Below are 57,671 nucleotides of genomic sequence, written 5' to 3'. Positions count from 1 at the left end.
GTTCTCGGAGTCAGAGCCTGAGGCAATAACACCTAGCCACACCGAAGGTGCTTGCCATTGACGGGTTCTGAGGAAAACGCTAAAATGCTGAATCCGACGGTGCATGAATCTAACTACTGTTCCCATCATCCTCACCGTCGGCTCGCAGACCAAGGCGTTTTCCTCAGGTTCAGTCAATGGTGGCGGACGCTGCCAATTACTTACGCATATACAAAGAAAGAGTAATCAGATGTATGCTAATTGCATTCAGCTGATTACTCTTTCTTATCTACAATATTCGTGCTATTTCTTCTCTGTGATCATTTTTTTAGGTAAGCAGCGTAGTATACTGCGCCAACGCAGAGGCCGCCACCGATGATGTTTCCGATAGTTACAGGAATGAGGTTTGTTATAAAGAAACCTGCAAGTGAAAGACCATCGCCTGGGATACCATAGAAGGCTGATGTGAGAAGGCCCGCGGGAATGAAGTACATGTTGGCTACGCAGTGCTCGAATCCGCAGATGATAAAGAGCATTACAGGGAGCCAAAGGGCCAATACCTTTCCTGCAAGTTCGTCTGCTGCAAAGGAGCACCATACGGCCATGCATACTAAAACATTACAAAGTATTCCTCGGAGGAGTCCATCTGTAAAGCTTATGTTTGATTTAGTAATGGCGGTATTTACGACTGACAAAGCAAGTGCGTTATCGCCAAATGAGTAGATGTGGCTGAAAGTAGCAAGAGCTGCTATGATGAAGCCGCCTATCATGTTACCGAAGTAAACAATTACCCAGTTTTTTAACATGCCTGAAAGCTTGGCTTTACCTGAAAGAACAGGGATTGTGATAAGACAGTTACCTGTAAAAAGTTCAGCTCCGCCGATTAGTACCATGAAAAGTCCAATAGGGAATACCACTGAGCTGATCATTCTTGCTGATGATGGATTAGAAGCAAAGCAAGAAGCTATCTGGCTTCCAAGGCCTCCAAGTGCTATAAATGCTCCTGCCATTATTCCAAGTAAAAGAGTTTTGCCAAAGGGTGCAGATGCTTTAGCTGAACCTGCAGCTTCGTATCTTGTAGCAATTTCTGCCGGTGATTTCATATCTTTTTCCTCCCAAATTAACGTGAACTTATATTATAATCTTAAAGGAGTATTTTTGAAAAGGAAATATATTTTAGGGAATTAATCATGTATATTTTTGAAACACATTTACACACTATCGAAGGAAGTGCCTGTTCATCTACGCCGGGAGTGAATTATATTGACTATATGAAAAAGCTTGGCTACAGCGGCATCATTGTGACAGACCACTTTTTTAACGGCAACAGTGCTGTTCCAAAAGATCTTCCGTGGGAGAAAAGAGTTGAATTGTACTGCAAGGGGTATGAGCATGCAAGGGCAGCTGCAGGCGATGACTTCGTTGTACTTTTTGGAATAGAGTATAACTTTGAAGGGGATGAATATCTGCTTTACGGAGTAGATAAAAACTGGCTCTTAGAAAACCCTGACATAATGGAAAAAGACAGATACGAAGTCTATAAGACAGTGCATGAAGCGGGGGCGATAATGATTCATGCGCATCCCTACAGAGAAAGAGATTACTTAAAGGCTATACACCTTACAAAAAATGTCTGCGACGGTGCTGAGGTTTACAACGCATCAAACCCGGACTACCAGAATGCTCTTGGGTATCAGTATGCAGTGGAGAATAATATGAGAATGGCTGCGGGCTCTGATATTCACAATTTTGGATTAAAGAATATGGGTGGAATGGGATTTGAGCATCCCATTAGGACTATTGAAGAGTATGTAGAGGCATTTATGGCTGGAGAAGGGATACCTCTTTATAAGAGCGATGCTTTGGATCCGTCAGCAGAGTTTAAGCCGGTTGACACTAATGCTCTTTTGACAACTCCGGATAAAGGACCATCTCTTGAAGTCATTTACCATTGAGAAATACGTGTATAACATCTTCCTTTTAGCATTGTAAACTACAGATTTATCTGTAGTTTACAAAGGTAAAGGTTTTATGTCAGATACTTATAATCTGCAAATGAAGCACTTCCACCGATAGTTTCGGTGCTGTAAATAAATAGGCCAAATCTGGCACCGGTGAAGTGGTCAAGTTTAAATTGCAGTTTATGGGTAATGCCGAGTTTTTTTGGAGTGGCGTTATCCATTTTCTCATAGTAGCCAAAGATAGCTGTATCATTATCAAATTCCACATCTGCCTGCAATCTCACTATAGGAGTATCAATTTTGACACATTCCATCTCATCAAATGGCTCGTCATCATGGCGCTCGCCAAATATCCCGCCGGACGTGATATCTCTTTTTCCCATAACAAGGTAATAATTGCCAGAGCGCTTGGTTATGGCTATAAAACCATAACAGCTCTCTAAGACGCACAGACCGGCATAATCTCCATCCTTTAGGTTGGTAGCGTCAATCAGCACTGAGCTTGCACATCCGGGGAAAAGAGTCCTCTGAGTCAGTGTGTTTTTGGCCTGTGTCAGGTTTGATGATAATTTATCAGTAGTTATGGTAACAGCTCCTTTGGCGAAATCTCTTTTCACAAGGGAGAGATCAGGTTCGTGGTTAAATTGCCAGCAGGGCTTAAAACCAAAAGATGAAGTGGCTTTGGCAGAATAATCGCATTTAAAGTCGTCGCCGGATATAAGCGGAGAATAGTCATAGCCCGGCTTTAAATCTTCAATGTCAAAGGCTTCGGGAATAATGCCGTTTTTTCCAAACACCGGGAAATCACCGTCCCATGTTACCGGAATCAAAATCGGGATACGGCCAACAGCACCGCTATCCTGAAAGAGGATGCTGTACCATTTTCCGCCGGGAGTTTTGATTATTCCTCCCTGAGCGACGCCTGAAGAGCGGTAGTTTCTGTCATCATCACATACGTCCTTTCCGGTGTAGGGACCAAAAGGCGAATTTGAAATAAAGCAGCTCTCAGTGCGCTTTCCTGTCGATTTTGGAATGTGGATCAGGAAAATATAGTATTTTCCATTTATCTTGTAGAAATGAGAACCCTCATAGCCAAGATATGCGTCATCGGCATCTGATATTATCAGCTTTTCAGTATCGTGCGTATCAGAATCTGAAAGCTTTTCTCCTGAAATTGTGAGCTCCTTTATGAAGATATTCTTATTGCCATACACGATATAAACCCTGCCATCATCATCGAAAAGAATGGAATTATCGTGATAGAAACCCTCGAGAGTATACTTCTCCCAAGGACCTTCAATTGAAGCAGAAGTGAAAATATAGGTTTTATGGGTGTCGTTGGCAACAAAGCAAATGTAGAATAAGCCTTTATTGTAGCGAAGGCTTGCAGCCCACATTCCCTGGCCGTAGATATTTTCTTTTCCCTGAAGTTTCTGTGAAGGAGTGCCATCTAGTCTGTCATAGACAAAAGAAGCGTGCTCCCAGTTTACAAGGTCGTAGGATCTTAAGATTTCACAGCCGGGCATAAAGTACATGGTGGTGCTGACCATATAGTAGGCACCATCAAAGTAAATAACGTCCGGGTCAGGATAATCAAGTTTTGTTATTGGATTTATATTTTGCGTATTCATGAGTCTTATTGTAGCATAATAATATAACTATAGAGTGAGTTTTGCTGTTAAGAATGCCGGCTGCCTTATGGGCAGTTGTGAAAAAGAGGTACACCATATGGTTACATTATTTCATGCAAGTTACAGTGTCATAGAAAGTCCTGATATCCATTATGGCAGGAAAAACGCCGATTTTGGGCAGGGCTTTTATACTTCTGATAAATATGAGTTTGCAGGCCGCTGGGTGGTTGAGAAAAAGGATGCTGATATCATCATAAATAAGTATGAGCTTGATGAAAAAAATCTGAAGATCAAGCGCTTTGACCGGGATAAAGAATGGTTTGAATATATTTTCAACAATAGACGGAGCATGCCTGATTACTTAAATGAGTATGATTTGATCATCGGACCTATTGCTAATGATACGATACACGATACACTCGGGGTTATTACCAGCGGCTTTTTGTCTGATGAGGAGGCTATGAAGCTGCTCATGGTAGGAAACTGCTATGAGCAGATAGTATTAAAAAGTGAAAATGCGGCAAAGGTGCTTAAATTCATATCCTACGAGATACTAACGGATGAAAAGATAGCCGGGTTCAGGAAAATGGCAGATGATGATAATGAAAAGTACATGTCTGAATTTGCTAAAACCATGGAGAGTTTTGAATAATAAGAGAGGACACTGGTCCACTTATGCTTAGGTGGAATAGATGTCCTCTCTTTAAATTTCTACCAAAAACAGAACCTGATAATTGTAGACTTCTCTGAAAATAAGCGTATTTTCAGCAAAATATTGATTTTTAAATCAGAGATTGTTACCATTTAAACGAACACGTTCATAAAATATTGAAGGCTGTAGCTACAGCAGCGCACAGCTATGGTTAATTTGATTTCAGGAAAGATAGATATGCCCAAAATTATAGAAAACATCAAGGAACAAATCATAGAAGAAGCAAAAAAACAGCTTTTTGAGAATGGTTATTCAAAGACGACTATCCGATCTGTTGCAGCAGCCTGCGGAATTGGCGTTGGGACTATGTATAATTATTTCTCGTCAAAGGATATGCTGATTTCAACATTTATGCTTGAAGACTGGAAAAATTGTACTCTTCAAATGAAAAAGCTGGACACTTCAGAAGAACTTATATTTCTTGAGGGAATTCATGATTATCTCAAGGTCTTTATAAACAAATACAGCTTTCTTTTTAAAGATAAGGAAGCTGCATCAGTTTATTCCGCAGTCTTTACTGAGAGACACGCGCAGCTACGAGGAGTTCTTGCGAAAATAATACTGCCTGTGTGTATTGATAAAAGCTATGATGAACCTGATTTTATGGCCAGTCATATTGCGGAGTCTATACTTTTTTGGACACTTGAGGATGTTCCATTTGAGAAACAGGCGGGAATCTTTAGAATTCTTTTAAAGATGTGAAGTATTTAAATGAATCACAGAAGTCCGCTTTTGCAGCGGATATAAATTAAAAGTGAGACTTGAAAAGGCGCAAAATGGGGAAGCGTCTTTTTTAGCTATAAATCACAAAAGCGGAGGGTATGAAATGAGTAGCTTTGAAAACTTGCGAATCGTAGACAATTTTTATCAGACATCACTGTTTTTTCCGATGCCTACCGTTCTTATCAGCACTTTGTGCGAAGACGGCTCAACTAATCTGGGACCCTATTCCCTGATCCAGCCATATTATGTCGCTGGTAAGGATTATTACGCAATGCTTCTTAATTGTCGTAATTCATCTAACACAGCACAGAATATTTTGCGCACAGGAAAATGTGCAATCAACTTTATCGATGACAATCCCAAAAACTTTCATGAGGCAGTGAAGCTTTCATGGCCTGGCGATAAGCCATCCGAAAAGATGCCAAAATGTAATTTCAAATTGGAAAAGAGCCTTATTCAGGAGGAAAATCCAGAGGATCTGCGCCCAATGGTCATGACAGATGCAATAGAAGTGATCGAGTGCACATGGATGAGAGAGCTTGATGGAGCTTCGAACGATGCTCCGGGACAGCTTGAAGGTTATGAAGGTCCATATCACGATTTCAACGGAATAACCAGTAAGTTTGGTGCGCACTTTATCTTAAGAATCGACAAGATCCTTATGAAAAAGAAATATCGCGATGCCATAATAAACGGCGTGACAGCAAGAGATTTCCCGCCACTTCCTGTAGATTACGGTTACAGGGATTCAAAGAACTTCTGGTTCCACAGAAAGAGAAGAATGAGAGCAGAGCTTTTGCAGGTTCGCGAAGCGTCACTTGCTTCTGTTCGTTATGCTGCAGAAAGAGCTGATGACAAGATAAAGTTTACTGATGATGCACTTAAGTGCCTATTGGGTGTTCCAAGAGTCTTTTTACCTGCTGCTCTTAAGGGCTGTGTTGAGTGGGCAAGAGAGAATAACGTTGAACTTGTAACTGAGGAGCACATGAAGATAATCAATGACAAGCGTGCCCAGGAAAAGAAGAAAAAATAATTCATGACATGGAGGAGATAAAAAATGAAGGTTGTACTTGCAGGCGCTTATGGTAATTTGGGCGCAGATATATTTAAAACTCTGTTAAAGGAAGGACATGAAGTTGTTGCGCTTGACATGATGCAGAGAGATATTGAACTTAATGGCAAATATTCTTTTACCAAGGTAGATGTGACAAAACCTGAGACACTTGTGGGAACATGCGATGGCGCAGACGCAGTTATTACAACTGTGGGGCTTACAAAGGGATCTGCAACAATTTCCAATTATGATATCGACTATCAGGGGAATCTCAACATATTAAATGAAGCCAAAAAAGCGGGAGTTAAGCATTTTACCTATATTTCAGTAATAAGAGCAGACCAGGCTCCTGAAAAAGTACCTATGGTACACGCAAAATATCTTTTCGAGCAGAAGCTGAAAGAAAGCGGCCTCTCATATGTTATTCACAGACCAACAGGCTATTTTTACGACATTGTAAAAGTATTCAGACCAATGGTCGAGAAGGGCGCCGTTACCCTTCTTGGAAATACACCTGTCAGCTGCAACGTTATTTCAACTGAAGATTTTGCTGATTTCATCGTAAAGCATATGCTTGATGACAACAAGATTTATGATGTAGGCGGAAAAGAGACTTACACATATGAAGAAATTGCAACAATGTGCTTTAAGGCAGCAGGAAAAGAGCCTGTGATCAAGAAGGCTCCTACTTGGCTCTTTGATGTACTTGCATTTGTGAATAAGCTCAAAAAGAATGGAAAAGAAGCAATCATCCGTTTCTCAAAATTCACTTTATCTCAGGATATGGTAGGTTCAACCAAATATGGAGATATGAGCTTTGCTGAATATATAAAAGACAACTTTGCCGTCTGATAAAAGTGGCAGGTATTTTCACTTGGAGGAATAATTTATGTATTGGAATTCATTACTTATAATCTGCCTTGTCTGCGCTGTACTAAGTGCAGTGGGCTTCTATAAATATGTGTACTTTCTGTCTATTGGATATGGATTTGCAATTGCCGGTGGCGGCATAACTATTTTAATTATGTCTTTGAAGTATGGCTGGTCAGAAGGAGTTGTTGTTCTTGCTATTTTACAGGCTGCTTTGTTTCTTGCCTATGGCGCACGTTTGTCCGGATTTCTTTTGATAAGAGAGATAAAAAATGCGGCTTATCGCAAGACATTGAAGGAAGCAACAGGAAATGACAAGAAAATACCTGTGTTTGTAAGCATTTCAATCTGGGTATTCGTTGCTATTCTTTATACAGCACAGGTGAGCCCAATGCTCTTTAGATATGCAAACGGATCAAAGGATGTTCTGGTTCCTGTAATTGGCATGCTGATATCTGTCTTTGGTCTTGGACTCGAGTCACTTGCAGATAAACAGAAATCAGACCAGAAAAAGCAAAGGCCTGATATGGTAGCAACCAAAGGACTTTACAAAATTGTCAGATGTCCGAATTATCTTGGGGAGATTATTTTCTGGACAGGGGTATTTGTTGCAGGAATCACAACTTATCAGGGACTTGGACAGTGGCTTATGGCCATAATAGCATATGTCTGCATCGTTTATATCATGTTCAACGGGGCTCAGCGCCTTGAAAAGCGCCAGATGGCACGCTATGGCAATGACGCTGCATATAATCATTATGCGGATAAGACACCGATCATTCTTCCTTTTATTCCTATTTATCATCTGAATAAAAAAACTAGTTGATAAGTGACATCTTGGGGGTTACATATGAAAAATTATTCGATCACAATGGGAATCATAGATTTTATACCGGTTATATTTTTTGCCGTTGCAGCAATAATGTTGCAACGGGATCTGTATAACAAAATGAGCAAAGGCGCCTTCGCACTTTTTGCTGTGGGCACAATTGATATAATCTGTGCAGGAGTTGCCAAAGCACTCTATAAGCTTCTTTATGCCGCAGGAATCTGTGATTTCAAGCCTTTGAATGATATATTCTTTCCAGTTCAGTCCATTGGATTTCTTTTGGCAGGAATAGGCATACTTGCAATGCTTCTTCACAAACAGGGCAAAAACGCTGCGCTAGCCGTTGCACCACCTGTGTTTACAGGCACAGCAATATTTGTAAGCTGCATGTGCATTGGACTTGCTATGATATATATTGCTTTGTGCATAATTGCAGTAAAGCTTAAAAAGCCATTTCTCATAGCGGTTTTTGTTATATCTTTTCTCTGTTCACTTGCAATGGGATATCTTTCATCCAAAGATTTTACTCAGAGCTACATGAACTGGATTGCCCAGATGATTAACATTGTTGGACAGGGACTTCTATTCTATGGCGTGATAGTCATGAATAAGGCCGGAATTGCTGACCTTGTACTTGGAAAGTGAGGCTGGTTATGACTTGTCTGGATGAACTGATTAAGATTATAAAAACTCATTATGAGTTGGAACCTGTAAATACTTCAGAGTATGATGGATTAAAGATCAATGGCATGCGCTTTGATATAAAGGCCTATGAAGCTAAAAATCTTGGGCATATATCTGTAATGACGGCTAAAGGCTTATTTGGGCTCATGAAAATGGATACCATAATATTTACGCCATCTGAGGCTGATCTGCCTCTTTTATCCTATGACAGGATAAAGGCCATGGGGAATGATATTTTGATTGCAGAGCCTTTTGATACTGTGGTTGACACTGATACATTAGACAATCTGGACAGGCTTGAAGCATTGGTATCAAAGTATGACTATCTTCCTTATAGAGATATGGGAAAGCACTGGTATGATGACATCAAGCTTTCAGGTTGTATGTCCTTTAAGGGAAAAAAGAATCTGTCTTCGACATTTAATGCACTTGCAAAAGAGTATCTGGAGACATATTTGAGCTTGCCTCATGTTGAGGTCAGTGATGTTGCACTAAAAAAGCAAAAGACTCTGAACTACGTAAATGACCTGATTGAAAACGGCGGTCCTTCCACAAACGTATTTATCAAGGCCATAGGAAAAGAGAAGACGAAAAAGCTCTTTTACCAGGTTCTGTTTGGAGTGTAACTAAAAAATGCTTACGCCGATGGCGTAAGCATTTTTAATAAAGTTCAATTTAGGATCACTGAGCCTTTTCTAAAATGGGTTCTTCCTCAGTGTCATTTTTTTTTGAATCATCTACAAGCTTCTGGTAGATATTTGCAAGGATTGCACCTGAAATATTGTGCCATACTGAGAAGATTGCGCCTGGGACTGTTGCCATTGCAAGATCAGGGAAAGCTGTTCCTGCAAGAGATGTTGCAAGACCTGAATTCTGCATTCCAATCTCAATAGAAAGAGCTTTTTGCTTGGATACAGGAAGCTTTAAGATCTTTCCAAGAAGGTATCCGCATGCATATCCTAAAAGGTTGTGAAGGATAACTACTACGAATACAACAGCACCTGTCTCAAGGATTCTGGTTGCGTTGTGTGATACAACTGCTGCTACGATAAGTGTGATAGCTGTAACAGAGACAAGTGGAAGGACGTCAGCTGCCTTGGCCGTAAACTTTCCAAAGAATCTGTTGATGACAAATCCAAGGCCAATAGGTACGATAACTACTTTGATGATAGAAACGAACATTCCCAAAACATCTACAGTTACAGAAGTTCTAAGAAGAAGGTATGTGATTGCAGGTGTTAAAAATGGAGCAAGGAGTGTGTTAACGCTTGTCATCCCCACTGACAAAGCAACATCGCCTTTACTAAGATATGTGATAACGTTACTGGATGTGCCACCTGGACATGTTCCAACAAGGATAACACCAGCCAAAAGACCTGCTTCAAGGCCAAATGCCTTACCAAGAGCAAAAGCTAAAAGTGGCATAATGGTGAACTGAGCCACACATCCAAGAAGGATATCTTTAGGCTTTTTGAAAACAAGAATAAAATCTTCAGGCTTAAGAGTAAGACCCATTCCGAACATTACTACCATAAGAAGGTAGTTTACCCATGATGTCTGGATCCACAGACATGTTCCTGGTACAAAAAGAGCCAGCGCAGCTACTACCAGTACAATGATTGCCATGTACTTCCCAACAAAACTACTTACTTTTTTCATTGTTCTTCTCCTTAATATGCAATTTTATTGATAATTATACAACTGTAAACGAAATTGTCTACCAAGAGTGCATAAAAATACAAGAATGATTATTTTTAATCAATAAAATTGCACAAGAAAGCATGCTTTTTGCCAGATGCTTTCTTGTGCAATAATTAGCCATCTAATCCATACATGGATCTTTCTGCTTCAGACATCTCTGTTCCCTGAAGGTAGTTTTTTGTTTTGGCAATCAGATCCTGAGTAGTGTAGTGCTTGAAATAGCCAACCTCTAATTCACTTGAGCTTGAACTGTAAGCCCATGTTAGAAAGGTATCTGTACCTTTGTGATGACCATAGCAGTGCTCTATGTAAGCAACTTCAACCCAGTTGTCAAGTTCAAAGATGTTGAGGATATTGCTTTCGAGTACATAAAGAAGATTATTCTCTTTGTCAATTTCGAAAGTTGCTATCTCACCGTAGTTGTTGTAATAGGTTGAGAGGTCACTTTTACCGATAAATGAGCCATCATCTCCGCTATATCTGAACATGGACCCGTTTGAATAGGGAACTACCAGGAGGTTTCCTAAATTCTCAAAATCAAGGAATGCCATCCCCATCGGAGAAGCGTTGTTGCAGGAAATTTCCTGGATGAGTTCACCTTCGATATCCTTAAGCAAGATAACTTCACCATTTGTTATGGCAACTCTTTTTCCTGTGTCATCAATTGCTATATCTGTTGGCGCTTCCCAACCTGAAGGGACAGTTATGTCAAAAGAGGTATTGTTGTTAAAATCTATTATCTTATAGCTTGGCATATCGGAGGAACCACAGCTGATATATGCCAGATTTGCCTTGGAAAAATACTTAATTGCTTTACAATATTGAACCTCAAGGTCATCAAGGTTTACTTCTGTCTTTTCGCCGGATTCCAGATCGTTTAATACAACTACCGAATTATAGTAATCGATGTTATTGTAATAAACCAGGTTGTTATCACTTAAAACCATTTGTACATTGGAAGGTCCGTAGCTATCGTTTAGTTTTTCTTTTGTCTGCTCTTTGGTCACAAGGTCATAAGATGCAAGGTATAGTATGGAATTATATTTATCATCATATTCGGTGAAGGCATAGTAAAATTTTCCTTCGCAGGTTCCGAGCAGTTTTACTTTTGAGTATCTGCAGCTGTCACTTACATGAACAGAGGTCTTGTAGGTCTTTTGGTCTGAATCAAAAAGTAAGATATCTGAGCCATCGGCACCATCGGATACAGCAATTGAAAGGACTTTTTCATCCAGGTTGTAGCAGCTGAATGTGTTTTCATATACAGGGCAGTTGTCAAATTTGGTCCAGTCTTCATCTGAAATTCCAACGCCATAGAAGACTATTGTATGGGAGTAGGCCTGATGGGTATAGATACCTTTTTTTATAATAGCGTCGGTGAGATCATCAGTAAAATGTGATGTCAGCGTAAGACCTGACGAAGTTTCGCTCATGGTGGTATGTGTTGCCATGGAACCGCTTTTGGTAATGTACATAGGAGAGAGTTCTTTTCCTGTTTCATTTACAGATATGATAGGCTCGTTTACATTATCTTCAAGCTGAAGTTCACCGGTTTCATTATCCCAGGCACGGACCATGTTTCCTGCATAGAAGGCCATTTTGGTGTCATTTAAGACCTTGAAACCGCAGTTTATCGCGTAGTTTGTAGAAACAAAATCGTATTGCCAGTTAAGAGCCAGTTCCCCTGAATTAAAGCAGTAAATTCCGGTATGGTCATCCGTTATGTATATGTTATCATACATTTTCCCACTGCCATCCAGAGTGCCATCATTACATGCAACGTACAACTTGTCGTTTAAATAGGCAATATAGTGAATTTTTTGATCTTCCAAAGGGTAAGAGAGAAGTTCACCTGTGGGAATATCATATTCCATAAGGGAGTAACTCTTATGGAGGTATGTATGCTCTTCACTTGTCCCCTGACCAAGGCAAAAAGCAATTCTCTTTTTATCAGGTGATAACACGAATTCGTCACAGGAATCCATGCTGTATTTCTCTTCGATAACATTGAAATCAATGGTATTAACTACTGAGCCGTCTTTTACAGATACTTCTGATATTCTGCCATGGGAATCCGGAACAAGGAAAGTGGTGTCAGTGTAGTTGAATATATCCTCGGTTACTGTGCTCAGGTCCTCGTTTCGCCATTTCCTTTCGCCTGTCTTAAGATCGTAGGCGTCGATGAAATCCCAGCTTGAGACGATCAAAGTGTTATCATCAAAAAAGAATAATCCATCGAATTGATTAACATTGCAGTTTAAAAGAACCTGATGAGTCGTAGTATCCCAAACAGTGACATTGTTGCCCTGATCCTCAGCTGCCAGTTTTGAACCATCGTTTGAAACCTTATATTCCCTTACCTGGTTTGACATCTGGTAGTTCCAGGCTGCATCAATATTTGATCCTGCAAGCGATACATAAGAAAGGGATGACTGAGTTATGGCTTTCAGCGCTTCAGGAGTTACAGGCGTCTCGTCCTTTTCATCCTTTGGAAGAGCCTCAAGAGCAAGCTGCATTGCCTCGATACGGTTCTCGTTTTCAAGGAGCTTTAGCGACTCGTTTGCAAGATATTTTGACTTGTTGCGAAGGGACTCAATGTAGTTTTTATGGATAAGTGAATTGCTGTAGAGCATATAGCCGGTGAAGCCGATCATAAGGGCCATAGCGCCTGCAAAGATGGCAGTAAGCTTTCTCATCTTGTACTGACGGTGCCTGTTCATAAGTTCGTCATAGGAGCAGCCGATAAGGGCAGCAGCCAAACGAGGAAGCTCTTCAGCTCTTGCTCTTTTTATAGGAAGTCTGAAGTCGCAGGAAAGCGGCTCAAGCGGAACTTCAATAGTGTGAGTTTCTCCGTTCTCATCCTGAATCTCTTTTTTAGATGTCAAAAGAATTTTTGGTATTACGTCATAGGGCTCTCCATCAGCAAGAACAGTAAGAACCTGTCCCATGGTGTGATTCTGCAGGAAAGTCTCTATTTCTTTTTCAACCCAGGTGGATTTTTTGGTATTGGTGGAACAGATAACTATGAGATAATCGGCATTTTTCAAAGCCTCAGAAATGGTATCGTTTAGATCATTTGTGATTGGAAGCTCGTCCTTGTCTCTGAAGATGCGGTCGATCTTTTTTACCCCGGTCTGTTTCCTGATCTTGCCGGGAATGTGGTAATGTTCAAGTCCCTTAACAATTTCAGCAGCAACCCTATTGTCAAGATCTGCGTGCTTATAGGATATGAACGCGTTATAATAATTAATCATACTTTTCCTCCCCCGCCGGCACCTCATTAAAAAGCACCAACTGCATTAGGATACCACACGGGCGGGATATATAAAAGAATAGATAGCATTCAATCTTTATTTCATATATAGTTTTTTTCAGAAGGATGACACAGGTTAAAAATATGACTAAGAAAAAGCTTGCCCTAGAGGTAATTGAGAGATTAAAAAAAGAATATCCCGATGCGGTCTGTACCCTTGCTTATGACAAGGCGTGGCAGCTTCTTGTGAGCGTAAGACTGGCGGCTCAGTGCACAGATGCAAGAGTGGATATGATAACGCCAATATTATATGAAAAGTTTCCAACAGTGGAGGCTCTTGCAAAGGCTGAAGTTTCAGAGATCGAAGAGATTGTGCGTCCCTGCGGACTTGGCAATTCCAAGGCAAGGGACATTTCAGCCTGCATGAAGGTGATATATGAGAAATATGGCGGAAATGTGCCTGACAATATGGAAGAGCTTTTGGCACTTCCGGGAGTTGGCAGGAAAAGTGCCAATCTTATAATGGGAGATGTGTTCGGAAAACCGGCAATTGTGACAGATACCCATTGCATAAGACTCTGCAATCTTATTGGACTTGTAGATGATATAAAAGAGCCTTTTAAGGTGGAAAAAGAGCTCTGGAAGATCATTCCTCCTGAAGAAGGCAATTCACTTTGCCACAGATTTGTTACTCACGGAAGAGCAGTGTGCGTCGCAAGACGCCCTAAGTGCGCAGAGTGCTGCCTGAAAGACATATGTAAAACAGGTAAGAAGGTATAATTTTTTATCAGTAGTTTAAGAGATGTTTAGAAAAAGGTTATTTGACGAATATTTTTATACTATATACAATAACCTTAAACATGGAAGTATGTGCATTAGGCAACGAAACAGTAGATCATAGACTGACAGAAAAAAGGTAACCTGGAGAGATAATTTATGGATGCAAATGGACTTAGTGCTGAACAGCAGGAATTACTTGCGAGTATAATGGGCAAATCATCGCAGGCAGGTGGTGGAGGAGGCTTTTCTCCAGCAAGTGTACCGGCGGCGGGTGCACCAGCTGCAGCTCCGGCTGCGGCAGATTCCGGAAAGATGCTTAGTCAGGCGGAAATAGATGCGCTTATAGCGTCAATGGGAAAATGATATGTAGATAAAAAGAGGCGTTGAAAAATGAGTAATCAATTTTCAACGCCTCTTTTTTTGGAGGGGATTAGTGTTTTAAGCTGTCTTATTATACTTCTGTAGCACCGAGAATTTCTGCAAGGCGAAGATATCCACAGTATCCTTTTTCATCCAGGAGCTTAGTAATATCATAACCTGCCGGGATGACTACGCGAAGCTTCTTTCCGCCATAGGTGAAAAGAACTTCAATATCAATGTCACCCTTTTGGGCGAATGTTTCGAGCATTTTTTGGTCAAAACATGATGCTGTAGTTGTTTCGATTCTAAGAGTTCCGCCTGATGGTGTAGAAGAAATATTATCAACTACTGCAGTTTGAAGCTGTGCAGGCGTAAGCTCAGAAACGTTTAGTGACAATACTCTGGATGGAGCAGCAGCGCCTTCCACAGCGGGGGCTGCGTTTGCAAGACTCGCACCGGATGAAACAGTAATTGCGCCTAAAGGTGCTCCGTAGAAGCCGGTATTTTCTATTGAAGGAGCCTGATCTGCTGATAGATTTATAACATTCTGCTCGTTGTTACGATTATTGTCTGCATTGTTTCTATCAATGTTGTCGTTTTGATTTCGGTGATCATCATTATTATCTGCATTGCCATTCTGGCCATTGTTATTATCTGCATTACCATTTTGGCCATTGTGATTATCCGGATTTTCATTTTGATTCTGCTCGTTGTTATCTTCCTCATTTGCGCCACCATTAGGATTTATAGTGGTGAGGTTTATTCCTCCGTTTACGCTTGTAAGGGTAGCAGTCCACTTACCGGTTGTCTCATTATAAACAGTTGTAAATGTGTCAGAATGATTAGTGTTAAATTCATATCCATCAGCAACAGTAAATGTAAAAGCGTTATTTAGCCTTGTTGTGTAGAAATCCATGTAATTTGTGACTGAAGTTGGATCGATGGTGATAGCATCATCTGAGTTAATGATATAGTTAATATTTTCAGCTACTGTCTGAGTAAGTGCAGACAGGGCATCATCGTCCATTTTTTCATTTCTTATGAGAATGGGATTTTCGGAAGCAATTTGATAAATATACAGTGTGGGAAGAGCATTCATTACGTCGTCAGCAGTATCTGTATCCCAAGCTGCAATGGCTATTCCATTTTCTGCAGTTATAGTTCCTTTTATGACAACATATGTTTCACTATCTGTATCATCTTCATTTTCATCATCGTACTCGTCTTCTTCAGGATTGAGACCGATTTCTACACCATTATATCCGGCTGTTACATTTCCGCCAACAAATACCCTGCTTGCCTGCGTTGCAATACCGGTTCCAGAGAAGTCTAAATCACCGTCTTTATAGGTTCCAGATCCATCAGAAGTTACGTCACCTATTATAGTGACTGTAGAAGAAAGTGCACCTACAGCAATAGCTGTTCCGGATACGTCTCCTTCAATTGTGATATTGGATTTATCTTTGGCGTATGCACCTACTGTGCCACCATCTACGCTTCCTTTGACATCAATTGTTGAATCCTGAGCAAAGATTCCTATCTCTTTAGCATTTACATCTCCGCCTATGTCTATGGTGCTTGAATATACATTAACACCTGTAGATTCGTCGCCGGCTGCAGTTACATTATCGCCAACAGTTACTGTGGCGCCAGATGCCTCAATTGCAGTACTATAGTCGTTTGTTGTTGTTACGTCACCACCTACAGTTACGGTCGCGTCATCTACATAGATTCCCAGTGAACCTGCGGTAACGTCGCTGCCAACACTTACAATTGCGTTAGCTTCTGATATTTCCTCAAGATCATCATTATATTTTGCTTCAATACCGGTGTTTGCAGCATTTACACTTCCCTTAACACTTATATTGCTTCCATTATCTGCGATGATTCCTATGCCGCTTTCTGTTCCATCAGAGGAAGCATAACCGATACGAGTACTGGCAGCATTACTTTTCACTTCGCCGTTAGATGTAACATCCCCGCCAACAGTAATTTCGGAATTGTGAGAGTATATACCGGCAGCGCCTCCGCTTACATCGCCTCCGACGGCTATATCCTGGTTAGTAACGTAAATACCTATATCTCTGGCATTGATATCTTCGCCTACAGATATATCTGCATTATGGTCGTATAAACCACCGTCAATACCATAGACAAAACCCTCAATGCTTCCCTGAATTACAATAGTACCGCCTCCATCATCACCATTTACTTGAACGCCGGCGGTTGCGTTGCCACTTTTATCTATAACATCGCCCTCAACGGTGCCGTTTCCGCCCTGTGCCTGTATAGCATACATTCCGCTTGTGGTTTCAATATCTCCATGTACGATGTCGTTATCACTTGGCTCGCATGTAATTTGGTTTGTTCCGTCAGGATACTCTTCAGCCAAAACAGTCATTGACGGCATGGATACCGCAAAAACACCTGCGGTAGCGATAGCAGTTAACTTTGTCAGAAATTTCTTTTGCATATTAAACCTCCTTGTTCATAAGAAAATCGTAACAACTAATATAACGAATATTCGTGTCTTAACGATGTGGTATTAGGATAACAGAAAAAGGTATAAAATGAACTTCCGAATAGGATTTAAAATCGACCAAATGCACTAACCATGCGGCTTTGATTATGATTTGGTAAGAATTATTTTAGAAACGATTTATGAAATTTAGATATTGTTTTTCATTTGGATTTTCCTGAGTCAAAAGGGTCAAAAACAGCATTATAATAATATTACCAAATAGACAATCAAAACGACCGAATAATCGAAATGTCAAAATTAACTTAAACCTTTTGTTTATAATAAAAAATAATCGACAGAAGCTAATGATTGATGGATGGTAGTTAATATGAGAAGCATGGTGGACATTGATATTATACTGGATGAGAAATATGCAGACCCCAAAGTTACTATACAGACCAAAGAGAGAACGCAGCAGGTCGAGAATATCGTCGGCGCAATAGAAGATGTATCTGAAAACGCATATCCTTTTATAATCGGATATGTGGAGGATATCATGCACCTTGTTTCACAGAGGGACATTATCAGAGTATATACGCAGGACAGGAAGGTCATAGTACATACGCAGGATAAATCCTATATTTCCAGAAAACCTTTAAGCAGAGTTGAGGAAAGTCTTAATCCGGATCGTTTTATACGTATTTCCCAATCAGAGATAATAAATCTCCATAAGGTAAAAAGCTTTGACATTAACATGGCAGGTACCATAGGCGTTGAGTTTGATGATGGAACCAAGTCCTGGGTAGCCAGAAGCCGTGTCAAGAGTATTAAAAATTTCTTAAAAAACAGATAAAAAGGAGCATCCTATGACAATACGTGACAGATTTAAGTTTAGATGTGCGTTGGGGTTTGGAATAGGAGTTATCGTTGGGGAGATGATTACAGCTTTATCGGCGTCTGCATCATTAGGAAATGACACTATTGCAGTATATAGCGATGTGCTGCTTAAACGCTGCCACAGTCCGATTCTGGCATTTTTCATTACCATGGTAATGAGTGGACTGCTTGGTGCTGTCGGTCTTGGGGGAGCCACAAGCTACTGGGTGGAAAATATCAGCCTTTTAAAGGCAACAGTTACTCATTATATTTTCACCATGCTGTTTTTTTATCTAACATCTTTTGTGTGTGGCTGGTTTTCACCGGATGAAACTATTGATTTTTTTATCGTAGCGCTTATCATGAGCATTATCTATGCAGGTTTATGGCTATTCCACTATTTCTTTTACAAGTCCCAGATAACAGAGATAAATGAAGATCTTGAAAGGCTGAGGAAACATAATCATGGCGCTGAAGGTGATGATAACAGGTAAAAACAAACGAATTGCCAATGATGTTTACAATCATTTAGTAACTGACAGAGATTATCGTGTTGTCAGATGCGCGGCTGACCACGATGATCTTTTTGACCGTGTCCCTGCGGAAATGCCAAGGGTCATAATAATATGCCTTGGCAACGAAACCAAGGATTCCGTCAAAGTCTTTAATATCCTAAATGAGTGCGTATCCCTTGCCGGTGTTACCATAATGGTGGTGGCAAATCTTGAGGATAGAGAGCTGTTCATGAAATATACCACCCTTGAGCGTATGTTCTTTTTATCAAGGCCGGTGTCTTTGTATGTTCTGTACGACAAACTCCAGGAAGTTGAGAAAAAATACCCTGATGACAATAATGAAGAGCTTTTGCTGACAGAGTTTGTCAATCCAAACGCTTTAAGACCAAGTGCCAAGAGGCATATTCTGGTTGTTGATGATGATGTCAGTCAGCTTATGCAGATAAAAGAACATTTAAAAGAGTTTTATGATACCACCTTAGTCAGCAATTCCGAAACTGCTTTTAAGGTTTTACAAAAAAAGAAGGTGGATCTGATCCTTCTGGATTATATTATGCCGGGGATGGATGGACCTACAATGTTTAAAAATCTTAAAGAAGTACCGGGATTTGAAGGGATTCCTGTGGTTTTCCTCACTGGAGTATCAGAAAAAGAAGTAGTGCTAAAAACGCTGATAGAGTTAAAACCGCAGGGCTATATTGTGAAACCAACCAAAAAATCTGAACTTGTTGCAAAGATAATTGATGTTCTCGGATGAGAGGAAAATCTATGGGAATGGATTTTGATTTTTTGAAAGCAGTGGGTATTGAGCCGGATATCGGTATAGAGTACACGGGCAGTGAGGAAAAATATCTGTCTATTTTAAGACGCTTTTACCAAAGCTATGATGACAATATAAAAAAGATGAAAGACAGTCTTGATTCAGAAAATTTAAATGACTATATGATCTATGTGCATGCTCTAAAGAGCAATGCCAGGATGATAGGTGCGATTGAACTTAGCAGTTTATTTGAAATTTTGGAGATGGGCGCAAAAAGCGGGAATAAGGATATAGTTTCTGAGTTTTACGACAAAGCCCTTAATATGTATAAAAAGACAGTGGAGGCTATAAGACCGATAGGCGAAGCGGATGAGGAAAAAGCTTCAGATGAGATCTCTGTGGGGGAGGCAAAGGCTGCCGCAGATGAACTTTTAGAGGCACTTGATGATTTTGATGATGAGAAAGCATCCTTCCTTGCAAGAAAGCTTTCCGGCTATCCTTTTAAAGCTGACTACATGAACAAACTAAAAGAAGCGGAAAAATATATTTCAGAATTTAACTACGATGCGGCAACAGAACTGATAAAAGAGATTTATTCTGTCATAGGGTAAATTTTACGCCAAACGGAAGGTAGTTTATGAAGATTATAAGAAAAATTCTGACTATAATTTTGATAATTACTTTTGGATATATTTTTATAGGAGAACAAGTCTTTCCGGCTAATTCTCCACGAAATGGAATGATATGTGATGAACTTCCGGGCGATAAGTGGGTGGAAGTAAAAGAAGACGGAAGTAAAGTTCCTTTTTTGGTTCCGGGAAAAGCTTCCGGGGATATTACTCTTGAGACAAGGCTGCCGGATTCCCTTGACAAAGACTACAATGCTTTATGGTTCAGGGGAATGGACATGGATATTTATGTGGGTGATGAACTGAGGGAATGCCTTCACACACAGGACTATAAGTTTTTTGGGGATCAGTCAGCGGAGTGCTTTATTATGGCTTCCATATATCCTGAGGATGCCGGAAAGACTTTGAGAGTTCATTACGAATACAATTCCGGGATGATCTACGAAGTATATATAGGCACCAGAATAGGTATATTGGGAATGCTTTCAGACAGATACGGGCTGGAATTGTTTGTAGGAGCTTCCATTTTGCTTCTGGGGCTTTTATGTCTTATTGCGGCGGTGTGCTATAAGCATATTCACAAAAAATACCTTGAAATGGAGCACCTTGCCATTGGGGTGATCCTTGGAGCATGCTGGGTTTTGGGCAATTCCATATTCAGACAGCTCTATAGCAGTAATCTTGCGGTAGTGCAGGCGGTGCCGTTTCTTATGGTAATGATAATGCCAATACCCTTTTTGGTATTCATTAATTCCCTGCAAAGTTCAAGGTATGAAGAAGCAATAATAGTTGCAAGTACCCTTGAAATAATCAATTATGTGGTATGTATCTTCTTATTTGTGTCAGGAAAAATGAGTTTGACTGACAGCTTTTTGTATGCTGCCATATGTGCCCTTCTAAGCATAATGGTAATGTTTTGTACTCTTATCATAGATATGAAAAGACATCTTATCTATTCTTACAGGCTTGTCGCGGCAGGGTTTGCGGTGCTGGCTTTTTCTGCTGTTTTACAGATCTTTTTTTACATCTTTAGTCATGATGGCGTGTTCTCCGGTGTTTATATGGCGTTTGGCCTTTTTGGATTTTTAATATGCGCGGTTATCCATACTATTAAGCAGCTCATTGGCATAAGGCTTGAAGCTAATGAGCTTATGCACATAAATAAGTCCAAGGATGAGTTTCTGGCAAATATGTCCCATGAGATCAGAACTCCTCTTAATGGAATTCTGGGCATGGATGAGATGATACTTCGTGATACAAAGGAACGCAGTACCAAGAAGTATGCCCTTGATATAAAAAGTGCCGGAAATACGCTGCTTGCACTTATAAATGATATTCTTGACCTTAGTAAGATCGAGGCGGGAAACTTTGAAGTAATACCTGTAAACTATCAGGTTGCGTCAATTTTAAACGATGTAATAAATATGACAAGGCACAGAGCTTTGGAAAAAGAACTGGAATATGAGTTTAATATAAATCCGGATATTCCTTCAAAACTCTACGGAGATGAAATTCGTGTCAAGCAGGTGATGCTTAATCTCATAAATAATGCCGTTAAGTATACGGAAAAAGGTAAAGTTAAGATTGATGTATCGGCAGAGTACGTAAATAAGCAAGGTGACGAGGAGGATGTTGCCTTACTTACACTTAGGGTCGAGGATACAGGAATTGGGATAAAAAAAGAGGATATGGAAAAGCTTTTTAAAAGTTTCCAAAGACTTGATGAAAAAAGAAATCGAAATATCGAAGGCACAGGGCTTGGGCTTCATATAACCCGGAGGCTGGTTGAGATAATGAACGGAAATATAGATGTTGTCTCAGAATATGGCTCAGGGAGTACTTTTACTGTCCGAATTCCGCAGCAAGTAGTAAATGCCGAACCTATTGGAGATTTCAGCAAGGCCGTTGATGATTTTGTAAAAGAGGCTGAAATTGAAACGGCGTCTCTATATGCGCCGCAGGCAAGTCTTTTGATAGTTGATGATAATGAGATGAACCTGGAAGTAATTTCAGGTCTTCTTCGCGATACCAAAATTAAGCTTGACCTTGTTTCATCAGGCATAGATTGTATCGAAAGGGTTAAGAAAAGCAAATATGATGCGATCTTGCTGGATCAGATGATGCCGCAGATGAATGGTGAGGAGACCTTAATGGAGATGAAAAAGCAGGATCTGCTTCAGGGAACGCCTGTTATAGCCCTTACAGCCGATGCCCTTGTTGGTGCAAAGGAAAGTTATATTTCCATGGGGTTTACGGATTACCTGAGTAAGCCCGTGAAGTTTGAAAAGCTTGAAAAACTGTTAAAAGAGTATATCCCAAAGGAAAAACAGCTTGAAAAAGAAGATGATGCTGATGCTGATGAGCTTCCCCTTGTTCTTATCTGGGGAGATGACAAAGAAAGGCTTCGAAGGGAAAAAGAGCGACTTGAAGGAACCTACAAGTGCATATGTGCAGTGGGAGAAAAGGCAAAGGATAAGTATATGGAGAAACATTCACCCGAAATTGTGATGTGTGTAAAGTGAAAAAACTTTCTGTCTGTATTTTGTGATTTTATGAACGGAAAATTAAGTGTATAAATACTTTCTTAACATAGTCTTAAAAGCCGATAAACCGCATAGATACGCATGTTAAAGCGGTTATTATGACAGTCTATTCGGTCGGTTTCAGGTGCGTTTTTCATGCTACAATTTTTGAACAGCAAAGAAAAAACGTTCATTTGTTAAGGGGGTATTTGTTTATGAAACGTGTTTTGATTTCTCTTACGGCGGCTTTTGTGTTTGCCGGTACTATGATTGCAGCTCCGGTGACATCAATGGCAGCCGGTCTTACTGAGACAACAGATGCAAGTGCCGTTAGTTATGGCACTTTGACAGATGCGCAGAAAGCTGCTGTCAGAACTATCTTTGATTATGAATATTACAAAGAGCAGAACCCTGAGCTTGTGGCTTTACTTGGTGACAGTTTTGAAGCGCTGTTTAGTCATTTTTGTAATTATGGAATATTTGAAGGCAAGACCTGCAACGATTATTTTGATCCTTCAGCCTATGCGGCACTTAACAGTGATCTTGCAGAAGCCTATGGCAACGATATAGTTGCATATTACGTTCATTATGTGGGAGGCGGAAAAGATGAGGACAGACCATCTCCTACCCTGGCGACATGCTATGAAAAGGGAGTAACCGTAACATCTCTTGCAGATAGCTCAATTGTAATTACGCCTGATATTTATTCGGCATCCAAAACTTTGGGTGTAAATAATTATAAAGCTGCGCAAAAACTTGCCAAGGCTGTCCATCAGGCAGCTGCAAGCGGCGGAAGTGTAGTAATAGAAAGAAATGAAGAAAACAATAATGAAGAAGCAGGATATGAATTTATTGTTGTAGATAACGAACAGGTAAATCCGGCACCTGCACCTGCAGAACCTGAAGGAGAAAATCCTGCTCCTGCAGCTCCGGAAGAAGGAAATGGAGGAGAAAATCCGGCACCTGCGCCTGTAAATCCGGCAAATGATGGATACGCACTTGCAAGAGCGCAATCTCTTGAGAAAGTTGCTGTTGTAAGTGCCAAAAATAGGACCCCGGTAAATTTATATGTGGTCAGGGGGCAGGAATATGCTAAAGGCAATTATGGCGCAGCAATATATAATTATGACTTTAATGAGAATAATCTGGTAGATAAAACTGATGATTATGTAAGACATGATGAAGACACCAACTTAAATGAAGATGGATGGATAATAGAGCATATCACAAACAAAGTTTCTGTTATAGAGGGGGCTCATCCTGCTGCATGGCAAGTTGATAAAGGCACCGTTTTGGTACAGTCATACAGCGGAGAATTTGGTAATCATACAGTGTCAGAAAGACCGGATTATGTATATGTAACCGATGATAATACTGAAAATAATCCTTGTTATTACAATAATATTGATAACAGCCTTAATGTAGCAACTTTTGACTCTTCAGGTGATGAAAATACTCATTACCAGGTAACTGCCGGAATAGAGAAGACAGATGAAGGATTGTTTAATGTTACGGTAGGTGTATATAGCGTAGAAGCATCCGAAGATGAAAATGGCGACGGAGAGCCTGATGAAGTAGTATCTACAGATGATTTTGGCTATGTAGCAGAATTTGATAATGTTGAAGAGAGAGGTTTAGAATAATTATTTCCAGCCCGGTTGCCTTTTTTAGGCAGCCGGGGTTATTGAGGTTTTAAGGACGATTATATTTCTTTCGCAGAAAGGCAGGAGAAATGGAAAGAGTACTTATGATCATAATGATGCTCTCAATGCTTGGATCAGGCAAAAATCTTGAAAAACTCATGTCTTCTCAGATGGCAAAGGAAGAAATTACAAATACCACAAAAGAATTTCTTGAAGTAAGTGGAGATGTGTATTCTGACTATGATATTGAGATATCGGGAAATGACCTGATATACAGCTATTATTTCGTTGATGATTTTGATGATGAAAAGCTTGGATATATCAAAGAGGCTTTCGAAGCAGAGGATTCCTGGTCAGAGACGATAGAGAGCATAAAAGATGAAATAGAACTTAATTCAAAAATAAGACCTGAAAAAGTTACATTTGCTTATTACAGTGCAGATGGCAATGAGATTTATAAAATAACGCAGTAGAAACAAACTATTATAAAGTAAACAGGAGACAGCAATGGTTTTCAGCTCTGTGTTTTTTGTGTGGATATTTCTTCCGATTGTTCTTTTTTTGTACTACTTAAGCAGCTTCATTTTTAGAAATGATGATGAAAAAAGAATAAAGGCAAGTAATCTTTTACTGCTTGCAGCGTCAATTTTATTCTATGGACTGGGCGGTTACAGATATCTTTTCCTTTTGCTTTTAGTGCTTGTAATTAATTTTTTTGGAGGCATTGCCATAGGAAAAGGCTTCAGGATAGCCTTGATTCCTACAGTTGCCTTGGACATCGTGATACTTTCTTTTTTCAAATTTGCAGATACTTTCACTGATATCGTACTTCCTCTTGGTATTTCTTTTTACATGTTCCAGTCAATGTCATATGTGATAGATGTGTACAGGGGTAACGCCGTAGTTCAAAAGAGCTTTATAAGGTTTTCACTTTATGTATCACTTTTTCCGCAGCTGGTTGCAGGCCCCATTGTCAAATACAGCGATATAGAAAAGCAGCTTTCAAAAAGAGAAGTGGGAAGTGATAAGTTTTTTGACGGTGTTATCAGATTTTGTTTTGGAATGGGGAAAAAAGTACTTATAGCAAATACTCTGGCAGAGCCTGTGGATGCTATATGGGGAACTAACATAAAGGGCCTTGGCGCCGGGGTTACATGGTTTGGGGCTTTATGCTATATCCTGCAGCTTTATTTTGATTTTTCCGGCTACTCTGACATGGCAATAGGACTTGGAAAAATGTTTGGCTTTGAGTTCAAAGAAAACTTTGAACATCCCTATTCGTCCACATCCATTCAGGAGTTTTGGCGAAGGTGGCATATTTCATTGTCCAACTGGTTTAAGGAATATGTCTATATTCCCCTTGGTGGCAGCAGATGCGGCAACTTAAGGCTCGTCCTTAATTATATAATCGTATTTGCTCTTACAGGTCTGTGGCATGGAGCTAACTGGACATTTTTATCCTGGGGACTTTTTAACGGATTACTGATTATATCTGAGAGAGTTTTTACAGGCAAAATTCTAAAGAAGAATCCTGTAAAAATCCTGAACAGGCTTTATACACTGGCAATGGTTACCATCGGTTTTGCCATGTTCAGATCAGTTAATATAGAACAGGGAATGTCTTTTTTATCTGAAATGTTTTCAAAAAGAAATTCGGTTTATACGGTATTCTCCTACCTTTCAATGAGAGTTATGATAGCTCTTTTGGTGGGATCTGTAATATCATTTCCGGTCTATGGGGGAATTGATAAGAAACTCTCTTCCGGAAAAGGCAGTATGTTGTGGGAAAATATCAAAGGTATTTTGGCGATAACTGTTTTTATTCTTTCTATGACAGAAATCATTGCAGGTTCATATAATCCATTTTTATATTTCCAATTTTAGGAAAGGGGACTGACATGAAAAAGTTCTTTATTGCTGTTTTTGTTATGGTGTTATTTATCCCATCTATAGCCTGGTATGGATTAAAGATTGCAGATGCAGATCTTTTTAACAGGCTGAATTTTGACATCGGTGAGAAGAGGGAAAAAACTGAAATCACTGACTTATCGGACCTTGCGCTCTCAGGGGAAAAGGTCGTTGATTATTTTGCAGACAGGGCGCCCTTCAGAAGCTCGGTAATAACTGTCAGAAGATCGGTAAATGCTGCCGTTGAGAGTCCCTATGAAGATGAGATAAAGCCTGCAGCGATGAAGGCTTTATATAACGTTACGGATAAGAGGGAAGAAATGGCTGTTCTGGCAGTTTCCAAGTCCGGAACACAAAAAGCCTACAGCAGCCAGAAAGTTATAAATCTTCTTGATAAAAAAGCTGAACAAAAAAGGAAAGAGGAAGAGGAAGAGAAAAAGAAAGAGGAAGAAGCTCTTGAGAAGTTATATGAAATTATTGAAGAGGCAGAGCCTGGTTGTGAGACCCCGGGATACGTGGTCAAACTAAATACCAAGACTAATGAGACTATAAAAGAAGAACTTCCTGCCCTTGGTCATGACTGGCAGGTGGAAGAGATTGTGGATGCCACCTATATAAGTGGTGGATATACAAATTATTTTTGTACAAGATGTGACGCAACAAAAAAAGGAGATGAAACGGAAAAGCTTGTTGATGCAAGTTATATGGCTCCTGTCGTAGTGTTTACGACTCTTATGGGCCGATATGACTGGCTTTTTCTCTATGGACCTGAGGAAGCTCCCTATGATCTGGGAACGAATATATTAAGTGATGCAGATATGGCTCTTTATGCCCAAAAGCTCAGTACTCTTCAGGCTATGTGCGATGCAAGAGGGATAATGTTTGCTATGATCATTGCGCCCAACAAGAGCACTGTTTACCCTGAATATATGCCGACACTGGATGTGGTAAATACATATAAAAGAGTTCCAAGGCTCTATGATTATATTAAGGCCAATACGGGTGTCAGAGTTTCTTTTCCCGTAAATGAGATGCTTTCTGTAAGAAGCAGCTATGACCCCTATTACAAATATGACAGCCACTGGAACTATGTAGGCGCATATGTTGGAACGCAGGCTTTGTATGGACTTATCGGTATGCCGCAAAAAAGCGTATCATCTCTTAAAATGAATAAGACCAAGTACGATGCAAGAGGAGACCTGATAGAACTGGCAAACCTCGATGCTTCTTCCTTTGCGCCCTTTTATGAGTATTATCCCTATTACAAGACAAAAGTGACTATGCTTGCGGAAACGGAAGGCATTACCCATTTTACCAATATTTACAGGACAGAAAGCGACAGCGGAAATGACCAAAGATTTGTGATGATAGGCGATTCGTACAGAAATTATATGATTGATTTCATTAAAAAAGATTTCAATCACTGTACTTTTGTGCATAGAGAGCACAAAAACGAAATAGTCGGAGATATTCTGGCAGCCAATGTGCTTGTTATTCAGACTGTGGAAAGAAACGATTATAAGGCAATGCAGGATGTAGACTGGCTTATTCAGATATTGTCGACGAATTAACTTTTTTACATGATGGAAGAATAAGGCAATCAGATGGGAACGATTGTAAGTGTCTGAGGATTAACGTGTCTGGATTCGCCTTTTCTTCCGCGGCAGACAATGCCTTTTTCTATTTTGATCATGTTGGCATGTGATTTCATGGCTTCCATGATCTGGTTTGCTGCGCTCTCATAATCCTTTGGATCCATGGGAACGACATAGTCATGGTTAAGGTGTTCTGTTGAAATAACAGCAGATCTGTATCTGGTGTCATATCTTATTCCGTAGAAAGTACATATCTCGGTGTTCAGAGTGCCGTTACTGTCAGCACATTGCATTGCTATATACATATTTTTATCACCTCGCTCTTTCTGATAATGATCTATCTTCGTGGCATGAAATTACAGATCATGTTCTTATGTAGTCTATTTTATCTATATTATAATGATAATACGTTCACGTAAAAATGACAATAACAGACAAGCGTATTCTCCGTTTGACATAAGACCAACTTGTGGTAAAATTTTTTAGTATCTATGCATGATTCGTGGTAATTAATTGAGCATAGTTACGTATCCATATGAAAAAAACAAAAGGAGTAGTAAGTTCATGTCAGAAGTATACAACCATCACGCAGTTGAACCTAAGTGGCAGAAGTATTGGGAAGAACACGAAACATTTAAGACAGACGTGTGGGATTTTTCCAAGCCAAAATATTATGCATTGGATATGTTTCCATATCCATCAGGAGTAGGCCTACATGCAGGTCATCCGGAAGGGTATACTGCTACTGATATTATGTCCCGTATGAAGCGTATGCAGGGATATAATGTTTTGCATCCGATGGGATATGATTCTTTTGGACTTCCTGCAGAGCAGTATGCTGTAACAACAGGTAATCATCCTGCTGGTTTTACAGAGAAAAATATACAGACATTCTCCAAGCAGCTTAAAGAGCTTGGTTTTGATTATGACTGGTCCAAGATGATCGCAACAAGTGATCCTAAGTTTTATAAGTGGACACAGTGGATATTTAAAAAGTTATATGAAGCCGGATATGCCAAGCACATTGATATGCCGGTTAACTGGTGCGAAGAGCTTGGAACAGTTCTTTCAAATGATGAAGTTATCGACGGTAAGTCTGAGCGTGGTGGATACCCTGTAGTTAAAAAGATGATGAAACAGTGGGTTATCGACCAGCAGGCTTTTGCAGAAGAACTTCTTGATGGCCTTAACGAGATCGACTGGCCTGAATCAACAAAAGAAATCCAGCGTAACTGGATCGGTAAGTCAACCGGTGTGGAAGTTGACTTTAAGATTGTAGGCGGCGGAGAGTTCTCTATCTTCACAACCTGTATCGAGACAATTTACGGTATTACATTCATGGTACTTGCTCCGGACGGAGACATTGTAAAGGGTCTTATGGATCGTGTCGAGAATCCTGAAGAGGTTCAGGCATATATCGATGAAACTCTTAAGAAGAACGATCTTGATCGTACAGACCTTAACAAGACTAAGTCAGGTTGCCCTCTTAAGGGAATATATGCTATCAATCCTGTAAATGGCAAAGAAGTACCACTGTTTATCGGTGATTTCGTACTTGCAAGCTATGGTACAGGTGCAGTTATGGCTGTTCCTACTCATGATCAGAGAGACTTTGAATATGCAGAAGTTCATGGACTTCCACTTATTCAGGTTATTAACAATGCAGAAGGAACTGTAGACGTTACAAAGCATGCTTTCGAAAAGACAGAATACCTCGGTAAGGGCTGCATCCTTATGAATTCTGAAGAATTCAATGGAATGACTGTTGAAGAGGCTAAAAAAGCTATCACAAAGAAGCTCGTTGATATGGGCGTTGCCAGAGAAAAAGTTAACTACCACTTCCGTGAGTGGATCTTTGCAAGACAGCGTTATTGGGGTGAGCCTGTTCCATGTATTTACAAGGAAGATGGAAGCATTCAGTTCCTTGATGACAGCGAACTTCCTGTAGTACTTCCTGAACTTGAGGACTATAAGGGACATGGCGGTCAGGCACCTCTTGAGAATGCAACTGAGTGGAAGCATTATGATAAGAACGGACTTAAGGGCACAAGAGAAACTTCAACAATGCCTGGTTCAGCCGGATCTTCATGGTACTACATGAGATATATCGACCCTGACAATGACAAGGAGTTTGCCAATCAGGAACTTCTTAAGCACTGGATGCCTGTTGACCTTTATGTGGGTGGTCCTGAGCATGCAGTTGGACATTTGTTGTATTCACGTATTTGGAACCGCTTCTTATACAGCAAGGGCCTTTCTCCTGTAAAAGAGCCATTTAAGAAGCTTGTACATCAGGGAATGATCCTTGGTGAAAACGGCATCAAGATGGGTAAGCGTTTCCCTGAATTTGTTGTTAATCCAAGTGATATCGTTGAGGAATATGGTGCAGATACTTTGAGACTCTATGAGATGTTCATGGGACCTTTGGAAGTGTCAAAGCCATGGAATTCCAATAACGTAACAGGAGCGAGAAAGTTCCTTAACCGTGTATATTCATTCTTCACTGAAGAGAGCAATATCACAGATGAAAACAATGGTAATCTTGAAAAAGTTTATCATCAGACTGTAAAGAAAGTAACAAATGACTTCGAGGCTTTGGCATTTAATACAGCCATTGCACAGATGATGATCTTTGTTAATGCTGTTTACAAAGAGGGAAGCTGTCCAAGAGAGTACGCTGAGAACTTTATTAAGATGCTTTCATGCATTTGCCCACATATTGGTGAAGAAATGTGGCAGATCCTTGGTCATGATGACACAATTGCTTATGAAGCGTGGCCAACCTATGACGAGGCTAAGTGCGTAGAAGACACAGTGGAGATTGCTGTTCAGATCAATGGTAAGGTTAAGGCAACTCTTGCAATTGGCAAGGAAGATCCTAAGGATGAAGTAATTGCCAAGGGTAAAGAGCTTATCGCAGACAAACTTGAAGGTAAGAACATTGTAAAAGAGATTTATGTTCCCGGTCGTATCGTAAATATCGTTGTTAAATAATTAAATATAATATTGTATTTGAGTTCGAACTTAGATACTGCGAAAAAGAATCAGCTGACAGAATAAAAAATCTGTGGGCTGATTCTTTTTTTAGCAAATTTAATAATGAATCTATTCCGTATAGACAGTTGACTGAAATATTTTTGATGCAAAAGTATGATATAATTACTATGTATAGGTAAAAATGGCACGGGATTTTGTGAACAGCTCTTATTTGGAGGTATGAATGTCCAAAAAACGTAGCATCAGATTAGGACTTATCACTTTTGCAATCTCACTAATAATAACAACATTGTTGGCAATGGCCTTTTTGACTAATACTTCAAGGATTAGGCGAGAAAGGGCTACTTTTATTGCGGAATCTATCGCAAATAGAATCCAGACTGAAATTAAAAACAGGGAGTACATCACACGCATCCTGGAAATTCAGGTCAGAAGCAGTAACGGAGAGATAACCCAGGAAGAATTCCAAAAGATAGGTGAAGCGCTCTTTGATGATAATATCGATGTGGTTGATATAACCCTTGCGCCCAATGGTGTTATCAGCTATTTGTATCCTATGAATAGCGGAGTATCTGAAAGAATAGATCTGTTTAGTGATTCTCAGAATAAGATCCATGCGGATAACAGTAGGAATACCGGCGTGGGTATCATAATGACTCCGGTCAATCTTTCTGATGGGAATTATGGCATTATCATCAGAAGGCCAATCTATTTAGGTGATGAAAAAACTACCGATAACTTCTGGGGCTTTGCTTCAGTTACTATAAATCTTTCCAATTTCCTGTCGGAAGTAAATACTAAAGGTCTGGCAGAAGAAAACTATGAATATAAGCTTACAGGTACTGATGTTGTAACAGGTAAGACACAGATCATCATGGAGTATTCTGAAAGAGCGCTTGCAGCGCCTGTGGAAGCCATGATAAGCACTGTAGGAGGAAGTTACTGGACACTTTCTATTGCTCCTATGGGCAACTGGATGGAGCTTTATGAGATTGCTGGTGTACTGATATTAGTTGTTATGATAAGTATTCTTCTGGCGATGCTTGTTGCAGCTTATACATCTCTTCAGGCCAACGCAAAAGAGCTGGAAGTCATGTCTTACAGAGATGCGCTGACGAATCTTTACAATCCAAGAAGTTACCAGGAACATATGGAAGAGCTTTCCAAGAAAAAGCTTCCATATGGCCTTATCTATATTGACCTTAACGATTTTAAACAGGTAAATGATACATATGGCCACGAAACAGGCGATGCACTTCTAAATATTGTTGCCAAGAGGCTTCAGAACAGCATTCGTGAAAAAGACAGGGCTTTTAGAATAGGCGGAGATGAATTTGTAGTGGTTATCCATGGCACCCATGACAGGAAGTTCTTTGAGGGTGTTATTGCCAGGATGCGCGAAAATGTAGGAAGAGAAGTGACAATAGGAGAGATAAAGCTAAATGCATCCATAAGTGCCGGATATGCGCGTTGTCCTGAAGATGGCACTAAGTTTGAAGATGTAGTGAAAAAAGCGGATGACGCAATGTACTATAACAAGAGACTTTTGAAGGCTAAAAGACTTACAGGACAGGAGAAGGGAAGAGTTACTGCCAGAGATTTCAGATAATAAAAGGCATACGGGGGATAGACAAAAATGGGAGGAACATACGATACCATAAACAGGATTTTTGACACTTTCGCTGTAACATCCAGAAGCCGTTATGTTTATGTGTATGACATGTCGAGGAACATAGCGAGGTGGTCAAAGAACGCAGTTGAATACTTTGGCCTTGCAGGAGAATACATCTATAATGCGGCAAGTGTCTGGGAAACCAGAATCCATGGGGATGACAAAGATAAATACAACGAGTATATAAATGCGGCTTTTGCAGGAGAAAAGGTTGAACCCAATATTGAGTACAGAGCTAAAAACCGCAACGGAGAATTTGTAGTCTGCTCCTGCAGAGGAGTGGTCATAAAAGACTATGCAGGAAAACCTGTGTTTTATGCTTGTTCCATCATAAATAAAGGTATTGTTGACAACAATGACCCGATAACTCTTTTGCCTAATCAATATGAGATGCTCAACCACATGAGAAGCCTTAAGACTCAGAAAAAAGAGTATATCATATTGATGATAAACTTCATTGATTTTGCTGATGTAAACAGAAAATACGGTTACATGCGCGGCAATAACATTTTGAGGGCACTTGCAGTCAAGCTAAAACAGGAATCTGAGAATATGGGTAAAGCTTATAGGGGCGAAGGAACGATCATGGCCCTTATTAGTGAGACCATGAATATAGACGAGGTAAAAAAGCTTTATGGAAGGCTCAGACTTTTTACCCGAGAGAACTTAAGTCTTGAGGGAAAAAGAATAGGAGCAGAACTGGGCGGCGGAGCCATAATCTCGACAGATTTTGGCATAGATGAACATTCAATTTATATCAGTGCCAAATATGCCCTTGATTATTCCAAGACCCAGAGACATGGAAATTTGATAATTTTCCACAATGATCAGCTTGATAATAATAAAAGCAGCATAGAACTTGTGGATACAGTAAGAAATTGCATCTTAAATGGATTTGAAGGTTTCCATTTGGAATACCAACCGATCTTTTCTGTTACAGAGGAAAAAATTGTTGGTATGGAAGTTTTTCTAAGGTGGAAAAAAGAGCCATTTGGCGAAGTGTCGCCGGCAGAGTTTTTGCCATGGCTTGAACAGGATAGCGTATTTTATACACTTGGGAACTGGATTTTAGAAAATGCTCTTAGGGATGCCATAGAGATCAGAAAAGAAAAAAGAGATTTTTATTTGTGCGTAAACCTTGCATTTATGCAGCTTGAGAGGTCAGATTTCAGAACTACCCTTATTGAAATTTTGAGAAAAATAAGTTATCCTGCTACAGGTTTATGTCTTGAGATGGCACAGAGTAGCAGACAGCTCGGAATGGAACATTTAAAGAGCCAGATAGAGTTTTTGAAATCATGTGGAATAAAGGTGGGACTTGATGTTTCTGACTTTGCTTCTCTGGATTATGTAAGACATTTACCAATTGATCTGGTAAACCTTGTACCTGCAGTGACTGGCGGAATAGCCGGAAATCTTACTAACAAGTACATGGTGGAGGCAATCACTTCTTTTACCCACAGGCTTGGAATCAGAACCTGCTATACGGGTATAGAAGATGAGGAGACTTTGAGAATAGCCAGGAGCTATCCTATATCAGAGATGATGGGCTACCTTTTGGGAAGACCCTGCAGAATTGATAAATTTAAGGAACAATACCTTAAAAAGGGGAATTAAATGAGCAGAACCTTTCGTTATATTCAAAATGATGATGTTCTCAAGTCATTTAACGAGTTTAAGGATACTATTCTTGTTGAAAGACCTGTTGTGATTGCACGTCATGGAGATTATTCTCTTTTTCTCATACGTATATCGGATGGGGAACTGGGACTTAAAATTGAAAATACAGTAAAGAAAGCAGAGGTGCAGAGCCGCAAATATGAAATAGCCAATTCTAATGATGCTCTCATTTCAAGAGGCGTAAGACATGCTGTTCAGAAAATGGCTGAACTTAGTGATGAGGACGTGAACAGAAAACGTCTTCAGATCTGGAAGTGGTATGTTATGGATTGGCAAAAAGCCAACATGGATAAGACAGAAGAGATCATGAACCAGGAACTTTCCTGGGATGAAGAGACCAGCAATAAAAATGGTGAGATCCTTGACATGGAGAGCTTTCTTCACGGAGCATACTTAAACCTTGGAAACACTATATCGCTTATTGACAAGTATCTTACTGATGAAAAATACAAAGAGATATTTAAGACATTTGCCATCAACGACATAATGGAGATGACAAGCGAGGACACAAGGGACAAATCTATCGCAGAGGCTGAAAGGCTTAGTCAGATGGAGGGAGGTAAGAAGCATACCTATCAGTTCCTGGTAAGCGTAGAGGCCACTGATAAAGAGCATGCAAGGCAGGCTCTGCTTAATTATCTGGCCGGAGATGATCGAATTAAAGTACAAAGATGAAATTTTATTTCATAAAAATTTAATATTTTAAAACAGTAAAGCGTCTACCATTTTATAAGGGCATGGTATATAATGTACCCATTAGATGAAAAAATGGTGTAGAGATACAATAGGTTGAGGGGCCTGAAAAAGTTACTTTACACGCCGTTTCATCTGATGAAAAAAATTTTCTTATGAGATGGAGGAATTTAATAATGAGACGTTCCGCAAAGACAAAAACAGGCATGAGCCAGAGTTGCATTGCAATTATGACTGATGCGATTAAGGCAAAGGAGCAGAACTTATCATACGGCAAGTTTAAAGCGCTTGATATGCTGGGCTCAGGAAACATGTTCGATGAGGAAGAGGAATCAGAGTACACAGTTCACACAACTGACCTGGTTCGCAGAACAGAGCATGTTGAAGAGAAAAAGCCAGTGGCTTTTGTAAAGATCAGAGCATAATGAGATAAAAAGAGCTGTGAAATGAGAAATCATTCACAGCTCTTACTTTTCTTAAATTAAAGATGAAAAATGTAGTCGTTTAGTTTTTTACCTACGACTGTTATGACGGGGCCAAGGAACAGCGCCATAAGGATGATTCCTATGTTTGGTGTGCCACCAAATAAGACTCCAACAATGATGACCAAAAAGTCGTATGCCATTCTTATGTAGGTGAACTTCACCTTTTTTAATACTTTGTCAGATATTATCTGAGGCATTGCATCGTATGGGGCAACTCCCATGGCTGCATTGATATAAAACGATACGGCAACAATGAAGCAAAATAGGGCAATTACGAAAATGATTGCTCTTGAAGGAAAAACAGTAAAGAATCTTTCTGGGATCGTTTTGCTCCATACAAAACAGAAAAAGTCAGCTATGTATCCTACAAAAACCATGTTTGCAATGGTTCCAAGTCCAATATATTTTCTTCCCCAAATTATGACGAATATGAAAAGAACTGTGTTAAGAGCAAGCTGCCAGGTTCCAAGAAGAATCCCAAGACGCCTTGAAATGGTGAGATTCATAAATGTGCATGGGTCTGTTCCCAGGTCAACTTCAATGAGGAAGGATAGGAAAAATCCCATGAGAAAAACGCCGACAAGCATTAAAATGAGGCGCTTTTTGAAGTCTTTTTGAGTGAAATAATCTTTGATAGCATTCTTGATAGAGTCCATTATTCTTTCCTTTTACTTTTTTTGATATTTATTCTTATACTTCGTGCAAAGCATAATATGTGTTTTTGTAATTTATAAGAACAGGTGCGCTCGCAAAGGCTTCATCCCCTATGTAGCATCTGTCAGCGTCCTTATCGAAAGTGTATTTTCTTCCTTCACTGTCGTGCTCATTGACGTATTCAAGTGCCTGATCCAGTGTTTCGTCACCTTTACAAAGATGAATATTCATAAAGAACCTCCCTTTTTATAAAACGAAAATGCGAAACTGATTATATCATAATTTTATGTTCATAACAGCACTTGGTCTTTTATGATTTTTTTTATAATTATTTATACTCTTGTTATGATAGAATATTATAAATGGAAAGTATGCCCTGAAAGGCAATCTAAGGAGAATAAAAATGGACGAAAAAGCTATAAAGGAGCTTTTGGAATCTGTTAAAAAGGGCGAAAGTTCGATAGATGATGCGCTACTTAAGCTAAAAGAAGCGCCATTTGAGGATATGGGGTTTGCAAAGCCTGATTTTCACAGAGGTTTACGGCAGGGAGCTCCTGAAGTCATATATGGACAGGGTAAGACTCCTGACCAGATCCTTGAGATAACCAAAAAACTTCTATCTCACGGGCAACAAAGTGTTCTTATCACGAGAATGTCTGTGGAGGCAAAGGATTTCTTTTTACAGAACAAAAAAGACGATGGACTTGAGCTTAACTATGATGAGCTCAGCAAAATTGGCATAGCAGGTCAAATGCCTGATAAATCCAAGGCAGTTGGAAAAATAGTTGTTGCAACGGGTGGAACAAGCGATATGCCTGTTGCGGAAGAAGCCGCCAGGACAGCGGAATTTCTGGGGAATAATGTAGTAAGGCTTTATGATGTTGGTGTGGCAGGAATACACCGACTTATAAATAAAGAGAGCATGGAGCATATTATGAGCGCCAATGTCATTATTGCTATTGCAGGAATGGAGGGCGCACTTGCAAGTGTTGTGGGCGGATTGGCAGACTGCCCGGTCATTGCTGTTCCTACAAGTGTAGGCTATGGAGCAGCTTTTGGCGGACTTGCAGCTCTTTTATCCATGCTCAATTCATGCGCCAGTGGGGTAAGTGTTGTCAATATAGACAACGGATTTGGCGCAGGGTATCTGGCAAGTATGATTAATAAGAAATGAAGTTACTATTCAGGAACTGAACAGTAACAAAAAAAGGGGATTTTTATGGTTACAAATGACGAAAGTATGAATCGTTTTAAGCACAATATCATGGAGCAGGTCTGCCGACTTGAATGGGATGGCAAAAATGATCCTGAACATATTGAGGAGCTCATCCTTAAGATCATTCCCGGACCTAAGCCATCTTACAGATGCTGTGTTTACAAGGAAAGAGAAATTGTAAGACAGAGAATAAGACTGGCTCAGGCCAAGAATCCGTCATATAATCCGGATTCTGAGAATATTGTTCAGGTAATTGACCCGGCTTGTGATGAGTGTCCTATTTCAGCATATTCTGTTACTGATAACTGCAGATTCTGTATGGGAAAAGCGTGTCTTAATTCGTGTAAGTTTGGAGCCATAACACCCGGTGATACGCATATGCACATTGACCCGGCCAAGTGTAAAGAGTGCGGAATGTGCGCTAACGCCTGTCCTTATAACGCGATCGTGCATCTCGAAAGACCATGTAAGAAGGCATGTCCTGTAGGTGCCATCACATACGATGAATATGGCTACTGCAAGATTGATGAGGATAAATGCATTCAGTGCGGCCACTGCATACACAGCTGTCCGTTCGCGGCTATAGGCAGTAAGACTTTCCTGGTTGATATCATAAAAGAGATAAAGGCAGGCAAGGAAGTAATTGCAATGTGCGCTCCGGCAACGGAAGGTCAGTTTGGCGAAGACATTAGCATGGCGTCCATAAAAGAGGGCCTTAAAAAGATAGGCTTTGCCGATATGGTTGAGGTTGGACTTGGCGGAGATATGACAGCTGCTTACGAGTCTGAGGAGTGGACAGAAGCTTTTGAAAAAGGACATAAGATGACAACCTCCTGTTGTCCTGCATTTATAAATATGCTAAAAAAGCACTTCCCAGATCAGTACAGGGACAATATGTCCAGCACAGTTTCTCCTATGTGCGCCATCTCAAGATATTTAAAGGCAACAAGACCCGGATGCGTGACAGTATTTGTGGGACCTTGTATAGCTAAAAAATCTGAAGCGCAGGATAAATCAATACCTGGGAATGCTGATTATGTAGTTACATATGGTGAACTTAGAGCTCTCATGAGATCAAAAGATATTAAATTTGAGCCTGTTTCTGATGAATATCAGGAATCATCTATCTGGGGAAAGAGATTTGCCACAAGCGGCGGCGTAGCAAATGCAGTTATAGAGTGCATGCAGGAGAGAGGAGTAGATACTTCACAGCTAAAGCTCCTTCGAGCAGCAGGCGGCGCAGAATGTAAAAAAGCACTCACACTCTTAAAGGTTGGCAAGCTTCCTGAAGATTTCGTTGAAGGAATGGTTTGCCCGGGCGGATGCGTTGGTGGCCCGTCGAGACATAAACATTATACGGAGATTACTAAGGCCAGGGAGACACTGCTTTCAAAAGCAGATGACAGAAAAGTTTTGGAGAACCTGAAAAACTATCCGATGGATAAGTTTTCTATGCATCGTGATGGACACATGTGATACAGACTTTAGAGGCTTTTATGAAAAAGAATAGGAAGATTCCGGAAAAAGTACTGATAGACCTTTTCATGATTGTTTTAGCATCGTTTTTTACGATACTTTACAACAGGCAGATACTGTACGTTGACGATATGAATCAGGTCGTTGCCGGTGTTTACTATATTTTCAAATACATCCCGATCATTCTGGTTACAGCCCTTGGAGGGGCTGTGCCCGGAATGATCAGTGTGCTTGTTGTGTTTATCTATAAATCTATTGCTTATAGCAGCTTTTCTTATCTATGTTTTATTTACCTTTTGGTCTGCTGCGTGACAGACATGCTCGCCAGAAGGAAATTCTTTGCTAATATTCCAAAAACATTATTAACAGCTGTATTTTTGCAGATCCTTACAGGTAATTTCTGGGGAATCATCCTGTTCCTTTTGGCAGGAAAGAGTCTGGCAGATTTTTCAGGACTTAAACATGTATATTTCTTTTTTAATGAGGCACCGGGGTGTTTTATCGGGTGTCTGATAGTGTATGCATTTTTCAGGTTCATGCCCACAGAAAAAAAGCTAAAGCTTGGAAATGGAAAGTATTACGTGGATCCTTCAATTCTTGATGAAGATGAGAGATACGAGGTTGAAGGAAAATCCAAGATTGGCGCGGTAGTCATGCAGATTATCGTGTTCGAGGCCATTGTTCTTGGCTTTTCAGCAGAACTGGCATCAAATACCCTTATACCTACAATGAAGGTGAAATCCATTGAGAGTACTGCGGAAAACTCTGCTATTGATGAAAGATGGCGCGATGTCTCCAATGCTGAGATGCTTGAGAGCAGAGTAAGTATCACTATGATGGATGATGTTATCGCAAGCACTGAGGAACTTGAGACTAATGGATATCAGCTTGGAAGTACAGCCTTTGGTGTGAAGCTTGCCATGCTTATCTCGATTATAGTAATTCCACTTGCATTATTTGTTAACAGATATGCCCAGCGCAGAATCGCAAGACCTATAAGGAGTTTATCCAAGGCTGTCACGGAAATCTATAACTCCAATGATATCGATATTAATGCGAATGTGAAGGAAGTTCATGATCTGCATATAAGCACCGGCGATGAAATCGAAGAATTATACCACGCTGTAGACCTGACTATATACAGATTGATGGAATACATTGAACTTGTAAAAACAAGGCAGAGTATAGAGGATCAGCTGAATATCGAAAAGAGCGCCAATGAGGCTAAATCGCGGTTCCTTTCAAACATATCTCATGAGATCAGAACTCCTATTAATGCAGTTCTTGGATTTGATGAGATGATACTCAGGGAATCAAACGACAGTACTGTGATCCAGTATGCAAAAGACATTCAGAGTTCAGGTAAGACTCTTTTGGCGCTAATTAATGATGTCCTTGATTTTTCCAAGATAGAAGCAGGAAAACTGGAGATAATCCCTGTTGAGTACGAACTCAGGTCTCTTATCAATGACGTCGTCAATATGGCAAGAGTCAGGGCTGTTGAGAAGAACCTTGAGATGATCGTAAATGTTGAAGAAGAAATCCCACATGTTCTTTATGGTGATGAGGTTCGTATAAAACAGTGCATCATCAATATTGTTACGAATGCTATAAAATATACCGAAGTGGGCAGCGTTACCATTGATATTACTTATAAGAACATTGAGGCTGAAAATCCAGAGGATGCCTATGATGAAAACAAGATTCTTCTTGAAGTAAAGGTAACTGACACCGGAATTGGAATCAAGGAAGAGGATATTGATAAGCTTTCCGGAGCTTTTGAAAGAATTGATGAAAAGAGAAACAGGACAATAGAAGGCTCCGGACTTGGAATCAACATTGTAAACAGCCTCTTGTCCATGATGGATTCAGAGCTCAAAGTAAAAAGTGAGTATGGAAAAGGATCCGAGTTTTCTTTTGCTATAGCTCAAAAAGTTGTGGATATGGAGCCTATCGGTAATTTCAGTGAGGCTTACAATGAGGCGGTAAAGGATACTCATGATTACCATGAAACCTTCCATGCGCCTGATGCAAGGATACTTGTTGTTGATGACACAAGGACTAACCTGACGGTTGTAGAGGGACTTCTAAAGAAGACTCAGATAGTTGTTGATACTGCAACCAGTGGAATGGAGGCCCTTGATCTTGTGACCAAAAACAGATATGACATTATCTTTTTGGATCACAGAATGCCTGAGATGGATGGTATTCAGACCTTCCATGCAATGGAGGAGCTTAGCGGCAATCTCAACAAGAAGACTCCGGTAATTGCGCTTACAGCCAATGCGGTATCGGGATCCAGAGAGATGTACTTCAAGGAAGGCTTCACCAATTACATGTCAAAGCCTGTAGATCCTATAAAACTCGAAGACATGATAATGAGTTACCTGCCATCTTTCAAGGTTTCAAGACCGGGTGACAATGACTTCGTTTCAAATGAGGAAGAAGAAAAAGAAACGGATAAAGAGGCTATGCAGGATATCCTGAAAGTCAGCGGCATAGATATAGAGACAGCTATTGCAAGGTGCGGTTCTGCTGATGTGGCAAAAGAAGTAATGAAAGATTTCAAACTTGCTATTGATGAGAGGTCTGGTCTTATTGAAAGATACGAGGCTGAGGGAAATATCAAGAACTATACCATCTATGTTCATGGACTAAAGAGCTCGGCCAGGGCAATTGGCGCGATAGACCTTGCTGATAAGGCTGAATATCTTGAACAGTGCGGCAATGACGAGAACATAGAGGAAATAAAGAAACTGACTCCTGAGCTTTTGAATCTTTATAGAAGTTATAACGTAAAGCTTTCTTCGCTTACTCAGGAAGAAGATAATGATAAACCTGAAATAGATGCCTCTGAGCTTGAGAGCGCATATGCTTCCATAAAAGAATTTGTTTCTGCATCATATTTTGACAGTGCTGATGACATAATGAAAATGCTTGAAGACTATCGCATTCCACAGGAGTATGCTTCAAAACATAGCGAAATTAAGCGCCTTATGGGAGCGGTTGACAGAGATGGGCTTTTGAATATACTGTAATAGAAAGCGGAAAATCGAAAGGAACTGATATGGAAAAGAAAGCATTCCTGATTGGACATACCAAGAGTTTCATGGTTAATGCCATTGTTGTAGGTCTTCAGAAAGAAGATTATGAAGTTATAAGTGTTGCGCCATATGAAAAAGCAATAAAGGAAGTAGAAGATAAACCAAGCATCTATCTTCTGTACCTTGGCGACATGACCATGGACGACGTGAACCTTTTCAAATATCTTAATGAAGCTATTGATACAGAGCGTTTCATGCTTTATCTTATCGGAAACAGAGATGAGCTGACTCTTGCTCTTAATTATATCGCCAAAGAGAAGGTTCAGGAGACATATCTTAGACCTTTGGATGTAAAGCTTCTTGCGGAACATCTTGACTCTGTGGTAGAATACAGCGCAGTTGATGAGAGTTTAAGAAAAAAGATTCTAATAATAGATGATGACGGTACCATGCTCAGAATGATGAAGACATGGCTGTCGGTCAAGTATCATGTTTACATGGCAAGCTCAGGTAAGATCGCACTTTCTTTCCTGGCACAGAATCCTGTGGATCTTATTCTTCTGGATTATGAAATGCCGGTTATGAGTGGACCTGAGGTGCTCAAAGAGATCAGGGGTAATTCAAAACTTAAACACACTCCTGTTATTTTCCTTACAGCAAAAGATGATAAGGAAAGCGTTATGAAGGTAGTCAATCTCAAACCTGAGAAATACCTTCTTAAATCTATGCCTAAAGAAAAGCTTACAGGTGCTATCGACGACTTCTTGCGAAGCCGTAAATGATAAATAACAAAAAAGGAAATGATCAAATGATATCAAAGCTTATTGACAGAATTGAAAAGACAGCTGCACCAATTGTTGTGGGACTTGACCCCAAACTTAATTTCGTTCCTGATAATATCAAAAAGAGATGTTTTGAGGAAAAAGGAGAAAATTTAGAAGGGGCTGCAGAGGCTTTTTGGCAGTTCAACAAAGAGATCATCGATAACATTTATGATCTGGTTCCGGCGGTTAAACCTCAGATTGCAATGTATGAGGAACTTGGACTTCCCGGACTTGTTACATTTAAGAAAACTGTAGATTACTGTAAGGAGAAAGGTCTTTTAGTAATTGGCGATATAAAAAGAGGAGATATTGGCTCCACATCAGAGGCTTACGCTGTTGGCCATCTTGGCTCAGTCAAGATTGGTGACAAGGTATTTAGAGGATTTGACGAAGATTTTGCTACCGTTAATCCCTATCTTGGTTCCGACGGTGTGAAGCCTTTTATTTCGGTCTGCAATACTGAAGACAGAGGTATATTTGTACTTGTAAAGACATCAAATCCTTCAAGCGGAGAGTTCCAGGACAGGATAATTGATGGAAGACCTTTGTATGAGCTTGTTGGAGAACAGGTTGAAAAATGGGGACTTGATTCAATGGATGGTTCATACAGTAATGTTGGAGCAGTAGTTGGCGCTACATATCCTGAGCAGGGCAAAGTTTTAAGAGAGATCATGCCTCATGCCTATATTCTTGTTCCGGGATATGGTGCTCAGGGCGGAAAAGGAAAAGATCTTGTTCATTTCTTTAATAAAGATGGCCTTGGCGCTATTGTAAACTCATCACGCGGAATCATTGCTGCCTGGAAGAGTGAGAACTATCAGCAGTTTAACGACGGCAAGGTCGGAGAAGCTGCAAGGGCTGCTGTTCTTGATATGAAAAAAGATATTGCTGATGCACTTGCAAACAGATAAATTGCAAATTGTACATACAGTACTTAGGTGTTATAATCTACTAGTGATTTTTGTAATCTTAAAATGTTGCTCAAAGGAGACCAGGGTATGGAAAGATACAAGGAAGAGTTCATAGAATTCATGGTTGACAGTAATGTTCTTAAGTTCGGAGAGTTCACTTTGAAAAGTGGACGTAAGTCACCATTCTTTATGAATGCCGGCGCTTATGTAACCGGATCTCAGCTTAAAAAGCTTGGTAACTACTATGCCAAAGCTATTCATGATACATTCGGACTTGAGTTCGATGTTCTTTTTGGACCTGCATATAAGGGTATTCCACTTGCTGTTGCCACAAGCATGGCAATCAGTGAACTTTATGGAAGAGAGATCAGATATTGTTCCAATAGAAAAGAAATCAAGGACCACGGCGATAAGGGAATTCTTTTAGGCTCTAAGCTTAGAGACGGAGACAGAGTTCTTATCATCGAGGACGTTACAACATCAGGAAAGTCAATTGAAGAGACTGTACCGATCATTCAGGAACAGGCAGATTGTGATATTGTTGGCCTTATGGTATCTCTTAACAGACAGGAGAAGGGTCAGGATTCTGACGCAAGTGCTCTTGATGAGATAAAAGAGAGATATGGTTTCAGCGCATCTTCTATTGTTAAGATGGATGATGTTGTAAGCTATCTGTACAACAGACCGATCGATGGTGAAGTTGTTATCACAAAAGATATCAAGAAAGCTATTGATGAGTATTATGCAGAGTACGGTGCAAAATAATCTTTGCAGCGTGCAGGCAATATGAGGAGGGTCAAATGGACGAACATACATATAAGGTACTTGGAGGTACAGGGGCACTTAATATAGCCTTTGGCATAATTTCCATTATTGCGGGGATTGCAGTCGGGGTGCTTCTTATCATAAGTGGAGCTAAGCTCCTTGGAAGCAGAAAGAGAGTTATTATTTAAGCATCAAATGGGTAAAAAGAGTTCTTTTCGATTAAAGATAAAAAAACTTGAACCGGTCAGAGACAGGTATATGTTTACAGATAATAGACATCCTGAAAAGGGGATAATGTCTACTGTTCTTGGTGTACTCTCTGTGACCGCGCTTTCTCTTTCGGTTTATTTTTCATATGTAAATGGTGGGCAGGCTATTATGAGATACGCCGCAGCGGCTTTTGTTGCGGCGATATTTTCATGTATAGGGCTGGTGCTTGGTATCAGATCCAGATTTGAAAAAGACATTTTTAAACTTTTTCCAAATCTTGGAATAGCACTAAACCTAGTAGCCTTCCTTTTTGTTGTGTTTATTTTAGTTTTGGGATTGGGATAAAGAATGAGTGAGGAACTTTACTACGAATTTACAACTGACAGCGAAATGATCGGTGAAAGATATCAGCTTGCAGTTTCAAGAATAAAAGAAATAAAAAATGAAAATCTGGGCAGACCGGAGTTTGACGAGTATTTCAGAACCGTTTCAGGCTTTATTGAGATGATGGATGATACGCTGAAATGGTCGATTGACGGAGGCCTTGAGAAAGACTCTATGGAAGAGCTTGGCAAAAGAAACAAAGCTCTTTACGAGGATATTCTCCCTGAGCATTATGACAGTTCTTTTGGAAATCCTGAGGTAGCTGTTCAAAAACTTGGAGAAGACTTTGGAAAGATATTATCAAGTCTTTACTTTGAGATCCGCTCAATGATTCCAAGCGCGTTTGAGCATAACCTGTTTGATATGGTCATAAGAGCCGAGCTGTTTTTGGAAGTATATGGAGCTTTTGCTTCTTCCTGTGAGGCAGGAAAGCTTCCTGAATATGAAGCTATCAGACAAATAATGTACTGGTTTTACAGCGATTATGCTGAGGAAGAAAGGTGCATAAGATTTGCACAGATGGTGGCTCCTGAGTCAGATTTTGCAAGAGACATCATTATGAAAAGTGATCTTACTGATCTTCGTTATTTGTATAAATTCGGAGAGTATATTACAGACAATGAGCTTAAGACTGCGGAGCATCTGAATACTCTTTCGCAGGAAGAAATTGATAAGCTTGCAACTACTTATACAGAAGGGTATCGCATAGGCTTTGCCATGACAGGCAAGGACATTACTATCAAGAAGACTGCGGCTATTGTTTATGAGCTTGGTTTTGAGAGAATAGTAAAAAAAGCTGTTTCCAATTTTAAAGAAATAGGTCTACAGTCCAGTATTTATAGGGCTAACATGTCAGTATTTACAATGCTTGGAAGTGCCAGAAGGTCAGGATATACAGGAGCAGTTCCCAATAAGCAGTTTGACTATGACCATAAAGATGACGATGCTCTTTATCTTGATGGAGCGCTTGTTACCAGAAGGCTTGAAGCCATGAGAGCTGCAGGTGAAAAGTATAAAAAGGAAGCTAAGGTTTTTGGAGGCCCGGCTGTTATCGAGACCTTCGGAGAAAAGCCCTTTGCACCTGTTCCTAAAAAGGATGCTGTTCACTACAGCGATACTCAGAAAAAGCTTTTAAGTGACTTCAAGATCCAGAACAGTCTTATTATGAACGAATACATAATAGGAAAGGAAAGAAGCTTTACCATCATTGCTTTCCCTGTTCCTGAAATTGGGCCAAATTTCCCGGAGATCTTCAATGAAGTTGTTAAGATAAATACACTTGATTATAAGCTGTATCAGAATATCCAACAGAAGATCATAGATGCGCTTGATGAAGCTGTTTACGTTGAAGTTAAGGGCATGAACGGCAACAGGACAGATATGAAGGTCATGCTTCATGAGTTAAAAGACAAGGCTCATGAAACCAACTTCGAAAATTGTGTTGCCGACGTCAATATCCCTGTTGGAGAGGTGTTTACATCGCCTGTTCTCAAGGGAACCAATGGAACGCTCCATGTATCGGGAGTTTATCTGGAGGGACTTTTCTTTAAGAATCTTGAGATCACTTTCGAAGATGGATGTATAAAAGATTATAATTGTTCAAACTTTGAATCCGATGAAGAAAACAAAAAGTATATTAGTGACAATATTCTTTTTAATCATAAGACTCTTCCCATTGGAGAGTTTGCCATCGGAACTAATACAACTGCATACCAAATCGCGAGGGACTATTCTATAGCGGATAAGTTACCAATCCTTATAGCTGAAAAGACGGGACCTCATTTTGCCGTTGGTGATACATGTTATTCCCATGAAGAAGACAATATCACTTACAACCCAGATGGAAAGAGCATTATAGCAAGAGATAACGAGATCTCTTTGAATAGAAAGACTGATCCGGATAAAGCTTACTTTAGCTGTCATACTGATATAACCATTCCATATGATGAACTTGGAGAAATCAGGGCAGTAAAAGAAAACGGAGAAGGAATCGTTATCATTTCGAACGGAGAATTCGTTCTTCCGGGTACTGAAGAGCTCAATATACCAATTAAGGGTTAAAGAGGAAAATGTAGCACAATATATTGTGTTATGTTATAGTAAACAAAAAAATATCATTTTGTTTACTGGATATATAAAAGACAAAATGGAGGATTTATATGGCACAAGTTGGAATTGTAATGGGTAGTGACTCAGACATGCCGGTAATGGCAAAAGCAGCAGATATTCTCGAAGAACTCGGAATATCTTATGAGATGCGTATCATCTCAGCGCACAGAGAACCTGATGAGTTCTTTGAGTATGCTAAGACTGCTGAAGAAAAGGGCTTTAAGGTAATCATTGCAGGAGCGGGAATGGCAGCACACCTTCCGGGTATGTGCGCAGCAATTTTTCCAATGCCTGTTATAGGAATACCTATGCATACAACTTCACTTGGAGGCCGTGATTCTCTATATAGCATTGTTCAGATGCCAACAGGGATCCCTGTAGCTACAGTTGCTATAAATGGCGGCGCTAACGCAGGAATACTTGCAGCCAAGATCTTGGCTACATCAGATACAGAACTTCTTAATAAATTGAAAGCATATACAGCTTCACTGAAGGACAGCGTTGTTAAAAAAGATGAGCATCTTCAGGAAGTCGGATACAAGAATTACTAATTTATTTTTACAGATAAAATTATAGAAAAAGAGGAGTTTTATTATGGCACTGGATTACAAGAAAGCTGGCGTTGACATCGAGGCAGGTTACAAGTCTGTGGAGCTTATGAAGGCTTACGTTAAGGAGACTATGAGACCTGAAGTACTTGGAGGACTTGGTGGGTTCTCGGGAGCATTTTCCTTAAAAGATATAAAGAACATGGAAGATCCGGTTCTTTTGTCAGGAACAGACGGAGTTGGTACCAAGATCAAACTTGCTTTTCTTTTAGATAAACATGACACAATCGGAATTGATGCAGTAGCAATGTGCGTTAACGACGTTGCCTGTGCAGGCGGCGAGCCACTGTTTTTCCTTGACTATATAGCTTGTGGCAAAAACATTCCTGAGAAGATCGCTGCAATTGTTAAGGGCGTTGCAGAAGGATGCAAACAGTCTGATGCAGCACTTATCGGTGGTGAGACAGCAGAGCACCCAGGACTTATGCCGGAAGATGAGTACGACGTAGCAGGATTTGCTGTTGGTGTTGTTGATTGTAAGGATATGATAGACGGAAGCAGCATCAAAGCCGGTGATACACTTATCGGCGTAGCTTCAAGCGGAGTACACAGCAACGGTTTTTCACTTGTTCGTAAGGTTTTTGATATGACAAAAGAAAGCCTTGATACATATTATGATGAACTCGGTGCAACTCTTGGAGAGACTTTATTAACTCCTACAAGAATCTATGTAAAGATGATGAAGTCCATCAAGAATGCCGGAGTTAAGGTCAAGGGCTGCAGCCATATTACAGGCGGCGGATTCTACGAGAATATTCCAAGAATGCTTCCTGAAGGCATAACAGCAGTTGTTAAAAAAGACAGCTATGACATTCCTCCTATTTTCACACTTATGCAGAAAAAGGGCGGAATTGAAGAACAGATGATGTACAACACATACAACATGGGACTTGGTATGGTACTTGCAGTTGATCCAAGCGATGTGGAAAAGACTCTTAAAGCTATTGAAGCTTCAGGAGATAAAGCTTGGGTTGTAGGCGAGACTAAGGCCGGCGAGAGAAAAGTTGAACTTGTATAACAAATAAGAGTGTGGTGGAGTACATATGAAAATTGCAGTCATGGTATCCGGAGGAGGTACCAATTTACAGGCAATCATCGACGGGATAGCTGAGGGAAAGATCACAAATACGGAAATTTGCCTTGTGTATAGCAACAACCCCAATGCTTATGCAATAGAAAGAGCAAAAAAAGCAGGTATTCCTTACGTTGTAAAGAGCCCTAAGGAGTTCGAAAACAGAGCGGAGTTTAATGAAGCTCTTTTGCAGATATTAAAGGATGCTGAGCCGGATCTTATTGTCCTTGCAGGCTGTCTTGTTGTTATTCCTGAGATTGTTGTAAAAGAGTTTAAGAACAGGATTATCAATATACATCCGTCACTTATTCCGTCTTTTTGTGGAACAGGATACTATGGACTTAAGGTTCATGAGAAGGTCCTTGAGAGAGGCGTAAAGGTTTCAGGCGCCACCGTTCATTTTGTGGATGAAGGAACAGATACAGGACCGATTATTTTGCAGAAGGCAGTTTATGTGAGAAATGATGATACTCCGCAGTCGCTGCAGAGACGCATAATGGAACAGGCTGAATGGAAGATAATGCCTCTTGCTATTGACCTTATTGCTAATAACAGGGTTAAGGTTGCAGACGGCAAAGTCATTATTGAAGGGTATGAGGAGAGTATTTTAGGATGAAGGTTTTGATTGTTGGTGGAGGCGGAAGAGAGCACGCTATAGCAGAAGCTGTTTCAAGAAGCTCTCAGGTTGATAAGATTTATTGTGCGCCTGGAAATGGCGGTATTGCGGAGCTCGCAGAGTGCGTTTCTATCACTCCAATGGAGTTTGACAAGCTTGTAGCTTTTGCTAAGGAAAAAGAGATCGATCTTACTGTTATCGGTATGGATGATCCTTTGGTTGGCGGTATTGTTGATGCTTTTGAGGCAGCAGGCTTAAGAGTATTTGGACCAAGGAAGAACGCAGCTATCCTTGAGGGAAGTAAGGCTTTTTCAAAAGACCTTATGAAGAAGTATGGTATCCCTACTGCTGCATATGAGACTTTTGACGACCCTCAAAAAGCTATTGAGTATCTTAAGAATGCGAAGTTTCCTATTGTTCTTAAAGCTGATGGCCTTGCACTCGGAAAGGGAGTTCTTATCTGCCAGAATTATGAAGAGGCAGAGGCTGGCGTAAAAGAGATCATGCAGGATAAGAAATTCGGAGATGCCGGAAATCACATGGTTATCGAAGAATTCATGACAGGAAGAGAGGTATCAGTCCTTTCATTTGTTGATGGAAAGACTTATAAGCTTATGTCATCTGCGCAGGATCATAAGAGAGCAGGAGATGGCGATACAGGTTTAAATACCGGTGGAATGGGCAATTTTTCTCCTAGTCCTTTCTATACAGAAGAGGTTGATAAATTTTGCCGTGAGCATATCTATGGCAAGACTGTAGAGGCTATGGCCAGCGAAGGAAGAGAGTTCAAGGGAGTTATTTTCTTTGGCCTTATGCTTACAGAGGATGGCCCAAAGGTTTTGGAGTACAATGCAAGATTTGGAGACCCTGAAGCTCAGGTGGTGCTTCCAAGACTTAAAACTGATATAATAGATGTGTTTAATGCATGTATTGATGGTAAACTTTCTGAAACAGACCTTGAATTTGAGGATAAAGCTGCAGTATGTGTTGTCCTTGCAAGCGAAGGTTATCCTGTCAGCTATGAGAAAGGAAAGCTTATCACCGGCCTTGAGAATTTCAAGGGTAAAGAAGGCTACTACTGCTTCCATGCAGGAACCAAAGCTACTTCAGAGGGGATAGTCACAAATGGTGGAAGAGTTCTTGGCATAACAGCTAAGGGCGATACACTTGCAGAGGCCCGTAAAAAGGCTTATGAGGCTACAGAATGGGTTAGCTTTGAAAACAAGTATATGCGTCATGATATTGGAAAGGCTATCGATGACGCGAAGGAGGTAAAATGAAAAACAATAAGGGAAAGAGAATTGGCAATGTACTACTTTCACTGATTGCTTGCGTGGTTATTTTTGCCGGAACTGGTCTTCAGGCTTTTGCCTATACTGAAACAACAGGTACAGTCAGCCAGGATAATGTAAAGGTAAGAGAATCAGCCAGTACTACAGCAACCCAGGTTTCAAGCTTAAAGATTGGGGACACAATTGAAATTGTAGATGAAGCAACAGATGCTTCAGGCTATGTTTGGTACAAGATCAGAGTCAACAAGAGTGAGTACGGATATGTAAGAAGTGATCTTGTTAAAAAGAATGGATCAACAGATAGCAGCACAGCTACAACAACAACTACATCCACAACAAGCCAGACAAATGCTGCAGCAGCATCACTTCCTGCAACAACAGTAACAGCTACAGATCAGAAGAGTGCTACAGCAGTTGATAACTGTAAAGTTCGTTCAGGTGCAGGCACAGGCTATGATCAGGTAGGAAACCTTACTAAGGGTGATACAGTTACTATTACAGGTGAGGCAACAGGCACAGATAGTAAGACATGGTATCAGATCACTTATGGAGACAGTGGCAAGACAGGTTTTGTAAGAAGTGATCTTGTAAATATTGTAGAGACTGCACCTGCTGAAACTGAGGTAACAACAGAAAATGCTGAAGGTGAGAACGCTGAAGTCGCTGAAGGCGCTGAAGGCGGCGAGGGAGAAACTACAGAAACTCCTGCTGAGACAGAGGCTCCTGCCGAAGAGACAACAACTCAGGTAGGCGATGGTTCTTTTGAACTTAAGTATGAAGATGATGTATGGTATCTCTATGACTATGAGAAAGGTCAGAGAGTACAGGTTAAACAGCTTATAGAAGTAGCTGAGTCAGTACCAACTCTTACAAAGCAGGCCAGCACATACAAGACCGTTATCATCGCTCTTGGCATTGCTATAGCAGTACTTGTTATCGCACTTATCATTCTTGCTCTTAAGCTTAGAGATTCCTTGTATTATGAGGATGAAGACGAAGATGAAGAGTATGATCGCTATTCATCAAGTGATAAGAGAAGAAGAGATGATGAAGAGGATGAGGATGCTCCTGTAGCCAGAAGAAGAGCAAGAGGTGACGAGGACGAAGAACCTGCTCGCAGATCATTTAGAAGAAATGTAGAAGACTCTTCAAGAAAAGAAAACGAAGGAAGAACAGTTCGTCCTTCAAGAGATGAAAGAGCTACAGATGAGAGAGCAGCAAGGGCTGACAGACCATCAAGAAGAAATTCTGATGATGAGAGAACAGTAAGACCTGAAAGAAATTCAGATGACAGAGCTGCCAGAAGAAATGCTGAAGATGACAGACAGGCAAGACGCTCAAGAAGAGATGATAGTGACGAGCGTACGGACAGAAGATCTGAGGAACGTGCATCAAGACGCATCCGTCAGGCACAGGAAGAGGCAGAAGACAGAGTCTCAAGAAGAGATGATGTTCAGGAGGAATCACCACGTCGCAGAGCAAAGAACTTTATCGGTGATGATGACGATTTCGAGTTTGAGTTCCTTGATCTTGATGATTGATCTTTTAGATTAGAAGAGTAGATAATAAAAAAGTCAGAAGACACGAAAATTGTCTTCTGACTTTTTTATATGATATAGATTAACTTATCTTAATTGTGTACTCAGTCTTTCTGGACTGCTTTGGACCAAGGTGCTGTTCACAGTATTTCTCAGGAAGCTCACCATCAAAGCCCTTGTTGTCGCAGCGTCCGATCCATGGCTCAAGACATACATATCTTGCTTCAACATTTTCCTTTGACCAAAGACCAAAACTTGGGAAGCCCTTGCAGTTCATTGTAATATAAGGCTTGCCGTCAGGAGTACAGAGGCTGATCTCATCTACCTGGTAATCATCGAAAATAAGCGCGTCCTTATCAAAAAGATGTGCATCGATATCAAGGTATCCATCCTTTAATTCAAGAGTGCTTGGATTTTCAAAGTCAACTTCTCTTGTTTCCTGGATTATAAGAGAATATTTTAAGCTATTTTTGGAAAACTTAACTTTATAATCAGTTCTCTTTTCATTATCGTAGATAGGGCAGTTAAATGCAGGATGACCGCCAATTGAGTAATACAGAGGCTCATTGTCTGATGGATTTTTTACTTCCCACTGAACTTTAATCGTATCGCCATCAAGAACATGAGTAATGACAAGCTCAAAATCAAAAGGGTATTTCTTTTTTGTTTCCTCATCTGATCTGAGGACGAAACTGATAGAGTTTTCAGTTTTTGTCAGAAGCTCAAAGTCCATATCTCTGGCAAAACCGTGGGAAGACATTGGATATTCTTTTCCCTTGTACTTAAATACTCCTTTATTTACATTACCAACAATTGGGAAAAGAACCGGTGCATGTCTGTTCCAGAATGCGGGATCTGCCTGCCAAAGCATTTCTCTGTTCCTTCTCTTGTCGAAAATGCTACTGAGTTCTGCTCCGTGAGTAGCTATGCCAATCTTTAATAAATCATTTTCAATGTATTCCATTTTCTTCACCTTTCTTAGGGTTATAGTTTTGTATTTTGTTTTCTGAAATGTAGAGGTGTCATGCCAAATTCTTTTTTGAAGCTGCTGGTCATGTTACCCGGATAGGAAAAACCGCATTCTAAGGATATTTCCATCACAGACTTATTGGTAGTCAGCAGCATGTTCTGTACATGTTTTAGCCTTGTGATGCACAGGTATTCTGTGAAATCGGATCCAAGCTGCCTGGCGAAAATACGTGAAAAGTATGAGACAGAGTAGCCAGAAATACGGGCGACTTCTTCTATCTTCAAAGGCTTCATGTAGTTTTTTTCTATATAATATACAGCTTCCATGATGGGCTCAGTAAGCTCACTCTCGTGGATTGTTGCCTTGCTGCTGTCAAAATGGCCTTTGTCATATACCTCGAGAAGAATATAGGTCAACAGGTTCTGGAGGCGGTATCTGGAAATTGAGCCTTCAGACATATCAAGCCCCTGTTCTTCAATCTCATTGTACAACTCATATATTTCTCTTGCCAAAGAGAAGATTTTTTCTCTGTCACCATCGGAAAAAGAAATTGGTGGATATCTGAATATTTTTTCCATAATTTGTGGACCGAGAGTATCTGTCATGTCTGCCACAAAATCCGGAGAAAACTTAATGAGAATGCTGACATATTCTGAATCAGAAGCAGGTATTGTTCTGTGATATATATAGGGGCGCATGGCTCCTATGTAACCTGCATGAAGCGTGAAATTCATTTTAGGAGTCAATATACGCCTGTCACCTTTGATCATAAAGCCAAGTGAATAGTGATCAGAAGCTACCTCCATTGAAGGCATTTCGTAATCAGATGAGATTTCTCTGTAGGCAACTGTTATCTGTTTTCCTTTTGGAAGTGGAAGAGCCATAGCCATTCTCCTAAGTTTCAATATACAATCCAATATGACATAAAAAGATTATTTTTGCAATGAATTCGGAAATTTCAGATAAGAAAATTATTATTTTAAGTACGATGATATTAATATGACAAATTCTGTATCTAAAAGAAAAAGTTCAAAGATAGATATGACTTCAGGAAGCATAATGAAAAATGTGCTTCTTTTTGCCGTGCCTATTGTAATTGGCAACATTCTGCAGCAGATGTATACGACAGTTGATACCCTTGTTGTAAGTAATTTTTGCGGAGACAGTGCGCTTGCTGCTGTTGGGACAAGCTCACAGCCAGTGGAAGTTTTGCTGTGTATTTTTCTGGGGATCGGAGCAGGAGTATCTATTTTGGTCTCCCAGAGTATTGGCGCAGGCAGGATGGACAGGGTAAAAGACTTATCTGCTACAGCCATTGTACTTGTTTATTTCAGCGGCATACCCATTGCTATAATTGGATGGATCCTGGCACCTGCAATCCTGCAGTTTATGCATGTACCGGCGGATGTATGGGATGAGGCTCTTATCTATACGAGGCTTGTTTTTCTGGGAGCATTGGGAAATATCGGCTATAACATGAATGCCGGAATCCTTAGAGGACTTGGCGATAGTGCAGCATCCCTGTGGTTTTTGATAGTTTCAGGAATTACCAATATAGTTTTTGATCTGGCTTTTGTTGCAGGTTTTGGATTTGGCGTTGCAGGAGCAGCTGCTGCCACGAGTATAGCCATGTTTTTATCCTGGAGCGTTAGTATAGTATATATCAGGAAAAAGTTTCAGGAGCTTGAATTTACTGTTTTTCCAAGAAGTTTTAATAGCCATGACTTAAAGGCTATTCTTACAATAGGACTTCCAATCGGTCTTAATAATTCATTGTTTTCATTTGGACATATGGCACTGCAGATATTGGTAAATGAGCAGGGGAGGCAGTTTATGGCCGGAGCTTCTGTGGCAGGAAGGATAACAGGACTCACTAATATAGCCATTACTGCTATGTCGTCAGCCGCGTCCACATTTGCGGGACAAAACTATGGAGCCGCAAATTATAGAAGATTAAGAGAAGGATATATAAAGATTCCTGCTGTTTCAGGACTTTTGACGCTTTCCTTCGGACTTATGGCGATTTCGTTCAGAATGCCTATCTTAAGATTCTTTTCACAGGATGAGATGGTTCTTTTGTATGCGGGAAGATACGTTGTGGTGATACTGCTGTCCCAGTGGTGCTATGCCGTATTTAACTGCATTTCCAATATTGTAAACGGACTTGGATATGTCAGATATACAACCCTCATTAACCTTATGATGTTATGGGCAGTGAGAATTCCCAGCGCTTATCTGATAAACAGGTATTTCGACGGAACATATATTATGGTCTGCTTCCCAATTTCTTTCCTTTTTGGAATGCTGTGCATGATAGGGTATTATGTCTTTTCACCTTCATGGAAAGAAGTTATGTCGAGGGCTGACAGATTCTGATACTCCTTGGGCGACATTCCATATTCCTTTTTAAAAGCCTTAAAAAAGCTGGAGTAGTCCCTAAAACCGAATTTCTCATAGGTGCCGGTGATACTGGCACCGCTTATTATAGCGTTTCGGCATTCTGCCAGACGCTTTTTTATTATGTACTGATGAAGTGAAATTCCAAGAGTGTCCTTGAATAAATGGGCAACGTAGTACTTGCTTACAAAAAACTGTCCTGCAATATCATCAAGTGAAAGGGTATCCTCAAGATTACTCTCAACGTATGAAAGGATATTCTGGAAAAGAGCCAGTTCATCATTGCCACTCTGGATATGATCGTCATCGTATACAATTCTGTTGATAGTAAGGATCAGGTCGCAGAGGCACAGATGGCTCATGGCGCCGCTTCCGTATCTGTCGCTGGATTTTTCCTCTAAAAGCCTCAAAAATTTGGACTCAACAAGGTGAAAAGAGGCCGGAGCCAGGTGATAAATATACTTGTGGAAAGCCTCAGCTTTTTGGATGAGGTACATATAATCAACTGATTCCTGCATCAGGGAATTGCAGCAATCCTTGCTGATCCAAAAGACAAAACGCTTGTAGTCCTTGTCTGACGTGTGCATAATGGCGTGATGTGATATTCCCGGTGGCACGACCATTAAATCCCCTGGGTACATATCGATGTGCTCTTTCTCTCCATCAGTTCTAAATATCTCCATGGTGACATCACCGTCCAGGAAAAGATAAAACTCATAGTAATCATGGGCATGGGGATTCAGTGTTTTAAAGTCCCTGTCCAGATAATAGAACACCTCAAAATCAGAGGAAATCATATACTGTCTTGAATTAAATGATGATCTGAGTTTATTTTTCATAGGTACATAATAACATGGATAACAATTTTTGCAATATAGGAAACAAGTTATTCTATTCTTTTTTTTCTTAAATGAAAGTATTGTGTATATATCAAGAAAGTCAATTCAGGTGATAATAAATCAGACATCGCCTGTGAACAAATTGGATATTAGATATACACCATAGGAGGAAAAGAATATGGAGATGACACTTCGCTGGTATGGCACAGATTATGATACTGTTAAGCTCTGGCAGATCAGACAGATCCCTGGAGTACATGGAGTTATCACAACTCTTTATAATAAGCAGGCAGGAGAGCTCTGGGAGCAGGATGAGATCAAGGCTCTTAAAAATGAAGTTGAGGCCGGTGGACTTAAGATTGCCGGAATCGAGTCAGTAAACGTATCTGATGCGATCAAAGCTGCAACAGCAGACAGAGACAAGCATATCGATAACTACATCAAGACACTTGAGAATCTTGGTAAAGAAGATATCCACATGGTATGTTACAACTTCATGCCTGTATTTGACTGGACAAGAACAGAACTTGCAAGAAAGAGAGCAGATGGCTCAACAGTTCTTGCTTATACACAGGAAGCAGTTGATGCAATTGATCCTGAGAAGATGTTTGAATCAATTTCAGGTGAGATGAACGGCACAGTTATGCCTGGCTGGGAACCTGAAAGAATGGCTAAGGTAAAAGAACTCTTTGAGCTTTACAAGGGAATCGATGAGGATAAGCTCTTTGAGAACATCGTTTATTTCCTTAAGGCTATCATGCCTGTATGTAATAAATACGACATTAAGATGGCTATTCATCCAGATGATCCAGCCTGGTCAGTATTCGGACTTCCAAGAATCATCAACAATGAAAAGAATATTTTAAAGCTCATGAAGGCTGTAGATGATGTACACAATGGTGTTACATTCTGCTCAGGTTCTTACGGCACAAGCCTTGAGAACGATCTTCCACACATGATCAGAGCTTTAGAGGGAAGAATCCATTTTGCACATGTTCGTAACCTTAAGTTTATTTCTCCTACAAACTTCGAGGAAGCAGCTCATCTTTCATCAGACGGAACATTTGATATGTATGAGATAGTTAAGGCACTTTATGAGACTGGCTTTGACGGACCTATCCGTCCTGACCACGGAAGAATGATCTGGGGTGAGGTTGCAATGCCTGGTTACGGCTTATACGACAGAGCACTTGGCGCAACATACATAAACGGCCTTTGGGAAGCAATTGAGAAGAGTCATCAACGAGGAGTTTGACGCAGTTAGTCAGTTAAATGAAATGTATATGCGCTTGGCTGACGTTCTCACTCCGTGAAAAACGCAGCGGTACATAAAGCTGCAAAAAACGCAGCTTAAGTACCGACGTTTTTCAAGGCAGCCAAGTCTGCATATGCATGTTCATTAACTGACAATATACAGTTTCGAAAAAATGGATTGTTGATGTTGCTGACTATACTATAAATGAGGAGAAAAACAATGAAATTATGTGATAGTAGTATAAAGAATGATTCAGTTTGGAAGGAAAAAGGCTTTGAACTTCCAAAATTTGATAGAGATGAGATGATAAAGAAGACAGTAGCTGAGCCTGAGTGGGTACACTTCGGGGCAGGCAACATCTTCAGAGCTTTTCAGGCAAATCTTGCTCAGAGAATGCTTGATGATGGAATGAATGACAAGGGACTTACAGTTGTTGAGGGATTTGATTATGAGATCGTAGAGAAAATGTACAGACCTCACGACAACCTTTCTATCCTTGTTACACTTAAAGCTGACGG

At 40.2% G+C, this 57,671-nt stretch carries 51 protein-coding genes and 1 pseudogene; 41 read left to right on the top strand and 11 right to left on the bottom strand.

The genetic code is table 11. From position 1 onward, the window contains the following. Positions 1 to 299: 299 nt before the first annotated feature. Entirely contained in the window at positions 300 to 1,082 is a 783-nt protein-coding gene (locus E7303_RS04955; protein ID WP_292144119.1) for a formate/nitrite transporter family protein, read from the bottom strand. A gap of 87 nt (positions 1,083 to 1,169) precedes the next feature. Here E7303_RS04955 and E7303_RS04950 point away from each other — a divergent pair, with 87 nt between their 5' ends. Continuing rightward, a complete protein-coding gene (locus tag E7303_RS04950) occupies positions 1,170 to 1,934 on the top strand; it encodes a PHP domain-containing protein (RefSeq protein ID WP_292144118.1) in 765 nt (254 codons plus the stop codon). Between the two features lie 74 nt (positions 1,935 to 2,008). Here E7303_RS04950 and E7303_RS04945 read toward each other — a convergent pair whose 3' ends face one another. Then, entirely contained in the window at positions 2,009 to 3,571 is a 1,563-nt protein-coding gene (locus tag E7303_RS04945; protein ID WP_292144117.1) for a glycoside hydrolase family 43 protein, read from the bottom strand. A 97-nt stretch (positions 3,572 to 3,668) separates the two neighbouring features. Between E7303_RS04945 and E7303_RS04940 the strand changes: the two genes are divergently transcribed. The 7 genes from E7303_RS04940 to E7303_RS04910 all read left to right on the top strand — a co-directional run bounded on the left by E7303_RS04940 (position 3,669) and on the right by E7303_RS04910 (position 9,069). Further along, entirely contained in the window at positions 3,669 to 4,223 is a 555-nt protein-coding gene (locus E7303_RS04940) for a DUF3990 domain-containing protein (RefSeq protein WP_292144116.1), read from the top strand. Between the two features lie 237 nt (positions 4,224 to 4,460). Beyond that, on the top strand, positions 4,461 to 4,985 hold the full coding sequence (locus E7303_RS04935; RefSeq protein WP_292144115.1) for a TetR/AcrR family transcriptional regulator: 525 nt from the start codon (positions 4,461 to 4,463) through the stop codon (positions 4,983 to 4,985). 124 nt (positions 4,986 to 5,109) lie between these two features. Next, positions 5,110 to 6,039 (top strand): hypothetical protein, encoded by a 930-nt coding sequence (locus tag E7303_RS04930; protein WP_026522743.1) that lies wholly within the window; start codon positions 5,110 to 5,112, stop codon positions 6,037 to 6,039. Between the two features lie 24 nt (positions 6,040 to 6,063). Next, the gene (locus E7303_RS04925; RefSeq protein ID WP_292144114.1) at positions 6,064 to 6,912 is read left to right on the top strand and encodes an SDR family oxidoreductase; all 849 of its coding nucleotides are present in this window, start codon (positions 6,064 to 6,066) and stop codon (positions 6,910 to 6,912) included. Between the two features lie 37 nt (positions 6,913 to 6,949). After that, positions 6,950 to 7,756: a DUF1295 domain-containing protein gene (locus tag E7303_RS04920; protein ID WP_292144113.1), complete on the top strand. Its 807-nt coding sequence runs from the start codon at positions 6,950 to 6,952 to the stop codon at positions 7,754 to 7,756. Positions 7,757 to 7,780: 24 nt separating this feature from the next. Further along, a complete protein-coding gene (locus E7303_RS04915; protein ID WP_292144112.1) occupies positions 7,781 to 8,404 on the top strand; it encodes a hypothetical protein in 624 nt (207 codons plus the stop codon). A gap of 8 nt (positions 8,405 to 8,412) precedes the next feature. Further along, positions 8,413 to 9,069 (top strand): hypothetical protein, encoded by a 657-nt coding sequence (locus E7303_RS04910; protein ID WP_292144111.1) that lies wholly within the window; start codon positions 8,413 to 8,415, stop codon positions 9,067 to 9,069. A gap of 55 nt (positions 9,070 to 9,124) precedes the next feature. Here E7303_RS04910 and E7303_RS04905 read toward each other — a convergent pair whose 3' ends face one another. Beyond that, the gene (locus E7303_RS04905; RefSeq protein WP_292144110.1) at positions 9,125 to 10,102 is read right to left on the bottom strand and encodes a bile acid:sodium symporter family protein; all 978 of its coding nucleotides are present in this window, start codon (positions 10,100 to 10,102) and stop codon (positions 9,125 to 9,127) included. A gap of 155 nt (positions 10,103 to 10,257) precedes the next feature. Continuing rightward, positions 10,258 to 13,398: a toll/interleukin-1 receptor domain-containing protein gene (locus E7303_RS04900; protein ID WP_292144109.1), complete on the bottom strand. Its 3,141-nt coding sequence runs from the start codon at positions 13,396 to 13,398 to the stop codon at positions 10,258 to 10,260. A 143-nt stretch (positions 13,399 to 13,541) separates the two neighbouring features. Here E7303_RS04900 and E7303_RS04895 point away from each other — a divergent pair, with 143 nt between their 5' ends. Further along, complete coding sequence (locus E7303_RS04895) at positions 13,542 to 14,177, top strand: endonuclease III domain-containing protein (RefSeq protein ID WP_292144108.1); 636 nt, start codon at positions 13,542 to 13,544, stop codon at positions 14,175 to 14,177. A gap of 156 nt (positions 14,178 to 14,333) precedes the next feature. Next, positions 14,334 to 14,540: a hypothetical protein gene (locus E7303_RS04890; protein ID WP_292144107.1), complete on the top strand. Its 207-nt coding sequence runs from the start codon at positions 14,334 to 14,336 to the stop codon at positions 14,538 to 14,540. Positions 14,541 to 14,628: 88 nt separating this feature from the next. On the opposite strand, the gene E7303_RS04885 is transcribed toward E7303_RS04890, so the two are convergent. Beyond that, positions 14,629 to 17,010 carry a beta strand repeat-containing protein gene (locus E7303_RS04885; RefSeq protein WP_292144106.1) on the bottom strand — a complete coding sequence of 794 codons (2,382 nt, stop codon included), beginning with the start codon at positions 17,008 to 17,010 and terminating at the stop codon, positions 14,629 to 14,631. A 376-nt stretch (positions 17,011 to 17,386) separates the two neighbouring features. Between E7303_RS04885 and E7303_RS04880 the strand changes: the two genes are divergently transcribed. The 9 genes from E7303_RS04880 to E7303_RS04840 all read left to right on the top strand — a co-directional run bounded on the left by E7303_RS04880 (position 17,387) and on the right by E7303_RS04840 (position 27,422). Beyond that, on the top strand, positions 17,387 to 17,851 hold the full coding sequence (locus E7303_RS04880; RefSeq protein ID WP_292144105.1) for a LytTR family DNA-binding domain-containing protein: 465 nt from the start codon (positions 17,387 to 17,389) through the stop codon (positions 17,849 to 17,851). 13 nt (positions 17,852 to 17,864) lie between these two features. Further along, positions 17,865 to 18,368 carry a DUF3021 domain-containing protein gene (locus E7303_RS04875; RefSeq protein ID WP_292144104.1) on the top strand — a complete coding sequence of 168 codons (504 nt, stop codon included), beginning with the start codon at positions 17,865 to 17,867 and terminating at the stop codon, positions 18,366 to 18,368. Continuing rightward, positions 18,340 to 19,146 (top strand): response regulator, encoded by an 807-nt coding sequence (locus E7303_RS04870; RefSeq protein WP_292144103.1) that lies wholly within the window; start codon positions 18,340 to 18,342, stop codon positions 19,144 to 19,146. The genes E7303_RS04875 and E7303_RS04870 overlap by 29 nt, the downstream gene beginning before the upstream one ends. Before the next feature lie 11 nt (positions 19,147 to 19,157). Next, entirely contained in the window at positions 19,158 to 19,760 is a 603-nt protein-coding gene (locus E7303_RS04865; protein WP_292144102.1) for an Hpt domain-containing protein, read from the top strand. Between the two features lie 26 nt (positions 19,761 to 19,786). Continuing rightward, positions 19,787 to 22,300 carry an ATP-binding protein gene (locus E7303_RS04860; RefSeq protein WP_292144101.1) on the top strand — a complete coding sequence of 838 codons (2,514 nt, stop codon included), beginning with the start codon at positions 19,787 to 19,789 and terminating at the stop codon, positions 22,298 to 22,300. A gap of 215 nt (positions 22,301 to 22,515) precedes the next feature. Further along, positions 22,516 to 23,943, top strand: coding sequence for a hypothetical protein (locus E7303_RS04855; protein ID WP_292144100.1), 1,428 nt, complete (start codon positions 22,516 to 22,518; stop codon positions 23,941 to 23,943). Between the two features lie 89 nt (positions 23,944 to 24,032). Further along, entirely contained in the window at positions 24,033 to 24,416 is a 384-nt protein-coding gene (locus E7303_RS04850) for a DUF4854 domain-containing protein (protein WP_292144099.1), read from the top strand. A gap of 34 nt (positions 24,417 to 24,450) precedes the next feature. Further along, positions 24,451 to 25,827, top strand: coding sequence for an MBOAT family O-acyltransferase (locus E7303_RS04845; protein ID WP_292144098.1), 1,377 nt, complete (start codon positions 24,451 to 24,453; stop codon positions 25,825 to 25,827). 14 nt (positions 25,828 to 25,841) lie between these two features. Beyond that, positions 25,842 to 27,422: an alginate O-acetyltransferase AlgX-related protein gene (locus tag E7303_RS04840; RefSeq protein WP_292144097.1), complete on the top strand. Its 1,581-nt coding sequence runs from the start codon at positions 25,842 to 25,844 to the stop codon at positions 27,420 to 27,422. Between the two features lie 29 nt (positions 27,423 to 27,451). Here E7303_RS04840 and E7303_RS04835 read toward each other — a convergent pair whose 3' ends face one another. Beyond that, on the bottom strand, positions 27,452 to 27,751 hold the full coding sequence (locus E7303_RS04835; protein WP_292144096.1) for a hypothetical protein: 300 nt from the start codon (positions 27,749 to 27,751) through the stop codon (positions 27,452 to 27,454). A gap of 259 nt (positions 27,752 to 28,010) precedes the next feature. Between E7303_RS04835 and leuS the strand changes: the two genes are divergently transcribed. The 5 genes from leuS to E7303_RS04810 all read left to right on the top strand — a co-directional run bounded on the left by leuS (position 28,011) and on the right by E7303_RS04810 (position 34,913). Beyond that, positions 28,011 to 30,440 (top strand): leucine--tRNA ligase, encoded by a 2,430-nt coding sequence (gene leuS, locus E7303_RS04830; protein WP_292144095.1) that lies wholly within the window; start codon positions 28,011 to 28,013, stop codon positions 30,438 to 30,440. Between the two features lie 226 nt (positions 30,441 to 30,666). Continuing rightward, a complete protein-coding gene (locus E7303_RS04825; RefSeq protein WP_292144094.1) occupies positions 30,667 to 32,052 on the top strand; it encodes a diguanylate cyclase domain-containing protein in 1,386 nt (461 codons plus the stop codon). A gap of 27 nt (positions 32,053 to 32,079) precedes the next feature. After that, positions 32,080 to 33,732: a sensor domain-containing phosphodiesterase gene (locus E7303_RS04820; RefSeq protein ID WP_292144093.1), complete on the top strand. Its 1,653-nt coding sequence runs from the start codon at positions 32,080 to 32,082 to the stop codon at positions 33,730 to 33,732. After that, positions 33,733 to 34,470, top strand: coding sequence for a hypothetical protein (locus tag E7303_RS04815; RefSeq protein WP_292144092.1), 738 nt, complete (start codon positions 33,733 to 33,735; stop codon positions 34,468 to 34,470). A gap of 194 nt (positions 34,471 to 34,664) precedes the next feature. Beyond that, positions 34,665 to 34,913 carry a hypothetical protein gene (locus E7303_RS04810; protein WP_022775401.1) on the top strand — a complete coding sequence of 83 codons (249 nt, stop codon included), beginning with the start codon at positions 34,665 to 34,667 and terminating at the stop codon, positions 34,911 to 34,913. Positions 34,914 to 34,969: 56 nt separating this feature from the next. On the opposite strand, the gene E7303_RS04805 is transcribed toward E7303_RS04810, so the two are convergent. Together E7303_RS04805 and E7303_RS04800 are read right to left on the bottom strand one after the other, a co-directional pair. After that, entirely contained in the window at positions 34,970 to 35,629 is a 660-nt protein-coding gene (locus E7303_RS04805) for a YczE/YyaS/YitT family protein (RefSeq protein WP_292144091.1), read from the bottom strand. 34 nt (positions 35,630 to 35,663) lie between these two features. Then, complete coding sequence (locus E7303_RS04800) at positions 35,664 to 35,858, bottom strand: hypothetical protein (RefSeq protein ID WP_292144090.1); 195 nt, start codon at positions 35,856 to 35,858, stop codon at positions 35,664 to 35,666. 172 nt (positions 35,859 to 36,030) lie between these two features. Here E7303_RS04800 and larB point away from each other — a divergent pair, with 172 nt between their 5' ends. The 14 genes from larB (at position 36,031) to E7303_RS04730 (ending at position 51,695) form a co-directional block, all read left to right on the top strand. Continuing rightward, on the top strand, positions 36,031 to 36,801 hold the full coding sequence (larB, locus tag E7303_RS04795; protein WP_292144089.1) for a nickel pincer cofactor biosynthesis protein LarB: 771 nt from the start codon (positions 36,031 to 36,033) through the stop codon (positions 36,799 to 36,801). A 45-nt stretch (positions 36,802 to 36,846) separates the two neighbouring features. Next, a complete protein-coding gene (locus E7303_RS04790; protein ID WP_292144088.1) occupies positions 36,847 to 38,319 on the top strand; it encodes a 4Fe-4S dicluster domain-containing protein in 1,473 nt (490 codons plus the stop codon). A gap of 20 nt (positions 38,320 to 38,339) precedes the next feature. Beyond that, positions 38,340 to 41,357 (top strand): response regulator, encoded by a 3,018-nt coding sequence (locus tag E7303_RS04785; RefSeq protein ID WP_292144087.1) that lies wholly within the window; start codon positions 38,340 to 38,342, stop codon positions 41,355 to 41,357. Between the two features lie 29 nt (positions 41,358 to 41,386). Beyond that, a complete protein-coding gene (locus E7303_RS04780) occupies positions 41,387 to 42,145 on the top strand; it encodes a response regulator (RefSeq protein WP_292144086.1) in 759 nt (252 codons plus the stop codon). A 26-nt stretch (positions 42,146 to 42,171) separates the two neighbouring features. After that, positions 42,172 to 43,098, top strand: coding sequence for an orotidine-5'-phosphate decarboxylase (pyrF, locus tag E7303_RS04775; RefSeq protein WP_103870050.1), 927 nt, complete (start codon positions 42,172 to 42,174; stop codon positions 43,096 to 43,098). 87 nt (positions 43,099 to 43,185) lie between these two features. Next, complete coding sequence (gene pyrE / locus E7303_RS04770; protein ID WP_292144085.1) at positions 43,186 to 43,863, top strand: orotate phosphoribosyltransferase; 678 nt, start codon at positions 43,186 to 43,188, stop codon at positions 43,861 to 43,863. A gap of 35 nt (positions 43,864 to 43,898) precedes the next feature. Continuing rightward, the gene (locus tag E7303_RS04765; protein WP_022775412.1) at positions 43,899 to 44,051 is read left to right on the top strand and encodes a hypothetical protein; all 153 of its coding nucleotides are present in this window, start codon (positions 43,899 to 43,901) and stop codon (positions 44,049 to 44,051) included. Then, entirely contained in the window at positions 44,023 to 44,418 is a 396-nt protein-coding gene (locus E7303_RS04760; RefSeq protein WP_242973827.1) for a DUF6142 family protein, read from the top strand. The genes E7303_RS04765 and E7303_RS04760 overlap by 29 nt, the downstream gene beginning before the upstream one ends. Positions 44,419 to 44,421: 3 nt before the next feature. Continuing rightward, positions 44,422 to 46,518 carry an aminopeptidase gene (locus E7303_RS04755; RefSeq protein WP_292144084.1) on the top strand — a complete coding sequence of 699 codons (2,097 nt, stop codon included), beginning with the start codon at positions 44,422 to 44,424 and terminating at the stop codon, positions 46,516 to 46,518. Positions 46,519 to 46,616: 98 nt separating this feature from the next. Continuing rightward, the gene (gene purE, locus E7303_RS04750; RefSeq protein ID WP_022775416.1) at positions 46,617 to 47,117 is read left to right on the top strand and encodes a 5-(carboxyamino)imidazole ribonucleotide mutase; all 501 of its coding nucleotides are present in this window, start codon (positions 46,617 to 46,619) and stop codon (positions 47,115 to 47,117) included. 49 nt (positions 47,118 to 47,166) lie between these two features. Next, a complete protein-coding gene (gene purM / locus E7303_RS04745) occupies positions 47,167 to 48,192 on the top strand; it encodes a phosphoribosylformylglycinamidine cyclo-ligase (protein ID WP_292144122.1) in 1,026 nt (341 codons plus the stop codon). A gap of 25 nt (positions 48,193 to 48,217) precedes the next feature. Continuing rightward, positions 48,218 to 48,862: a phosphoribosylglycinamide formyltransferase gene (gene purN / locus E7303_RS04740; RefSeq protein WP_292144083.1), complete on the top strand. Its 645-nt coding sequence runs from the start codon at positions 48,218 to 48,220 to the stop codon at positions 48,860 to 48,862. Further along, the gene (gene purD, locus E7303_RS04735; RefSeq protein WP_292144082.1) at positions 48,859 to 50,142 is read left to right on the top strand and encodes a phosphoribosylamine--glycine ligase; all 1,284 of its coding nucleotides are present in this window, start codon (positions 48,859 to 48,861) and stop codon (positions 50,140 to 50,142) included. Before purN ends, purD begins: the two co-directional genes overlap by 4 nt. Next, entirely contained in the window at positions 50,139 to 51,695 is a 1,557-nt protein-coding gene (locus tag E7303_RS04730; protein ID WP_292144081.1) for an SH3 domain-containing protein, read from the top strand. The genes purD and E7303_RS04730 overlap by 4 nt, the downstream gene beginning before the upstream one ends. Positions 51,696 to 51,774: 79 nt before the next feature. Here E7303_RS04730 and E7303_RS04725 read toward each other — a convergent pair whose 3' ends face one another. Then, positions 51,775 to 52,656, bottom strand: coding sequence for an aldose 1-epimerase family protein (locus E7303_RS04725; RefSeq protein WP_292144080.1), 882 nt, complete (start codon positions 52,654 to 52,656; stop codon positions 51,775 to 51,777). Between the two features lie 20 nt (positions 52,657 to 52,676). Beyond that, the gene (locus tag E7303_RS04720; RefSeq protein ID WP_292144079.1) at positions 52,677 to 53,546 is read right to left on the bottom strand and encodes a helix-turn-helix domain-containing protein; all 870 of its coding nucleotides are present in this window, start codon (positions 53,544 to 53,546) and stop codon (positions 52,677 to 52,679) included. 115 nt (positions 53,547 to 53,661) lie between these two features. Here E7303_RS04720 and E7303_RS04715 point away from each other — a divergent pair, with 115 nt between their 5' ends. Continuing rightward, positions 53,662 to 55,038 (top strand): MATE family efflux transporter, encoded by a 1,377-nt coding sequence (locus tag E7303_RS04715; RefSeq protein ID WP_292144078.1) that lies wholly within the window; start codon positions 53,662 to 53,664, stop codon positions 55,036 to 55,038. Here E7303_RS04715 and E7303_RS04710 read toward each other — a convergent pair. Continuing rightward, on the bottom strand, positions 54,984 to 55,898 hold the full coding sequence (locus tag E7303_RS04710) for an AraC family transcriptional regulator (protein WP_292144077.1): 915 nt from the start codon (positions 55,896 to 55,898) through the stop codon (positions 54,984 to 54,986). The two genes, E7303_RS04715 and E7303_RS04710, sit on opposite strands and share 55 nt — an antisense overlap. Before the next feature lie 178 nt (positions 55,899 to 56,076). Here E7303_RS04710 and uxuA point away from each other — a divergent pair, with 178 nt between their 5' ends. Continuing rightward, positions 56,077 to 57,153 carry a mannonate dehydratase gene (gene uxuA / locus E7303_RS04705; protein ID WP_292144076.1) on the top strand — a complete coding sequence of 359 codons (1,077 nt, stop codon included), beginning with the start codon at positions 56,077 to 56,079 and terminating at the stop codon, positions 57,151 to 57,153. A 219-nt stretch (positions 57,154 to 57,372) separates the two neighbouring features. Further along, positions 57,373 to 57,671 (top strand): annotated as a pseudogene (locus tag E7303_RS04700) (mannitol dehydrogenase family protein); the annotation flags it as partial.

The sequence above is a fragment of the Butyrivibrio sp. genome, assembly GCF_015056685.1.
Classification (GTDB): Bacteria; Bacillota; Clostridia; order Lachnospirales; family Lachnospiraceae; genus Butyrivibrio.
Note: the sequence above shows the minus strand (reverse complement) of the source record. Positions and strands in the feature narration are given on the sequence as shown.

What these genes read in the sequence shown, in the direction of transcription:
- E7303_RS04785 (WP_292144087.1), top strand. Translation starts at nt 38,340, where the DNA reads ATGAAAAAGAATAGGAAGATTCCGGAAAAAGTACTGATAGACCTTTTC.
- E7303_RS04905 (WP_292144110.1), bottom strand. Translation starts at nt 10,102, where the DNA reads ATGAAAAAAGTAAGTAGTTTTGTTGGGAAGTACATGGCAATCATTGTA.
- larB (WP_292144089.1), top strand. Translation starts at nt 36,031, where the DNA reads ATGGACGAAAAAGCTATAAAGGAGCTTTTGGAATCTGTTAAAAAGGGC.
- purN (WP_292144083.1), top strand. Translation starts at nt 48,218, where the DNA reads ATGAAAATTGCAGTCATGGTATCCGGAGGAGGTACCAATTTACAGGCA.
- E7303_RS04710 (WP_292144077.1), bottom strand. Translation starts at nt 55,898, where the DNA reads ATGAAAAATAAACTCAGATCATCATTTAATTCAAGACAGTATATGATT.
- E7303_RS04755 (WP_292144084.1), top strand. Translation starts at nt 44,422, where the DNA reads ATGAGTGAGGAACTTTACTACGAATTTACAACTGACAGCGAAATGATC.
- E7303_RS04890 (WP_292144107.1), top strand. Translation starts at nt 14,334, where the DNA reads ATGGATGCAAATGGACTTAGTGCTGAACAGCAGGAATTACTTGCGAGT.
- purD (WP_292144082.1), top strand. Translation starts at nt 48,859, where the DNA reads ATGAAGGTTTTGATTGTTGGTGGAGGCGGAAGAGAGCACGCTATAGCA.
- E7303_RS04925 (WP_292144114.1), top strand. Translation starts at nt 6,064, where the DNA reads ATGAAGGTTGTACTTGCAGGCGCTTATGGTAATTTGGGCGCAGATATA.
- purE (WP_022775416.1), top strand. Translation starts at nt 46,617, where the DNA reads ATGGCACAAGTTGGAATTGTAATGGGTAGTGACTCAGACATGCCGGTA.
- E7303_RS04895 (WP_292144108.1), top strand. Translation starts at nt 13,542, where the DNA reads ATGACTAAGAAAAAGCTTGCCCTAGAGGTAATTGAGAGATTAAAAAAA.
- E7303_RS04865 (WP_292144102.1), top strand. Translation starts at nt 19,158, where the DNA reads ATGGGAATGGATTTTGATTTTTTGAAAGCAGTGGGTATTGAGCCGGAT.
- E7303_RS04720 (WP_292144079.1), bottom strand. Translation starts at nt 53,546, where the DNA reads ATGGCTCTTCCACTTCCAAAAGGAAAACAGATAACAGTTGCCTACAGA.
- E7303_RS04915 (WP_292144112.1), top strand. Translation starts at nt 7,781, where the DNA reads ATGAAAAATTATTCGATCACAATGGGAATCATAGATTTTATACCGGTT.
- E7303_RS04780 (WP_292144086.1), top strand. Translation starts at nt 41,387, where the DNA reads ATGGAAAAGAAAGCATTCCTGATTGGACATACCAAGAGTTTCATGGTT.
- E7303_RS04815 (WP_292144092.1), top strand. Translation starts at nt 33,733, where the DNA reads ATGAGCAGAACCTTTCGTTATATTCAAAATGATGATGTTCTCAAGTCA.
- E7303_RS04725 (WP_292144080.1), bottom strand. Translation starts at nt 52,656, where the DNA reads ATGGAATACATTGAAAATGATTTATTAAAGATTGGCATAGCTACTCAC.
- E7303_RS04850 (WP_292144099.1), top strand. Translation starts at nt 24,033, where the DNA reads ATGGAAAGAGTACTTATGATCATAATGATGCTCTCAATGCTTGGATCA.
- E7303_RS04820 (WP_292144093.1), top strand. Translation starts at nt 32,080, where the DNA reads ATGGGAGGAACATACGATACCATAAACAGGATTTTTGACACTTTCGCT.
- E7303_RS04935 (WP_292144115.1), top strand. Translation starts at nt 4,461, where the DNA reads ATGCCCAAAATTATAGAAAACATCAAGGAACAAATCATAGAAGAAGCA.
- E7303_RS04840 (WP_292144097.1), top strand. Translation starts at nt 25,842, where the DNA reads ATGAAAAAGTTCTTTATTGCTGTTTTTGTTATGGTGTTATTTATCCCA.
- E7303_RS04810 (WP_022775401.1), top strand. Translation starts at nt 34,665, where the DNA reads ATGAGACGTTCCGCAAAGACAAAAACAGGCATGAGCCAGAGTTGCATT.
- E7303_RS04765 (WP_022775412.1), top strand. Translation starts at nt 43,899, where the DNA reads ATGGACGAACATACATATAAGGTACTTGGAGGTACAGGGGCACTTAAT.
- E7303_RS04950 (WP_292144118.1), top strand. Translation starts at nt 1,170, where the DNA reads ATGTATATTTTTGAAACACATTTACACACTATCGAAGGAAGTGCCTGT.
- E7303_RS04930 (WP_026522743.1), top strand. Translation starts at nt 5,110, where the DNA reads ATGAGTAGCTTTGAAAACTTGCGAATCGTAGACAATTTTTATCAGACA.
- E7303_RS04885 (WP_292144106.1), bottom strand. Translation starts at nt 17,010, where the DNA reads ATGCAAAAGAAATTTCTGACAAAGTTAACTGCTATCGCTACCGCAGGT.
- E7303_RS04730 (WP_292144081.1), top strand. Translation starts at nt 50,139, where the DNA reads ATGAAAAACAATAAGGGAAAGAGAATTGGCAATGTACTACTTTCACTG.
- pyrE (WP_292144085.1), top strand. Translation starts at nt 43,186, where the DNA reads ATGGAAAGATACAAGGAAGAGTTCATAGAATTCATGGTTGACAGTAAT.
- E7303_RS04835 (WP_292144096.1), bottom strand. Translation starts at nt 27,751, where the DNA reads ATGTATATAGCAATGCAATGTGCTGACAGTAACGGCACTCTGAACACC.
- pyrF (WP_103870050.1), top strand. Translation starts at nt 42,172, where the DNA reads ATGATATCAAAGCTTATTGACAGAATTGAAAAGACAGCTGCACCAATT.
- E7303_RS04800 (WP_292144090.1), bottom strand. Translation starts at nt 35,858, where the DNA reads ATGAATATTCATCTTTGTAAAGGTGACGAAACACTGGATCAGGCACTT.
- leuS (WP_292144095.1), top strand. Translation starts at nt 28,011, where the DNA reads ATGTCAGAAGTATACAACCATCACGCAGTTGAACCTAAGTGGCAGAAG.
- E7303_RS04825 (WP_292144094.1), top strand. Translation starts at nt 30,667, where the DNA reads ATGTCCAAAAAACGTAGCATCAGATTAGGACTTATCACTTTTGCAATC.
- E7303_RS04940 (WP_292144116.1), top strand. Translation starts at nt 3,669, where the DNA reads ATGGTTACATTATTTCATGCAAGTTACAGTGTCATAGAAAGTCCTGAT.
- E7303_RS04955 (WP_292144119.1), bottom strand. Translation starts at nt 1,082, where the DNA reads ATGAAATCACCGGCAGAAATTGCTACAAGATACGAAGCTGCAGGTTCA.
- E7303_RS04880 (WP_292144105.1), top strand. Translation starts at nt 17,387, where the DNA reads ATGAGAAGCATGGTGGACATTGATATTATACTGGATGAGAAATATGCA.
- E7303_RS04910 (WP_292144111.1), top strand. Translation starts at nt 8,413, where the DNA reads ATGACTTGTCTGGATGAACTGATTAAGATTATAAAAACTCATTATGAG.
- E7303_RS04945 (WP_292144117.1), bottom strand. Translation starts at nt 3,571, where the DNA reads ATGAATACGCAAAATATAAATCCAATAACAAAACTTGATTATCCTGAC.
- E7303_RS04920 (WP_292144113.1), top strand. Translation starts at nt 6,950, where the DNA reads ATGTATTGGAATTCATTACTTATAATCTGCCTTGTCTGCGCTGTACTA.
- uxuA (WP_292144076.1), top strand. Translation starts at nt 56,077, where the DNA reads ATGGAGATGACACTTCGCTGGTATGGCACAGATTATGATACTGTTAAG.
- E7303_RS04860 (WP_292144101.1), top strand. Translation starts at nt 19,787, where the DNA reads ATGAAGATTATAAGAAAAATTCTGACTATAATTTTGATAATTACTTTT.
- E7303_RS04805 (WP_292144091.1), bottom strand. Translation starts at nt 35,629, where the DNA reads ATGGACTCTATCAAGAATGCTATCAAAGATTATTTCACTCAAAAAGAC.
- E7303_RS04845 (WP_292144098.1), top strand. Translation starts at nt 24,451, where the DNA reads ATGGTTTTCAGCTCTGTGTTTTTTGTGTGGATATTTCTTCCGATTGTT.
- E7303_RS04875 (WP_292144104.1), top strand. Translation starts at nt 17,865, where the DNA reads ATGACAATACGTGACAGATTTAAGTTTAGATGTGCGTTGGGGTTTGGA.
- E7303_RS04790 (WP_292144088.1), top strand. Translation starts at nt 36,847, where the DNA reads ATGGTTACAAATGACGAAAGTATGAATCGTTTTAAGCACAATATCATG.
- E7303_RS04715 (WP_292144078.1), top strand. Translation starts at nt 53,662, where the DNA reads ATGACAAATTCTGTATCTAAAAGAAAAAGTTCAAAGATAGATATGACT.
- E7303_RS04855 (WP_292144100.1), top strand. Translation starts at nt 22,516, where the DNA reads ATGAAACGTGTTTTGATTTCTCTTACGGCGGCTTTTGTGTTTGCCGGT.
- E7303_RS04900 (WP_292144109.1), bottom strand. Translation starts at nt 13,398, where the DNA reads ATGATTAATTATTATAACGCGTTCATATCCTATAAGCACGCAGATCTT.
- E7303_RS04870 (WP_292144103.1), top strand. Translation starts at nt 18,340, where the DNA reads ATGGCGCTGAAGGTGATGATAACAGGTAAAAACAAACGAATTGCCAAT.